This is a genomic window from Alteribacter salitolerans (assembly GCF_016901055.1).
Lineage (GTDB): Bacteria > Bacillota > Bacilli > Bacillales > Salisediminibacteriaceae > Alteribacter > Alteribacter keqinensis.
The window spans coordinates 1-48,587 of record NZ_JAFEUX010000017.1 but is presented as its reverse complement, the minus strand read 5'-3'; the positions used below and the strand labels follow the sequence as shown (position 1 = coordinate 48,587).

Below are 48,587 nucleotides of genomic sequence, written 5' to 3'. Positions count from 1 at the left end.
CTGACGTCAGGGGAGCAAGCTCCCCATCAGTCCGCTCGACTTGCATGTATTAGGCACGCCGCCAGCGTTCGTCCTGAGCCAGGATCAAACTCTCCATAGAAAGTTTGATGTCTCTGACATCATTTAATTCATTCATTGACGGGATAATTTGTCATTATCCCACGTTTCGCTTGGCTTTTTGTTTAGTTTTCAAAGGTCAAAATGTTTTACTGTGTCGTTTTTCGGCGACTTAACTAATATATCATGTTGTTAAGATCACGTCAACACTTTATTCAAATCTTTTTTAAAACTGTCTTGCTTGTCACTACGTCAACCGTTGTTGTGTCAGCGACGAATAATAATATACCACGGTTTGTTCAGTATGCGCAACCCTATATTTCAAATTGCAACAAAAATATTTTCACCCATTGTCAGGATCCATATTCAATTATTTTGACAGGGCTTTACAAATACGTTTAAACAACCTGATTGAGTATATAACGGTCACCGCCAAAGTGCAATATCCTTTTCCGTCTTCTATTTAGAGGCACCGATTAAAAATGAACGCTATCCTCCGTCTGCCGCCCAGGCTGCGCTATTCTCCCAAAAGAAGCAGAGGCGTTCTATCATATAAGCTTCCCTCCCAACCCAGGCCGGAATAGACAGAACCATATTCAGGCTGAGCCCGCCTATTCCCGCCCACTGCACTTCTTTCCTTCACTGAGAATGCAAAAAACACCTCCCGCTGTAAACGCGGGAGGTGCATGTTTTATTATTCTTCTTCAGAAGATTGATGACGCATTTGCGGGAATAATAGAACGTCACGGATGGATTGGGCGTTGGTAAGGAGCATAACCAGACGGTCGATTCCAATCCCGAGACCGCCTGTTGGTGGCATACCGTACTCGAGAGATTCAACAAAGTCATCATCCATCATATGGGCTTCGTCGTCTCCCTGCTCACGCTCTACAAGCTGAGCCTCAAAACGCTCACGCTGATCAATCGGGTCATTCAGCTCTGTAAAGGCATTCGCGTGCTCGCGCCCTACAATAAAGAGCTCAAACCGATCCGTAAAGCGAGGGTCCTCAGGATTCTTCTTCGCCAGTGGAGAAATGTCCAGCGGGTGACCGTATACGAATGTCGGCTGAATGAGCTTGTCTTCCACAAATGTTTCAAAGAACTCATTTACAACGTGGCCGTATTTCATTGTATCTTTCACAGGAACATTATGTTCTTTAGCCAATGCACGGGCTTCTTCATCGCTCATCTTTTTCCAGAAATCCACACCGGTGTGCTCTTTTACAGCATCGACCATGTGTACTCTTGTCCACTCAGGCTTGAGGTTAATCTCCTGGTCGTCGTATTTTACAGTTGTGGAGCCGAGAACATCTTCAGCAATGTGCGCAACAAGATTCTCTGTAAGAGACATGATATCTTTATAGTCTGCGTATGCTTCGTACAGTTCGATCATTGTAAACTCAGGGTTGTGTCGCGTAGATACCCCTTCGTTACGGAATACACGGCCGATTTCATATACTTTCTCCAGGCCGCCTACAATAAGCCGCTTTAAGTGGAGCTCAATGGCAATACGCATATACAGTGTCATATCAAGTGTGTTGTGGTGCGTAATGAACGGTCTTGCCGATGCACCTCCTGCAATAGAATGAAGCATTGGCGTCTCAACCTCAAGGTAGCCATTGTTATCAAGGTAACGGCGCATAGACTGGATGATGCGGCTGCGAAGAACAAATGTGTCCCGCACTTCCGGATTTACGATAAGATCCAGGTAGCGCTGGCGGTACCGTTGTTCAACGTCTTTTAATCCGTGATATTTATCCGGCAGTGGTCGAAGTGCTTTTGACAGAAGCTGAAATTCGTTTACTTTAACAGAGAGCTCTCCAACTTTTGTTTTGAACGCCACACCCGAAATACCGACAATGTCGCCGATATCTACTTTCTTAAAGTGTTCGTACTGCTCGTCTCCCACGGCATCTTTACGGACATAGATCTGTACCTGGCCGGAAAGGTCCTGTACATGGGCAAAGCCCGCTTTTCCTTTTCCACGTTTGGTCATAATACGACCCGCCAGTGTTATTGGGAAACTCTTTTCCTCAAGTTCTTCTTTTGAATACTTATCGTAGGCTTCCTGCATTTCTGCTGCTGTGTGCGTTCGCTCGAAGCGTTGACCGAATGGATCAAACCCAAGGTCGATCATTTCCTTCATTTTTTCCCGGCGGACTTGCAGTTGGTCGTTCAGCTCTAGCTCTTGACTCACCGTTACCATCTCCTGTTTCTATAATTTGCATTTCTGTTCATCTATGTGAAAGTGTAAAAATGAATAATGAAGAAAAGAGGCTGGGACAGAAGTGTTTTAGTCAACGGGAATCCGAACGAATCAAAGCGGCGCTAATAAATCGCTCCTGAAATATACTTCGCTTTCCGCGGGAAGCGGGTTACCCTCCTCGTGCTACGCACTGCGGGGTCTCACCTTTGCTTTTCATCCCGCAGGAGTCTACGTATATTTCATCCGCCAGGTTCGCGCAATGTTCGGATTCTCAGCTATACACTTTCTTTATGTCCCAGCCTCTTCCGTTTATCTAAAGAGGTATTATAGGAGATTGCTCCTGTAATGTCAACTTAACCCGCCTGTCCCTCAGCGATTTTTGCAAGACGTTCTTTTTCTTTTGCTTCTACAGCTTCAACGACGCCGTCGAGCGCTTCTGTAAGATCATCGCGTTTGGTTACCTGGTTGATTTTATCCCGCATACGGGCAGCACCGCGAAGTCCTTTAATGTACCAGGAAGCGTGTTTGCGCATTTCACGAACAGCTACTTCTTCTCCTTTAAGGTCAATGAGTCTGTCCATATGAAGGATTGCAACATCCATCTTCTCTCTCGGGGTTGGTTCAGGAATGTTTTCCCCCGTCTCAAGGTAATGAATGGTACGGTACAGCATCCAAGGGTTTCCGAGTGCTGCGCGCCCGATCATAACCCCGTCCACACCGGTTGTGTCGAGCATCCGGCGGGCATCCTCAGGAGTCTTGACATCACCATTCCCGATAACAGGGATATTAACAGCATCTTTTACATCTTTAATGATATCCCAGTTGGCTGTTCCTTCATACATCTGTACACGTGTACGGCCGTGCAGTGCCACGGCACTTCCGCCTGCGCGCTCAATCATTTTTGCATTTTCAACAGCATAAATGTGATCTTCATCCCAGCCCATACGCATTTTTACTGTAACTGGCTTATCTACAGCTTCTACTACGCAGGAGACCATGTCGTAGATTTTGTTTGGATCGAGGAGCCACCTGGCACCGGCATCACACTTCGTAATCTTCGGTACAGGGCAGCCCATGTTGATGTCAATAATGTCTGCGTTTGTCTGTTTGTCTACGACCTTAGCCGCATCCACAAGGGTCGATTTGTCCCCTCCGAAAATTTGAAGGCTCAACGGTTTTTCCCGCTCATCTACGTAAAGCATCTGAAGGGACCGTTCGTTTTTATGGAGAATCGCTTTATCACTTACCATTTCAGCACAGACAAGGCCTGCTCCGAAATCTTTTGCGATCAGACGAAAAGCAGGGTTGCAGACGCCGGCCATCGGTGCTAAAACAACCTGGTTTTTCATCGTAATATCGCCAATCTTAAGCATGGTGTTCACCTCAATTAATCGATGTTAAATCGTCTATTGTTACTCCGAGTGTGCTCGCTACAGAAGCAATCAATTCGTCGGAAGGTTTACGGTTTCCCCGCTCAATTTCGCCGAGAACAGACACAGAGATGTCCAGTTCTTTAGCGAAACCTTCCTGCGTGTATCCTTTTAACTTCCGAAAGGCGCGGATTCGTCGGCCCCAGATGATTTCTTCCATTTTCGCACACCCTCTTTATCAGTTAAGTCATGTACACATTGTTCAATATGACGCCCGTCCGGAAACCGGAGATTCGGTTCAATTTCACAGAGCGGAACTAAAACAAAACCTCGTTCATACATTCTTGGGTGAGGAACGGATAACCGTTCCAACTTAATATTTTCATCATTATAGAGCAAAATGTCAAGGTCTATTGTTCTCGGTCCCCAATGGATGTCTCTCGTTCTCCCGAGGGTGGATTCAATCTTTTGCAATTTATCCAGTAGAGCAAGAGGGGACAGGGAAGTGGCCACCTTGACCACCATGTTTAAGAAAGGCGGCTGATCTGTATATCCGACAGGGTCTGTTTCATAAATTGAAGATTTTTTCTCAATGGTAATATCCGGGTTATCCTCCAGGGTGTCAACGGCTCCCTCTAAATACACGTGTCTTTCCCCGATATTGGACCCGAGTGCAATGTAGGCTTTTTGTCTGTTCATCAGGACCGCTCCCTGGTAATCTCCACAGCTACACTGTCGTAATGCCCGGGAATCGGTGGATCTGGTTTCATTACTTTAACCGTGCACAATTCGACTATTTCAAAAGATTCCAGAATTTTTGCTGCAATCCGCTCACAAAGAGTTTCCACGAGCTTAACAGGCTCGTCTTCCATCACTGCCTTTGCCTCGTTATACACATCTGCGTAATTGACCGTTTTCTCCAGATCGTCCGAAACACCTGCAGGTTTTGCGTCCATTCCGAGCGTCACATCCACATACCATCGCTGGCCCAGTTTGTTCTCTTCAGGGAAAGCCCCGTGATAAGCGTAAAACTCCATGCCCGTTACATAAATGTTATCCATTGTATCCTCCTTTTCCGATCATCGCATCCATCATCTTCACCATTCTGCTAATCGGTTTTACATCATGAACCCGAACAATATCGCATCCTTTTTCAATTCCGTAGCACACTGTAGCCCCCGTCCCTTCCATCCGCTCTTCTACAGGAAGGTTAAGGGTTTTCGCAATAAGGGACTTTCTCGAAGTACCGAGCAGAACCGGAAAGCCCATTTCTGTTATTTTTCCAACATGACGCATGACGAGAAGATTTTCCTCATAGGTTTTTGCAAAGCCAATGCCCGGGTCGAGAATAATCCGCTCTTCTTTTACTCCGGCACTCAGACAGATGTCGATGCTTTCATTGAGGTCGTCTTTAATATCGTTCATCAGGTCGTTATAGTGAGGTGTTTCCCTGTTGTGCATGAGAATAATCGGGACATCGTATTCAGCTGCCACTCTGGCCATATCCGGATCATACTTCGCTCCCCACACATCGTTGATAATATCAGCACCGGCTTCAATGGCAGCTCTGGCTACATCAGCCTTATATGTATCAATGGAAATCGGAACATTCACGTGGGCCCTTACGTCCTTTAACGGCTCAATTACGCGGCGCAGTTCTTCATCTGCCGGTACCATAGTGGCCCCGGGTCTGGTAGATTCACCGCCAACATCAATGATATCCGCTCCTTCTTCAATCATCTGAAGAGCATGAGCCACTGCTTCACTCTTTCGGCCGTGCTTTCCTCCATCTGAAAAGGAATCCGGAGTCAGGTTAAGAATCCCCATTACATACGATTTTTTTAAAAAGTCCAGTGTATGCTGGTTCCACTCCATCCGGTCAATGTTTTTTCTCATGGTTCCTTCACCTTTCTTCCCATTCTTTGCCCGACCAGAGTCGTTTTTCTCTTGATGCCCGGCCATAAAGGGATGTTAATGCTTCGTACAGCTCTCCCCTCACGCCAGGGAACATTCGTTCGCAAACCGATGAAACAGCGACTATTTCCTGAATGGAGTTGGTAATCACAGCTTCATCAGCCTCAAGTAAGGCGTTGAGCATATAGTGTCCTTCATGTACTTTAAAACCTTTTGAACGAGCCAGTCTGATCACAAACTGGCGGGTAACGCCGTTTAATATGCCGCAATCCGGGTCTGGTGTATAAACATTCATGCCCTTTCTCCAAAAAACATTCGAAACGACCCCTTCAGCCACGTGTCCTCTGCCGGTCAGGAAAAGACCCTCCCCTTTCTGGTCAGGGGACATTTCGTATTTACCGAGAATACTGTTCAAATAGTGATGGGATTTTAACCTCTCCGGTCCTTCCGGTGTGTTCCTCTTCTGCTTGAGAACATGGAGTTTTTTTTCCCGGGCCCCGTTCTCAGGCAGCTCTTTAACAAAAACCATCGTGTTTGGATTCTTGTATGGTGATGTCCTTAACCCCACAGGCGCATTGCCGGCGGAGACGTTCCACCTGAAGTAGGCATCATCCATATTGTTTGCATCGAGCAGGCTGGCAATGATACGGGCTGTTTCCTGGCGGTCGTACGGGGCTTTTTCGATACGCATCTGGTCAAGTCCGCGATGCAGCCTATCAAAATGGTCATCCAGTAGAAATGGATGACCATTGTAGGTGCGAAACGTTTCAAACAGACCCAAACCATACATGAACCCATGATCAAACGGTGATATTACCGCTTCTTCTTCTCGTATGATTTGGCCGTTCAAGTACATCAGCATGAGTACTCATACTCCTTGTATTGTTCAATAAAGTTCTTCAGCAGCTTTTTTCCTTCCGCTGTCATGATTGATTCAGGGTGAAACTGAACCCCCTCAACAGGAAGCGTTTTGTGACGGATAGCCATAATTTCCCCTTCTTCTGTCTGGGCGCTGATGGTAAAACAGTCCGGCAGTGACTTACGCTCTACAATAAGGGAGTGGTACCGGGTAGCCACCATCGGTGAAGGCAGACCTTTGAACACACTTTTTTCGTCGTGGTAAATTTCAGAAGTCTTCCCGTGCATCAGCCTGTCTGCACGAATCACGTTTCCTCCAAACACCTGGGCGATGGACTGGTGCCCAAGACAAACACCGAAGATGGGAATCCTGCCTGCGAAGTGTCTGATCACATCCATACTGATCCCGGCTTCATTTGGAGAGCATGGCCCTGGTGAAACCATAATAAATGCAGGGGCCAGCTCTTCTATTTCCTCTATCGTTATTTTGTCGTTTCGTTTTACTATCAGCTCTTCTCCGAGCTCACCTAAATATTGAACAAGGTTGTACGTAAACGAATCGTAGTTATCTATCATTAAAATCATACTTTTCTCCTCCTCAGCTCAAACTCAGTTTCTCTCTCAGCTCATCTTCGCTCATCTCTTTTGCTTTCCATAAAGCTCTGGCTTTTTTCAGTGATTCCTTGTACTCAGCAGCGGGGTCTGAATCAATGACGATTCCGGCTCCGGCCTGTACGTGTGCCGTTTCGTTTTCCACGATCATCGTCCGGATTGAAATGTTCAGTTCCATATCTCCATTATACCCAACCCACCCGAGTGATCCTGTATAAATCCCGCGGCGCACCGGCTCCAGTTCTTCAATGATTTCCATCGTCCGGATTTTCGGTGCTCCTGTAATTGTTCCACCCGGGAAGGTGGCTGCAATCACATCAAAAACAGAATGCCCGGCTGCAAGTTCTCCCCGTACGTTCGAAACGATATGCATCACGTGGGAGTATTTTTCGATTACCATAAGTTCGTCTACTTCTACCGTTCCGTAGTTGCATACCCTGCCCAGGTCATTTCGCTCGAGATCGACGAGCATCACATGTTCAGCCCGTTCTTTCTCGTTGTTTATCAGCGTTTCAGCAAGTTCCTGATCTTCCGCCGCGTCTTTTCCCCGCGAGCGGGTTCCTGCGATGGGACGTGTACTTACCTCTTCTCCTTTTACCTTGACTAAAAGTTCCGGAGAAGCGCTGACCAGCTGCATACTCCCGGCCTGGAAGTAGCCCATGTAAGGAGAAGGATTAATTCCCCTTAAGCAGTCATACACATGCAGAGGGTGTGAAGCAAGAGGCTGCGACTCCCTTACACTCAAGTTTACTTGGAATACGTCTCCTTGTGCAATGTACTCCTGAACTTTTTGAACAGCTTCCATAAAAGCGGGCTGGGAAAAGCTCCTTACCGTTGAAGATTCAGATTTCTTTTCACGCCATTCCTTATACCAGTCTTCGGAGTCCGCTGACTGCTCCGCCTTTTCCCATTCCTGTTCAAGGCGGTCAAGGTTTTCGTCTTCCTGTTCCTTGGTTCCGTTTTCGTCAAGGTGGGTAAGGATCCAGAATTTCTTTTCCTCCTTATCGATGACGTAAAGATCGTCAAAAGCAAGGAAGTGAATATCATCGGTGAGAAGGTCGTCTTCTGATTCAGCCGGGATCGACTCAATCTGACGGATCAGATCATAGCTTACATACCCAAACAGTCCTCCCTGACAGTCGGGCAGGTCCGCCACTTTCTCTGTTTTATATTGCTCAAGCCATTCTTCGAGGCTTTTCAGGATAGGTCCTTGATAGACCTTTTCACCCTCTCTTCCACTTACCGTTAACCTGTCGTCTTTCCCCCTGACATCGGCCCAGGGGTTCATTCCGATAATCGTAAACCGGCCGCCCCTGCCGCTTTCAAGAAGAATATATTCATTACTCGTCTCAGCGAGTGTGGTAAAGGTTTTAAACCAGTTTTGTTTAATAGGAGTGAGCTCCCGGGATCTCCCCGCTGCTCTTCGTTTTATCGTCACTGCCGCATCACTCATTTCCGAAACTATAGTACCTGTCATAATTATACGTAGCCTGTCCGGTAACTGCAATCTTCGGGATTATTTTGCCTTGATGTGCTGTATGTATGTGAGCGGGAATAGCAGGGTTTCCATCAACCATGGATCGGTTCATGTGGCATTGTCGTTCTTTGTTCTTTGTGCCCCGGGCTCTGTTCAGGAAGCCCACAAGCACCTCCGCACAAAATAAAGTACAAGCTGTACCTCCCGAACTGCATCAACATATAAAAAAAGAGCTGCAGACTGTTGCTTGCAGCTCTTTTACATAATGATTTATTCCTGTTCTTCAAACTGATACAAAGGGGTACTGAGGTAGCGCTCCCCGTTACTAGGAATAACCGCAACGACTTTCTTTCCTTTGCCTAGTTTCTTCGCAACTTCCAAAGCTGCATAGATAGCTGCACCGGAGGAAATACCTCCAAGAATGCCTTCTTCACGGGCTGCACGGCGTGCATACTCAAACGCATCTTCCGAAGATACGGTTATGACCTCATCGTAAAGCTTCGTATCAAGAATATCGGGAACAAACCCTGCTCCGATCCCCTGGATTTTATGAGGTCCGCCTTTTCCACCTGACAATACAGGTGAATCCTGTGGTTCAAGTGCTACGAGGTGCAGGTCCGGGAATTTCTCTTTCAGTACTTTACCTGCTCCTGTAATCGTACCACCTGTACCGATCCCGGATATAAATGCATCAAGCTGATCCCCTGCTTGTTCCAGAAGTTCTTTCCCTGTTGTTTCACGATGAATTTTAGGGTTGGCTTCATTCTGGAATTGCTGAGGCATATAGTAATTATTCTCTCTGGCAAGTTCTGTTGCTTTTCGGATCGCTCCACCCATACCTTCAGGCCCTGGTGTAAGCACAAGCTCAGCTCCGTATGCCCTGAGAAGGTTTCGGCGTTCCATACTCATGGTTTCAGGCATAACAAGAACGGTACGGTACCCTTTGGCAGCAGCAACCATCGCAAGTCCGATCCCCGTATTACCACTGGTCGGCTCAATAATGGTGTCCCCTTCTTTAAGACGGCCCTTTTGTTCCGCATCTTCAATCATGGATAAGGCGATCCGGTCTTTCACACTGCTCCCCGGATTCATAAATTCAAGCTTCAAGTACACATCTGCATGCTCTTCGCTGACGAGTCTGTTCAACTTTACAAGTGGCGTTTCTCCAATAAGTTCAGTAATCGAATTCACTACCTTTGCCATTTACGACTCCTCCTCCGTTTTGTACAATACCCGAGTATTCCTCTATGTTTTATTATATTAAAACCAATCATAGCAAAAGTCAAACAGTTCGGCAACAGTGATGTTAACTTATTTTACCTAAAAAGCTCTCTCATGGCACACTTCTCTAAAGCATGGTAATGAGCCTTTATTCTCCCGTTTCAATACAACACTTGCGCTAACTTACTGAGGTTCGTTACCGGCACGTTTTTCGTCTAAAATCTCCTGAAGTTCCCATTTATCGAATACATACTTTTCGTTACAGAAATGACATTGTGTTTCTGCCCCGCCGTCTTCTTCGATCATGGCGCTGATGTCTTCTTCATTCAGACCCATAATGGCATTGGATATTCTCTCTTTTGAACACTGGCACTGAAAGGCGACGCCCATCTGGTCAAGAATACGAACATTCTCTTCTCCCAAAATCGTATGAAGAAGTTCTTCAGGAGTAAGTCCGCTCTGGATTAACTTCGAGATGGGTTCCATGGCATTGAGCTTGTTTTCAATTTCATCGATCACATCATCTGTAATACCCGGCATGAGCTGAATGATAAACCCACCTGACGCAGCGACCGATTCATCCTTGTCGATAATGACACCAAGACCGACGGATGTCGGCGTCTGTTCAGACTTGGCAAAGTAATAGGTGAAATCTTCTCCCAGTTCACCCGAAACGAGAGGCACACTTCCTGTGAAGTTGTCTTTTAACCCGAGATATTTGACGACAGACAGGGATCCGTTTCTCCCTACAGCTTCTGCTACATTTAACTTCCCTTCTTTGTTTCTGTCCGGGTCCACATGAGGGTTTGAAACATATCCGCGGACTTCACCGGTGGCATTGGCATCGACAATAATAGGGGTCGCCGGGCCGTCAGCTTCAATTTTCACTGTGATCTTTTCTTCTCCTTTAAGCATGGCACCCATCATTGTTGCAGCAGATAAAGATCTGCCGAGGGCGGCTGTGACTGTTCTCCACGTGTCATGGCGTCTTGCTGCCTCCTGAACCATTGCTGTTGATCGTACTGCATACGCCCGTACTTTCCCGTCATAAGCAAGTGCTTTCACTAAGTAATCTGACATATCAACATACTCCTTCCAAACGTTAATCATTCCCTGTGGGATGTGTTAATGTGTATTGTTTTTTTCGTATATTTCACGAAGCCCCTTAAGAGAAAGGAGAGGATCTACATGATCAATAACCGGTGTCTCATGAGCAATAAGTTCACAGAGTCCCCCGGTAGCTACCACCTTCACACCCGGCTTTGCCTGCTTTTTCATCTGGCTGACAATTCCTTCAACCTGGCCTGTATAGCCGTAGATAATACCCGCCTGCATTGCATGAACCGTATTTTTCCCAATAATGCCGTTCGGTTTGCTAAGTTCTATTCTCGGTAATTTCGAGGCATGGGTATATAGAGCTTCCGTTGCAATTTTTATTCCCGGTGCAATCGCGCCACCTACATAATGAGCATGTTCATTTACATAGCAGAATGTTGTTGCCGTGCCGAAGTCCACGATGATGAGAGGACTTCCATATTCCATCATTCCCCCCACAGCATTGGCAATACGGTCAGAGCCGACTTCTCTGGGGTTATCATATTTTATGTTTAATCCCGTTTTAATCCCCGGGCCGATCACCTGAGGCGTGACATTAATGTAATCCCGGCACATCTGATTGATCGCATACATGACTGTAGGGGCTACGGAACTCATCATTGCACCGGTGATATCCTTAAACGCCAGACCAGCCTGGGCAAAAAGGGCGCCCGTAAGCATCGCGTATTCATCAGAAGTTTTCCCCGGGTCAGTCCCGATTCGCCAGTGGTGCTTAAGCTCACGGTTATCGTACACACCGATAGCAACGTTCGTATTTCCAACATCGAGTACAAGAAGCACGTTGACACTCCCTCCTTTCAGTCATTCACAACAGACGAAAAGGGTCTCCTGAAAGGTCTTCTCGACTACCTTTCAGGACACCCCCTTTAAAAACAATTACTTGTTATCTTTATCGTCTTTTTCTTTATTGTCATCAAAAGGTTTTTCAACCTGGTCGTCAAGGTAACTGCGTCGAGGAGCTTCCTCGTTGCTATCTTCACGATCCGGATTTTCTTCACCTTTTTTGCTTTGAATGTTCACTTTCGGCTCATCGTCTGATTCACCGTTAAGTTTTTTTGCCATGTGGTGACCTTCCGGCATTTTCCCTTCTTCAACAAGGGACTTGATTTGCTCTGCATCAAGTGTTTCATACTCAAGAAGCATTTGGGCAACAAGCTCAAGTTTATCCTTATTGTCAACAAGGATTTGACGGCAGCGCTCATAGGATTCCTTGATGATGCGCTGAATTTCCATGTCAATCTCATGGGCAATGGCGTCACTGTAGTTCGGCTCATTGTTAATGTCTTTGCCAAGGAATACTTCACCTTGAGGCTGACCGAACTGAAGCGGTCCGAGCTTTTCACTCATACCGTATTCAGTAACCATTTTGCGGGCAATAGCTGTGGCACGCTGGAAGTCATTATGCGCTCCGGTACTTACTTCTCCGAACATCACTTCCTCTGCCACACGCCCGCCTAAAAGACCAACAATCTTATCAAGAAGCTCAGGCTTCGTCATAAAGTAACGGTCTTCTTTCGGAAGCATCATCGCATATCCGCCCGCCTGACCACGAGGTACAATTGTAACCTTGTGGACCATGTCGGCACTTTCAAGCTTCACACCGACAACCGTATGGCCGGCTTCGTGGTGAGCTACAATACCACGTTCTTTTTTGGAAATAACACGGCTCTTCTTCGAGGGACCGGCAATAACACGGTCAATCGCTTCTTCAACCGATTCCATATCAATTTTCTCTTTATCCGAACGGGCAGCAACGAGGGCCGCTTCGTTCAGCAGGTTCTCCAAATCTGCTCCGGAGAAGCCTGGAGTACGGTAGGCAATCGTCTTAAGATTTACGTCATCAGCCAGCGGCTTGTTTCTGGCATGAACCTCAAGAACCTGCTCACGCCCGATAACATCCGGACGCCCTACCATGATCTGACGGTCAAAACGTCCCGGACGAAGAAGGGCTGGATCCAGAATATCCGCACGGTTCGTTGCAGCAATAAGGATAATTCCTTCGTTCGCACCAAATCCGTCCATTTCAACGAGAAGTTGGTTAAGCGTCTGCTCACGCTCATCGTGCCCGCCGCCAAGACCGGCTCCACGACGTCGTCCCACTGCATCAATCTCATCAATGAAGATGATACACGGAGAATTTTTCTTCGCATTTTCAAACAGGTCACGTACACGGGATGCACCGACACCGACAAACATCTCAACAAAGTCGGAACCACTGATCGAGAAGAATGGCACGCCGGCCTCTCCTGCAACAGCACGGGCAAGTAACGTTTTACCGGTACCCGGTGGTCCCACTAAGAGAACACCTTTTGGGATTCTGGCACCGATTTGAGAGAATTTGCGAGGGTCTTTAAGAAAGTCAACAACTTCGACAAGCTCCTGCTTTTCCTCTTCAGCACCGGCTACATCTTTAAAGCGGGCTTTCTTTTTATCTTCACTGTACAGCTTCGCCTTACTTTTACCAAAGTTCATCACCCGGCTGCCGCCGCCCTGTGCCTGGCTCAGTAAAAAGAAGAACAGGATAAAGATAATGATAAACGGAATAATGGCCGTAAAGACCGTCACCCATCCACTCGGCTCTTCAGCCTCCTGGAACTGAACAGAGTCTGCCTGGTTTACAAGGGTCACTACCTGACCGATCATCTCCGGTGTATCAGGAACATTAACGATAAATGAAGCACCTTCCTCAGGCTCTTCTTCGTCGTCCGTTGCACCAGGGACTAAATTCCCACGCAGAATATATACGTCTCCCCCCGGCTGGGCAGTGACATTTTCAATTTGACCATTTTCTAAGTACTCCTGGAACTCATTAAACGTAATCTCTTCGGTGCCATCAGGCTCACCATTAAAGAGGCTTACAATTCCTACAATGACCAGGAAAATCAATAAATAAAAGATCGTATTACGAAAAATCCGATTCATTGTTTACCTCCTCCCGCGTACAAGTACACTTAAAATATAGTACCATACAACCATCCTTCATCACAATGAATTAACCCTGGTATATTTCCGGCTTCAAAATGCCGATAAACGGGAGGTTGCGGTAGCGTTCTGCATAGTCCAGGCCGTATCCGACAACAAATTCGTCGGGCACTGAAAATCCTGCTACGTCCGGCACAAGATCCACTTTACGTCCTTCAGGCTTATCCAGAAGCGTGACAATCTTAACTGTTTTTGCTTTGCGGTATTTAAACAGCTCAACAAGGTAGCTGAGAGTCAGCCCGCTGTCGATAATATCTTCAAGGATCAGAACGTCACGGCCTTCTACAGAAGTATTAAGGTCCTTTACAATCTTAACTTCCCCTGATGAGACCATTTCATTACCGTAACTTGAAACGTCCATCAGATCGAGCTCTACATGTGTGTCGATCTTTTTAATCAAGTCTCCCATAAATGGAAGGGATCCTTTAAGAACACCTACGACAAGAGGAAAACGCCCCTCATATTCTTCTGTTAACTGCCTGCCAAGCTCTGCTACTTTTTCCTGAATCTCTTCCTCGGAAATCAAAACTGACTGAATATCATCTCTCATAATGTACGATAAGCCTCCTAGAGTATAGTCCGAACTTTTTCCATATCACAGACAACGATTATGTACCCCAAGTAAAAGAAAAGAGATATCCCTTCATTACTTATGTCACTTCCCTAAAAGAATCGTCGTCTAACTCGCATTCCAAATAAAGCATCTTATCTTTTTTTGGTAGCGCACTCCCGGTTTCCGTATGCACAATGCCGGGAACCCAGATAATCCGGTCCTCCCTGTCCGTAACAACAGGCCAGCTGTCGCGAAGATGGCGGGGGACTTTTTTATCGATAAAGAGGTCCTTCAGCTTTTTTGTTCCTGTCATCCCTTTTGGAACCACACGGTCACCGTTTTTTCTTGTACGTACCGTCAAGGGCAGTGGAAGGTGGCCCGGGTCGCTTTTAAATACCCAGAGACTCCCGGCTCCGGCTCTGTCGTTTTCTTGAACAGACGCCTTTATCTTGCCCCTTTTGAAGGTAACCATGCCCGGAACAGGCAATTGTTCATCAACTTTATCCCCCTCTGTTTCCTTCGTATCTCTTTCTGTTGAAAAAAGACATACATCGTAGGATCTCTCAACAAAAAGATCCCCCGGAAAGTCAAGGTGACCGGAAGGGTTTGCCTGTACAAGCAGATCAATAAACACCTTTCTATGTATACTCAATGCCTGTACGCGAATATTGTCAATGGAAAGATAGTTTAATATTAGATGAAAGGCCCTTCTTTGTAAAGGGATGGGCATGTCCAGAAATGCTTTCACAGATATCATGATGCTCTTTTTTGTCCGTTCGGTAATCACGCCGGAAAGTTTCTCTTCCGCAAGCCCCGTTAAATAGGAATCATCTTCATGAAGCCACTCACTTTGACTCTGAAAACGCTGGTGAACATTTGGATTTTCCTCCTTAAAGAAAGGAAGAACCTGCTTTCTGAACCGGTTCCTTGTATACTTATCCTCCTCATTGCTATGATCTGTACGGTATGGAATCCCGTTTTCTTCACAATAAAGAAGGATATCGTCTTTACTTACATTTAGAAAAGGCCGGATCAGCTTCCCTCCTCCAAGACTGCGGGTGACTGGGATTCCGCCGAGTCCCGAACCAGCTCCCCGGACCTGCCTCATTACCATCGTTTCGATCTGGTCATCGCCATGGTGTCCCGTTGCCAGCACATCGGCCTTAAAGCGTGCGATCATCCGCTCAAAAAAATAATAACGGCACTCTCTCGCAGCTTCCTGCACGGAGCAGCTGTGTTCATCTATATAATTTTTTACATTCAGCTTTTCAGTAACGCACTCAATCCCAAACTCGACGCACATCGCTTTTACAAAAGTCATATCCTCTACGGAGTCGGAGCCCCTCAGGCCATGTTCACCATGAAGAGCAACGAGACGAAGATTCCACACCATTCTTTTTTCAAGTAAATAATGAAGGAGTGCGATGCTGTCAGGACCGCCGGATACAGCAATAAGCACAGTGTTTCCCTCTTGAATCAGACGGTGCCTCTGGATAAATTGATCAACGGTTCGTTTCATAACGGTGACCAATCCCCTTTCCAAATGAAAATACGGCAAGAGCAAAAACAAGCCCTGCTGCAATGGCACCTGCTCTCAGCATTGTTTCAACTCCGTACTCAAGCCCTGTGAGATACTCACCATCTACAAACGCAAGCATGGTGAAATACGCACGGCTTCCCGGTACGAGAGGAAGAATACCTGGAATAGCAAGGGTTGTAACAGGAATCCTCACATAACGTGCAAGGAAATGGGAGATTAATGCGGCTGTTAAAGATGCCAGAGCCGTTGAAAATACAGGAGACGCATCAAAATAAAGGCCGGCACTTAAAATCGTATAAGCAACCACTCCGATCCCCCCGCCTAACAAAAGGGCCCGTTTAGGTACGCTGAAAATAACGCCGAAACCGATCGTTGCAATAAAACAAATAATAAGTTCAATAATAAACAAAAGTCCCGCCCCTTTCGTCAGAGAAATAAGGAGATTGCAAATGCGACACCGCTCGCAATGGATAACGATGTGAGCAGAGCCTCAGATCCTCTGCTCACCCCGGCAACCAGGTCACCGGACATCAGGTCCCTTACGGCGTTGGTCAATGGAACCCCCGGAACAAGGGGCATCAGTGAGCCGATCACAATTTGATTGATATTATCTCCCACTCCGAAAAAAACAAGGGCAATGGCGGCCGTTCCGCCAATAAAGGCAGCCATAAACTCAGCTGCAAACCTCACTTTTAAATACCGTTCAAATTCTACAACCGTCACACTTGTGAGGATTGCAGCAATAAATGCAGGAAGCAGATCGGGCCAGTCCCCTCCAAATAAAAATGAAAAACCGCTGCCGGCTATCCCTGCACTCAGGTGGATAAGCCATAACGGATAAGGAACCGGTGCTTTGGCAATCTCAATAAGTTTCACCTCTGCTGTCTCCACATCGAGTTGTCCGTTAACAAACTCTCTCGAGACCTGGTTCACTTCGGTCACTTTGTTTAAGTCCTGAAGCCTGTCGTCAACACGGACCATCTGCATATGGTCGTCTTTCCCCTCTTCCTCAAAAGAAAGAAAAATACCAGTAGTGGTGGCAAAACAGTGCACATTTTTCATTTTCGCTGCCTTTGCCATCCGCTCTAACGTTTCTTCTACCCGGTATGTCTCTGCGCCGTATGTGAGCATGATTTCACCGGCCAAAAGGCAGATATCCATGACCTTGTCCGATTTCCCCATGGTTTGCCTCCTCGTCCTTACTCCTTCACTTCGTTCTCCGCTACATCATTTGTCCAAATAAGTATAGAACATAAGCGAGAAGAAGGAAAGAGGCTACAAGGACCGTTTCCAATACACCTGAGGAGCGCTTTTTCTCTTTTTGTACCTGTTGTTTATATGACTTGCGGTTCACGAGCGGTTTTCTTACAGACGGCGCAATTACTTTCCCTGAGCCGGGATGTACTTCCTGCCTGGTGGAAAAGTGTGTTCGGCCGATCACCTCCGCAAGCTCCCTTCGCATATGAAGAGCATCCCGGTAGTGTCCGCCAAGGGCCTTTGTAATAATCGGCACATAAGGTTTGAGCCCCGGCTTCTGCTCAGCCCTGCTCACAAGAAGCTTGAGGTTATCCTTATCTGACCGTTCAAACCTTGAAGGATAGCCAGAGTTGATCATGATCATTCCTACGGAGAACAGGTCATAGGATGGCTCCGCTTTTCTGCTGCCCAGTCCCCAGTAGCCACGGTCAAAAAACTCCGTATACTCCTTGACTGACCGTCCCATCTTGGTAGTTCCTCCTACATCAAACCACCTTACTCTTAGGGGAGGACCTGTAACGAGAAGGTTCTCCGGTTTTAAGTCTCCAAACGTCCACCCTGCACGGTGGAGGCGGTCTAGATCACCAAGAAGCTGGACTCCGATGATCCCGGTCCATTCTCCTCCTCTGTTCCTTAAAAAGGGAAGCACCTCTTCTCCTTTCAGGTACTCCATTACATAAAAAGGGTACGTACCTGAAGGTGTAACAACATCATCCACATCGATGAGAGAAGGCCCAAGGTGATCTCCTTGGACCTTTGAAAAGTGCTTTAATACATTTACTTCCGACGTAATGGACATGGCATCCCGCCCCACCTTAAGTGCGGCCGGCCCCTCTTTTGTCTCGGTCAGATAAACTGTCCCTGTGGCGCCCCATCCCAGTTCTCTTATAATCTTATACCGGTTTTTGTGCCACCTTCCGTTCACGTTCTGTTCCGGATACAGTTTACATCCCTGTTTCTTCGAGATCGGTTCTCTCATCTCGTTCGACCTCACTTCTGTCCATACGCTTATAGAAGATATGAAGAGCTTCCTGAAGCGCCGGTCCTGTCGGTGTCAGTCCGCCAGGCGTAAGCTTTTTAAACACACCTGAAAGGGAGTCCAGGTGCGGGGTCCACCCTAACCGTTTCTCTACGTCTTTTCGTTTTCCCGGGAACGAATAGAGAGAAAATTGGTTAGCCCCTGTACGGGACCGTAAACTTACGCTCAAGTCAATTAACGCTTCCTGCACCATCGGCAGCTTCTTTGTCATACTTGCACTCGTATCGACTAATATCAGCACTTCAAGGTCCATCGTTTCACCAAGGTCATCGACCACTTCAACTACCTGTCCCCTCTTGGCAGGCGATAAGTCTTCCAATTCATGTGCTTCACCAAGAATCTGCTGAAGCTCTTTATTTACCACCCCTTGTATCGTCTGTGTCATTGCTTTTCTCGTAACCATCTGTACCGTCTGGGAGAGCTGCTTTGCATACACAATCTGGCTGATCCCTCCACCGGAGGAAGCGATCTGCTCGACTTCATTTAAACCGTGCTCACCGCTTCGGGATTCTTCCACAATCCCGATTACATTAATGGTAATGCCCTGCTCCTTAGCCAGAGCAGCAATCGCAACAGGGTCTTCACCTGCATTTGAGCATCCGTCCGTTAACAACAATACCTGCCTGAGCGTACCTTTCTTCATTTCTTTCCCCTCCAAATGATAAAACTAGTATCATCATTTACAAGATTGAAAGAGAATATACAAAGAAAGGCGGAATCGAGCGGTCAGACCCGTCAGGCGTTTTAGGACGGCAACAGGAAGTCGCTTTCCAGACTTCCTTTGACGGCATCAAACGACCCCGAGGGGCTGCTCGAATGCAGCTGGACAACGAAAGGTGTAATCGGCTTGCTCACGAGCGATTATTGAAACTTGACTTATCGCCAATGGATGGCGAAAGTCTTAGTTGATACTATACTTCTCTCCATTTTTTCAACCAAAGAAGTACAAGCACTTTGGACCGGCTGATTGAAGCCGCTTCTCAGGCTTCTTCAGACGAGACAAAGTGACCTCGAGTTCGTAGCCGATGGAACCAGACATCGTATACGAAAGGCGGAATCGAGCGGTCAGACCTGTCAGGCGTTTTATTGGGGACGTCTCCCCTCAATGCCTTAACCGATTACACTCGCCAGATAGATCAGGGGGATTACTCTCACTGTCCCTATTACCAGTTCCCCGGGTGGTCCGACCGGCCAAATCACAAAAAGGCGGTACGTTCCTGATGCAATCAGCTGAATGAACCTGGACTTTACATTCAGGAAGTTATCCTTCACAGACACAGCACTCTCCCACCCGGGGTAAACCGAAAGTGATTTTTTGCCCGCAGTCGAAACACTTAAACTTTTCGCAGGAGCAGCGTTGGCAAACACCGCATACGTCCGGAAAGCAAACACCCTGATCAACCATTCTCGCAAAGTTAGGAACATGTTGGATTTATCCATACTTTCTTCCACCTCCGAAGGTTTGTCCGCCTTTTGACGGTAAAGCTGTTTGCTTACTTACGATTATCCTTTCTGAATTAATACGGGATACCATGAATCCTGGTGCGTATATCATGATTTTTTCCGGCTTATCATGAATCCTCAGGGACTTATCATTGATTTTTCCGGTATATCATGAATCCCCAGTGACTTATCATGATTCTCCCGATTTATTTCCAAAGCATTTATCATGAATCCTGATACATATCTATGAAGTTTTCGTCTTGCTTTTCGGGAGTGATCTCTTCAAAATCATTCTGTGCTCCTGGGTCAGCCGGCTGCCCCCGGCTCCCTTGGGACCTTAATTTGAAAGACTCTCTCCCTAATAAACGTGAACGGGGATGATCCAGCTAGCCTTTATCCAGCCTTTTCTCCATGTACACGCCTCACCTCCCGTTTAGAATGTACCCCCTTTTTTCGCTTACTCTTTATTGGCTCGCATCCGATCATCCGGATGATTTAGCGAACGCCTTTTCTTCAAAGGCGACCGGAATGGTTGCCCATTTTGGCAAGTGGTGGTCAATGCGGGCAACAACCACCGTCATGTCGTCATGAATCCCTCCTCCTTCGCGAATGACCCGTTCCATCAGGAGATCCGCCACCTCTTGGGGATCATTCGTCTTCATTTCGTTAATAACGCGCTTCATCCACACCTCCCTGTTTTCAATGTTAGCCGGGCCGTCAAAGATCCCGTCGCTCATCATGATGAGAAGGTCCCCGCTCTTTAACTGCTCATTGACCACATCTACTTCCACATCTGTGATCATTCCAATTGGCAAATTACCCGATTCAATCATCTTCACCTGCCTTCCACGCTTTAAAAAGCTTGGTATCGACCCTACTTTCAAAAACTTGGCCGACGCATCCTGCATATCAATCATCACCAGATCCAGAGTTGAGAACATTTCTTCTTCGGACCTGAGTGCTAAAACGGAGTTTATGGACTTAATAGCTACTGTTTCTTCAATTCCGGAGCGGAGAATATTCTTAAGGAGCTCGATTGTATCGTTACTCTCCAAGTGTGCCCGCTTTCCGTTCCCCATTCCATCACTGATGGCCAAGGCATATTTACCGGCACCTAGCTCCATCGTTGAATAACTGTCACCTGAGATCCATTTGCCCCCCTTAGCTGTCTGGGAAGCTCCGGTTGAAACAACGTATTGCTTTGCCGAACCGAATACGAGTCTTTCCGCCCCTCCTGCAAGAGAAGCTTTCTCAGTATGTTTGACCACGATGGTTTCCTTCAATATATGTGAAAGGAGTGGTGCGATCACCTTTTCTCCTTCGTTGTATTCATTGTGGGAAATGATCATCTCAATATCCACATTACCGTTATCAAGGGAGTACACCTCAACCTGTTCCACCGGAATTCCCGCCTTCAGAAGTGACTCACTGATCTGATCTTCCTGAAGCTCATGAGTCTTTTGTTCCCGCTGAATATCCTTTGCGAAGTCCTCCATGACTTTTGAGACTCCCCTGAGCTGATCGGCAACCAGGCGACGGCTCTCCATGATCTGTTTTCTGAGCTGCTTGTTGGCATGAATCTGGCCGATTTCATCCTTTACCGCCCTGATCACCTTATCGTGCTTAATACAGTGGGCGTGAAGGTCACTCATTAACCGCCTGTCATAAACATCTTTATTGTCTTCAATCTCCTGCATTGTCCGCTCCATGATGTTATAGGTTTCCGAGAACTTTCTCGTCCAGCACTGATGTTTTTTCATACATGTCTGGCACGTTTTTTCCGTGATTTTGCTTAAAAACAAATCCACGTCACGTCCCGGCTCTTTGCCGGGGGCTTCTTCATTTACATCAGAAAAGCTGTTTGAAAGTGTGTAAAAAAGCCGGGAAAACTGCTCTACTTTACCTGCTGTTAAATCGCGGATTTTTCGCAGGTACTGCTGCTGCTCCACCGCATGCTCAGCCGTACCCGGTATATAGCGTGCAAGGTGCTCGATCCACTTCTTGGGTGTTAAAAGGAATATCGCGATCGCAACACCTGTCTCCATCATAGAAACACTGAGTGCGGTCTGGTTGTCACCATACATCCCCATCAGTCCGGTTCCGATTAACAAACCAAGACATACCCCGATTTTTTTACCCTCTTTCAAAAGTCCGCCAAGAAGACCTGAAAAGGCCAGGAGACTCATATGAAACAAATTCGCCACGTTTGCAAGACTGAGAATAAGCCCTACAACCACCCCTACCGTGGACCCAATGGCAGCTCCTCCGACAAAAGCAAATACGAGTACGAGATAGCGTGCAATGATAAATTCCACCGACAGATTATATAAAAGCCATCCGACTGTTCCCGTCATGACCGACGCCAGAAAAATAACGATACTCACAACCTCTTCATGTCTGAGAGACATTTTGTTCTTTCTCTCGAAAAGGATCGGGATGCTTTGGAAAAAGATCAAGGTTACTACTAAAGCAAGACCTGCTTCCACTCCCGCAATCATGGCGCCGTAGCTCGAAATCCCTTCCTGAACTGAAATGACAGAGAACCTGACCGCAGCTACGGTTATAAACACGGTCATGGGAATCATATTACTTTGGGGCCTGAGTACCGTGATGATCCTGTGCAGAATCAGATAAGCAATCGTTGCCCCGACCGCATAAGCCGCAAACGAAACCGAGATCGTTGCTGCTCCGGCCCATATGGCAAGCAGAGCCCATTTTGCTTTTGATTTCTGCCAGTGAAGCATTACTGCCAAAAATGGCACTGCAAATGGTAATAAATGCATAAGGATGACAGCTCGTCCGAGCAGAAAGCCGATCAGGATAATCCAGAACGTTCTTTTTGCATCTTTTACGCTCGGTTTTTCGAGCCAGGCTACCAACCGCTTGGAAAGGCGGGAGAATGGTTTTGCTGGTATTGGAATCGCCGAGGTTTGGCTGGTCGCACGGTAAGTAAGACGTCCTAACATGTGTAAGCACCACCTGTTCCATATAGTGGTAACATTATAAACATGGATTTCGTACAGAATTTGTCAAAAGAACCCAGGTGGTTTTAAAAAGTGTTCGACGGCTTTCAAGTAGAAAGTCACTTGTTTTTCTGTTTTTCCCCACACGAATCAAAACCGGTTTTTTCATAAAATTGAACGATTTTCTTTTTGTAATATACCACCAGCCTCATTTTTACCCGGAATTAAGAGTTGTGAAAATTCTGACAAAAGGTGGTGTAGATTGAAAAACACTTCCCTCCTTTCTCTCTTTTTAGCATAAAAAAATAGTGTTGTTTTTTAAAAAAGGGGTAATTTTTAAAAAATGATGCTGTTAAATACTACCTTGAAGAATCAATTTTGGGGTGATTCTTAACCTCTCATCGATATTCTAAGCTTCGTTGAACGGAATACACTCCCTTTCCGCGGACTCGCGTCGAACTCCCTTTTGGGTTTCTACGGGGGTGCCGGCGGGTCTGCCCGCCTTTTAAGAGTGTTAAGCTTATCATTCTGCGTTAACTATATCCCCCACTTTATAACAGACCAATTATGAGAGTGCTCGTATTCCGCACTGAACGAAGAACCGAAATATGAGCAAAACAAAAAACACCCACCGGGTAAGTGAGTGTTTCATATATATTTCAATTAGCAGCAAGAGTTATCGTTTCGTACCGCGACTCCCACGCTTTGATTCCGTTTGACGCTTCAAAGAAGTCAGGCGCTCTTCACTGTCTTTTAAGAAACGATTCATTTTATCTTCGAAAGACATCGTTCTCGGACGCTGCTGACGGGGGCCGCTGCCTCCTCGGCGCTGCGGGCGTCCTTGTCCCTGGCCGTGACCTGAGCTTTGTCCTGCCGGCTTATCTTTTGCTTTGCGGATGGAGAGGCCGATCTTTCCGTCACTTTCCACATTCAATACTTTCACTTCTACTTCGTCACCAACAGTGAGATGTTCATTGATATCCTTGACATAGTTATCCGCTACTTCACTGATGTGGACAAGTCCGGTTGAGCCTCCGGGAAGTTCAACGAACGCTCCAAAGTTAGTAATACCAGTGATTTTCCCTTTCAGCTTGCTGCCTACTTCAATCGACATGTAAAAAATGCTCCTCCTTGTATGTTGAAAAAATTCATATAGTATCATTATACCGATTAGAGAGGAATTGTGTCAATCCGATGACGATCGCGGCAGTTGAAAGAGTGTCTCTCCCGGTTTTGTTAAGAAGTAATCTCTTCTGGCAAGCTCCGCAATATAATCATAATCCTGAAGCAGTTGTTTTTCCTCTTTCAATTCAAGTTCTTCCTTTTCAAGGTTTGCGAGGTTCTGGTCAAGCTCTTCCTGTATTTTCTCCTGTTCCTGGATAGTGCTGTGCTGGGAGAAAAGTGTGAAGACAGTAAAAATAAACATCGCAAACATCAGGACGCCAAAAACGGACATGCGGCGGACTAACCCTTTTCGTCTTCTTCTCTTTTGTTCTTTCAGCTGCTCCTGCTCCTCAGCATATTCGGAAGCGAGTCGCTCGAAGTTGACTCTGCGATGATCATGCACGTTCTTCACCTCTTTCTTTTTTTAAACCAGTTCAGTAGCTTACTGAACAGATCCCTTATTTTTTCTGAAAATGTATAGAGATTCTTCTTCCATTTCAGAAGGAATGTAAACCGTACTCCGGCTTTTTCGAGTCCCCAGCGAAACGGAGCAATAATAACCTTTAGTAAAAAGTAAACAATTCTCCATATTGTGGATAATATTATCATACATAAGGCCAGTACAACTTGCAATAACCATTTTACCGGAGTAATGACCAGTACAACGATCAGCCTGACTGTAAATCGATAAAAGGCAACGGTAAAGCGGATGAGCGATTCGAGAATGCTGCGGTACACTGTCTGCAGCAGGGCACGGTACGTTGCATAGCCAAGCAGCAAAGCGAGAAGAACGTAAAATCTCATCTCACCTTCGTTCACATTGAGAAGAACATAGAAAAGAAACAGGCCCTGAGCACACCAGAAAAAGAGATCATTGATGAGATGAGTCCACTTGAACCGGCGGGGGCTGCCGAGGAACCGGTGATACGTGTCCATCGCCGCCCCAAGCCAGATGCCCATCACTGTCATGATCAGCATCGTCTCAAATTGTACTTCTAGGGTCACTTGAATAACTTCCCGAAGAACCCTTTGGATTTATCACCACTATGCTGATCCAGGTACACAAGATCGTCCACTCTTCCCTGAATGGAAACATTCCCTTCATCAACATCCAGATTTTTCATCTGAAGGTGCTGACCTCGGATTGATAAGTATCCCATTTCCGTTTCCAGAAGGAACTCTTCGTTATCGAAGCTTTCCACCTGCTTTACCCCTGTAATTTCCAGGGTTTTTCTGCCTTTCATCGATATGTTGTGGTCTTTTTGCTGTCGCCCTTGTCCACTTGACATAAATTCGTATGATTGATTCATGGAATTACCCTCCCCAGACTCTTTGGTAAAGTCTATGTGCCGGGTCGGGTGAATAGAACAAGCCCCATGGTGGCAAAAAACAAGCCTATGTTATGTAGAACAGTCCCCATATCAGTACCCTTCATCTGATGATATGAAACTCGGGTTTACACGGACTGCATTTTTTTCTTTTAATGCGATGACTGTGTTAAAGATCTTTGTTGACTTATTAAATTTCAGACTGTTCGTCTCTTAATGACTCTTCTTTTACTAACGTATAAAGGGTCGCCGCTTCATCTTTTCTCGTTGATTCTTCAAGCCTGTCTACTGTTACTGTTACAATTTTCTGGCCGAAGCGGATCGAAATTTCATCCCCTACTTTAACATTCGCACCAGCTTTCACAGTTTGACCGTTGACGGTAATCCGTCCTTGTTCCGCAACTTCTTTTGCCATTGTTCTTCTTTTGATCAGTCTTGAAACTTTTAAATATTTATCGATTCTCATGGCTGCTGCCACTCTCCTCACCCTTCAATATTTGTATGTGCTGCTGTTAAACAGATCCATTATAACCCCTGTTCTTTTGCTCTGTCCCAAAGGGCATCCAGCTCCTCCAGGGTATGCTTTTCCCAGGCAGTCCCTGACTCCTGCAGGGTTTTTTCTATAAAGCTGAATCTGCGGACGAATTTTTCGTTAGTCATACGCAGCGCTTCCTCCGGTTCGATCTTATAATAGCGTGCGATATTCACAATAGTAAACAGAACATCTCCAAACTCTTCAGCTGCTGCTTTTTTGTCTTCCTTCAATAATTCCTGCTCCCATTCAGCCAGCTCTTCCCGGAGCTTTTCGTGCATTGGTTGTGCATCGCCCCAGTCAAAACCAACCTTCGCTGCTTTCTTCTGCACCTTGTATGCCCGAAGAAGACTTGGAAGTGATTTCGGTATACTGTCAAGAAGACCTTCAGACATTCCTTTTTCTTCTTTTTCAGCCTGTTTGATTTTCTCCCACTGCGTCACGACAGCTTCAGGATCATCTGCTTCTGCAGTCTCGAACACATGAGGGTGGCGGCGGATCATTTTTTCCGTAATTGATGTTATCACATCAGAAACCGTGAAATAGCCGCTGTCCTCCCCGATCTGTGCATGGAGCATGACTTGAAGAAGAACATCTCCAAGCTCTTCAGCAAGATGATCCTCATTTTGTTCATCGATCGCTTCAAGAACTTCATACAATTCTTCCAGGAGGTAAGGCTTCAGAGACTCGTGGGTTTGCTTTCGATCCCAGGGACATCCATCCGGACCGCGAAGGGTAGCAATGACACTGCGCAGTTTCCCAAATTCATGGGTAAGCAACGCTTCATCTTTTACCGGCGGTACGTATACTGCAGTCAGGTTGTTCAAAGACGTTACACGGTCAAGCTCGTAAAGGGGAACTTCTGTCAACACTTCCTCCAAGCTTCCCGCTGCTGTTACTACCGTTACAGGGTAATCATCAGGAAGAACGTCCATTAATGTAAGTTTAACTTCAGATGCAATAAAGGCATCATACACCTGGCAGATAACGATGTGGTGGCGCAGCTGCAGCTCATCCTGCTTTAAGGCCGTGCCGTCCACTAACTGAAACCCTTCAATCGGATCAACCTTAAGAGAAGCAAATACCGGATCAAGAAAACTTTGTCCGCCTTCAACGGTTACAGTCACACCGTGAGCAGATGCACCGTTAAGGAGTCGCTGAACGGTTTCTTCCGCCACTAAAGGGTGACCCGGTACAGCATAGACGATATCTTCATCCTTTGCTTTCTCAAAGAGTACCCTTGTAATTTCCCTGTAAACATCAGAGAATTGGTCTTTTGCTTCATATATATGATCAAAACTTTCCGGATTCAGCCCTTCTTCCTTAAGTTCGCGCAGAACCGGATGCTCTTTTGTGCGTACATATAATGAAGAAACTCGTTTTAACTTTTTGTAAATACCAACAGGTAATTGGTTGAGATCCCCGGCACCGAGGCCTAATACGGTTATTGTGCGGGCCATTGTCAGTCAGCTCCTTTTTTCCGTTCCAATTTTGAAATGATTGAAGATAATTTGGGAATGTCCTTCCACTCTTCATTCCTGAATAGGTTTAACTTCACAGCGGCGATAAGGAAGGCAGTCCCACCAATCACCGATGAAGACAATGCAGTGAAAGCAAATCCTGTTCGCGTATCAACGCCCTCGAGCCAGACAAACTGCCAGGCCGCAGCCGTCGTAATCAGGAGGGCCGCCGCTAAAACCCAGCCTTTTGTTACTGTTTTTTTCTCTATGCGAAGTAATCCTGCTTTTGTTAAATAAACAAGTACAATTATTGCAACTGCAAGGTAGCTGATGAGGGCAGCTGCAGCCGCTCCGGTAATATCAAGAAAAGGAACAAGAATAACATTCAGTACCCCTTTAACTATCATTCCTGTGAATACAGCGATCAGTAAAATACGTCCTTTTCCTACGCCGTGGAGGACGGCAGCGGCCGTAAGAAAAACAGAAGCTGGAAAAACGGTCATGCTGAGAATCTGCAATGCCAGCTCCCCTTCTCTGTCTGTGAAAAGCATAGGATTCAAGGACGGCATGATCACTGCAAGTCCTGCAGCAGATGCCCCTCCAAAGATTGTCCCTATTTTTAATGAACGGACAGCATAAAGGCGCATCTTCATTTCATCGTTGTAGTAAGCAGCTTTTGCCACCAGAGGAACAAGGCTGAGAGAAAACGATGTTGTGATGACCGTTCCCATTTGAACCATCGGCCACCCTCTGTCATATATCCCCTTTAATACAGGAATCATTTCTCCATCAATTCCTCCATGTCCCAGCAGGCGGACCATCGTTAATGCGTCGATCAACTGCATCAGAACCAGTGACATAGCGCTGATACAGACAAAAAAACCGCCTGCAGCAATCGCTTTCGTATGTTTCCTCCATTGTACAACGGCCCTCTTATTACTCAAGCCTCTTTTCTCTGACATGGCTGTGAGTACAAAAAGCGCGGCCACTGCACCAAAAAAGGAACCGAGTGCGGCGGCGACACCCGCTTCATAAGGTCCGTAATGCTGCATTGCCCAGGTGGAGAGAAGCAGAATAGCAGCCACCCTGACACTCTGTTCGACAACCTGGGATACGGCTGAAGGAGTCATCCACTGCATTCCCTGGTAGTAACCTCTTAAAACAGAAACAAAAGGCATGATGAGAAAGGGTGCCGCCATTGCTCTGAGAGGCCACGCCAGCTGATCATCTCCAATCCATCCCGCAAGAGCTGGTGCACTGGAGTAGAGAAGCAAGCCAAGAACCAAATTTATACAAGCCACCACAGTCAAAGAAACAATAAGCAGCCCTTTGACACCTTCTGCTCCTCTTTTCTCCCATTCATCTGCAACGAGCTTCGAAATAATGACAGGAAAACCATATGTAGCCAGGACTAAGGCTATTCCATAAAACGGGTATACTTGCTGGTAGACATAAAAACCAACGTCTCCTGTAATGTTTTGATAAGGGACTTTATATACTGCGCTCAATATTTTTACAATTACAGCAGCAAGGGACAGATATAAAGCGCCCTTAAGAAATGACTGTCTGTTTTGTTTACCGGCGTTTTCTTTTTGTTTCCTGTCTGCTGTCTGATCCATCTTCTGCACACCCGTTCACACTTGCGGGGCTTAGATACCCCTGACTTTTATTTGATTATTATAGCATATTTCCCGGGACATACACGCCGGCAGTACATCGTCAGGGACTGCACAGACGTGCAGGGCAGGTATTTTAAGGACAGACAAAAGAGAGCTACCTTGTTTTGATAGCTCTCTTCCCCTTCAATGATTATGAAGTATTATTGTTCCATTTGACGAGCGAGGAACCCTGCTGCTGTTTCTGCAAGTTTCTTCTCTACATCTCCCATCTGGGCGCTCTCCTTTGCGAGAAGTACCACTGCACCAATCGGATCTCCGCTGGCAATAATCGGGGCAATAACATACCCGCTCAAATTGTCCTTTGCTTCTCCTGCGATGTTGTACTCGCCCGCACTCGTTTCAATCAGGGTTTTACGGTCATTCATTGCTGATTCAACAAGGTCGCCAATGCTTTTATTTGCATAGTCTTTTTTAGAACCGCCTGCCACTGCGATATACGTATCACGATCAGCGATGAGTACAGGATGACTCAGGCTGTCGTAAAGTGCTTCCGCATATTCTTTTGCGAAATCCCCCAGTTCGGAGATCGGAGAGTATTTCTTTAAGATTACTTCCCCGTCACGGTCAACGAAGATCTCAAGAGGGTCTCCTTCACGAATTCTCAGTGTGCGTCTAATTTCCTTCGGGATGACGACCCGGCCTAAATCATCAATGCGACGAACAATTCCAGTTGCCTTCATACATGCGTTGCCTCACTTTCCTTGATGTAATCACGTAGATGTTGTGCAAGCAATGTTTCTTTGCCAGCTTAAGCTTGTACTTATTATCCAACTAATAAAAAGAACTATTCACCAATTGTAGAATAAATTTGCGTATCTGCCTGCTTTCATTGGAAAACATATTCCATTTATCGTTGCAAAGCGTTTATTTAGGGATATAATGGTAAATTCGCGTCCGTGCAGATCCATTTATCGGGAATTAGACAATTTTTTCAAAAAGAGGGCTAATCATAAGGTGGCACTTATGATTAGCCCTGCTTATTTACCCTACCGGCTCTTTACGGACTTCATCAAGCTGTGATAACGCTTTTTCAAGAGCATTCAGGTATTCATCGTCTTTTAATGTTTTTCTCTTAATGTGAATCGTAATGGAATTGCCTGTCATAGACAGGTTCATCTTCCGGGAGATCTGATTGACGAGGCTGAAAAGCTTCGACCCGTCGATCCCCTTCGTTGCTTCAGGTGACAGGATCACCTTACATTCGTTGTTCTTTTCCACAATGGACTGTACTTGCTCCTGATAGGAGTGTACTTTAATTTTTGCCACTTGAAACAGGAATTTTACCTCTTTAGGATAATCACCGAACCGGTCTATCATTTCATTTTGAAGATCAAGGATATCCCGCTGTGTTTCAAGCTCTTTAAAGCGTTTATACATATCAATCTTTTGCTTGGAATCAGGAATATAGGATTCCGGTATATAGGCATCCACCTTAACATCCACTTCAAGTTCAGGCTTTGCTTTTTTCTTCGTTTCTTCCCTGCCGCCGCTTTTAACCGCGTCTTTGCGCTCGTCGATGGCTTCTTTGAGCATCTGGGAATAAAGATCAAACCCGACAGACGCAATAAATCCGTGCTGCTCTGCCCCAAGAAGGTTACCTGCCCCGCGTATGGACAAGTCACGCATGGCAATTTTAAATCCGCTGCCAAGTTCCGTGAACTCTTTAATCGACTGCAGACGTTTTTCCGCAACTTCCGTTAACACCTTATCCCGCTGGTGGGTGAAGTACGCATACGCTACCCGGTTGGAACGGCCTACGCGGCCACGGAGCTGATACAACTGGGACAAACCCATACGGTCGGCGTCATAAATGAGAAGGGTGTTTACATTAGGAATATCCACCCCGGTTTCAATAATGGTCGTAGTCACAAGGACGTCTGCGTTTCCTTCAAGGAAATCAAGCATCACGTTTTCAAGTTCTGTCTCAGTCATTCGCCCGTGGGCAAAGCGGACGGAGGCATCAGGAACAAGGGTAGCGATCTTATCCGACATCGTTTCGATATCCTCTACACGGTTATAGAGGAAGAATACCTGGCCTCCCCTGGCCAGTTCTCTTTCAATCGCTTCCCGGGTAAGAGCCTCGTTGTACTCCACCACATAAGTCTGAACTGGAAACCGGTTCTCCGGTGGCGTTTCAATAACAGAGAGATCACGGACCCCGAGCATGGACATGTGAAGCGTCCGCGGGATCGGTGTTGCTGTTAACGTGAGTACGTCGACATTTGCCTTCAGCTGTTTTATCTTTTCTTTATGGGTCACGCCAAACCGTTGTTCTTCATCTACCACAAGGAGACCGAGGTTTTTAAACTCCATGTCCTTCGATAAAAGGCGGTGGGTTCCGACTACAATATCCATCGATCCTTTTTTTAGACCTTCGACCGTTACCTTTTGTTCTTTCTTTGAGCGGAAGCGGTTCATGAGACCGATATTAATCGGGAAATCCTGAAAACGTTCGCGAATGGTTTCGTAATGCTGCTGGGCAAGGATGGTCGTCGGTACAAGAAAGGCTACCTGTTTTCCATCCATAATTGCTTTGAAAGCGGCGCGAAGAGCAACTTCGGTCTTTCCATAACCAACATCCCCGCATAAAAGGCGGTCCATCGGCCGGTCCCGTTCCATATCTTTTTTGATTTCCTCGATAGCTGAAAGCTGATCTTCTGTTTCCTGATATGGGAAAGAGTTTTCAAATTCACGCTGTTCAAGACTGTCTTCTGAGAATGCAAACCCTTTACTGGACTCCCGTTCCGCATAAAGCTTGATCAGATCGTCTGCAATATCTTCAACAGAGGAACGGACTTTCTTTTTGACTTTTTTCCAGTCGCTTCCGCCGAGAGCATAAAGCTTCGGTTCTTTGTCCTCTGAACCCACGTATTTCTGTACCTGATCAATCTGGTCTACCGGCACATAGAGCTTGTCATCGCCTGCGTAGGTGATGTGCATATAATCTTTATGAATCCCGCCGATATCCAGTGTTTCGATCCCCAGGTACTTTCCGATTCCATGATTGATATGAACGACCCAGTCGCCGACCTTCAGTTCAGAGTAGCTTTTTATCCGCTCTGCGTTAGAAAGTTTCTGACGGCTTCGTTTTGGACGGCGAGATTTCTTCGTGAAAACTTCTTCCTCTGTAATGATGATGATCCGCTGCATCGGAAGCTCAAAACCGGATGTTATCTGGCCTGTTGTAATGAGAGCTTCTCCCGGTGCAGGACGGTTTTCACCGGCCATGATACCCGCTTCGATGTCATAGTCTGAAAGGACCTGCTTCATCCGTTCTGCACGGTCCTTGTCTCCTGCTACAAACAAAATGCGGGCTTCCGCCTCTTTCCAGCGCTGAACTTCTGTCTTAAGCAGATGCAGCTGACCGTGGAAGTTCTGCATGGACTTGGCCTGGAAGTTAACGATATTCTTCGGGGCCGTTGAAGGTACATGGCGTAAAAACAAACTCATGTACACTCTTGGCACTACCGTTTTTTCCATCAGTTCGCTCCAGGGCTTTGAGATGACAAGATCTGAGACAGTGGCTCCCTGGCTCAGCATCGTTGTCTGCCATTCAGCCTCTTCCTTGTCAAGATTCTGAGCCATTTCCTGTACGCGGCTGATTTCATCAATAAACACTGCTCCGTCTTCGGGGAGGTAATCGAGAAGTGTCGTCTTCTTGTCATAATAAAAAGCCATGTACTTGTACATCGAATCAAATGGTGTTTGTTGTTTCAGCCATCCGATTTCTTCACCGACTTTTTCCGAAGTCAGCTCCTTGGTTTTAGCGTCTTTCATCTTTGTCAGTGTTTTTGAAAGAGCCGCTGCAAGACGGGAAGCGCCGTTTGCAAAATGTTCATCATCTACGAGCACTTCTTTTGCCGGGCCGATCCAAACGTGCTGAGTCTGATTCAATGAGCGTTGTGTTTCCACGTCAAAATGCCGAATCGAGTCTACCTCTGTATCAAAGAGTTCAATTCGGATTGGGTGTTCTTCAGTTAATGGATAAATATCGATAATTCCTCCGCGCACGCTGAATTCTCCAGGTGAAGAAACCATGTCTGTGCGTGTGAAACCCATGGAAACAAAGCGGGCGAGAACACTTTCAAGATCCAGGTCTTCCCCTACCTTCACCTCTGCCTGACAGCGCGCCCACACTTCTTTTGGAGGTAACAGGCGCCTCAGGCCGGCCATAGGCGTAATGACAATACCAGCCTTGTTATTTGTCCAGTGATTAAGCGCTTCAATCCGCTGTCCTCTCATTTCAGGAGAAGCAACGGCAATCTCAGAAGCAATTAATTCATTTACAGGGTACAAGAAGATATTCTCATCATTTACTAGAGATGTGAGATCATCGTACAGCTTTTGTGCCTGATACAGATTGTGGGTCACAATAAGCTGCGAACCCTTTGTTTTTTGATAGATTGAAGCCAGTAAAAGAGAGCGTGACGAGCCCGTAAGCCCTGCTACCATCTGTTCTGACAAGCTCGCCTCTATTCCGTCCGTTACGCTTGCTACGTCATCTCCCTGGCCAAATAATTCTATTAAACCTTTCAAGGTGATTTCCCCCCTTGTAATATCCGGGTACTTGCTATTCTAGCAGTCATCCAGTCTTTATCTTAAAGCAGAAAAACGCTTTGGCTTAAGCTGCCAAAGCTTGGAGCCACCGGTATACGGAGGCTGGCCGTTTTATCCCTTATTGGAGAAAGGATTCATACTGGTGGTAATCGGGATGATCCGACAACGTCTTTTCGCAATCTTCACAGATCGTATCCACGTGGATATCTCCACGGTTATCATAACGTATCATATTCTCCCGTTCCTCTTCGTCCAGCATATGAAACCCTAATGTTTTTTCATCCGCCGTCCATTCACTGATGGTTCCCAGCTTAGTACCGCAATGGCGGCATTGATAATGAATAGCCATCATGTATCCTCCTCACAAAACTATGCAGCAACTCCCTGTAATAGTATGAACGGAGAAAATACGGGCTATTCATTTCAACTGCACTTCGGGTATGGTTACTTATTAAATTCGTTCATAACCTGATTAAATGGCTCTTTTGTCCAGGCACCACAGGCGTCTGTTGCTTTCTCTACAGCTTCATCAATCAGTTTCCGGTCATCCGGAGAAAAACGCCCAAGAACATGATCTGTAACGGCCTGTCCGTGATCAGGCCTGCCTACTCCAATCCGGATTCTTTTAAACTGATCCGTACCGAGGTGCTGTATGAGTGATTTAATGCCATTGTGTCCGCCAGCTCCGCCTTTTTGTCTGAGTCTGATTTTTCCCGGGGCAAGATCCAGGTCATCATAAACAACAAGAATATCTTCCGGGGTCATTTTATAAAAATTCATGAGAGGAGCAACAGACTCTCCCGATAAGTTCATATAGGTGAGTGGCTTCAATAAGAAAATCTTCTCTGTTCCCATTCCGGCAGAACCGTAAATGCCTTTGTGTTTACTCTGGGTAAGATCAATGTTAAGTTTTTCCTGACACCGGTCAATGACTTCAAATCCTACATTATGCCGTGTTCCGTCATATTTTGTGCCGGGGTTTCCAAGACCGACGATAAGTTTCATAGCTGTGACCTCACTTTCTTCTTCACTGCTTTTGCTGAACCACTTTTTTAAAAACATAAAAGCCTCCTTTGTTCCGGGTTATGTATGGACGTTCAGGTTTTACTTCATGCTTTGATGAACACAGTTAAAGCAGGCTCTGTTAAAGGAAGACATTGATTTCCGCTCCTTTGCGCTCCCTTTCCGGGGCACCGGTGAGCCTCCTACTCCCGCTGGAGTGTCGCGCATTCGCTGCAATCAACGACTTTTAAATCAGCATACTTTTAACCAATCGTAAAAAACCAAGCCTATTTATAAGGTGTTGTTTTGCGAAAACACAACTCTAAAACGGTGACATAAATTTCAAAGTTTGACTTTTTGGTTAACCTCCTCCACAACGGCAGGAGTTTCGGGCATTTCAACTGCGTCTTCTTTTTTTACAAAAAACAATTTTTAAGAATACCACTTCTTCATTCAAGGCGAAAAGAGGCATAACCACGTTGGTTATACCTCAGTTCCGCTGATCGTTTATTAAGACTCGTTGTTTTCGCTCTTTTCTTCGTTACCTTCTCCGTCGCCTTCTTCAGCATCCACAAGTTCAGGCTCCGCACCTTCTTCTGCTGCTGGTTCTTCAGGCTCCTCAGTTGGAGGTAATACGGATACAACGACCTCTTCAGGATCATTGTTAAATTCGAATTCTCCGACACCTTTAATGTCTTTAACCTGGATGGAATCGTTAATATCCAAGTCTGAAACATCAAGATTGATGGAGTCCGGAAGGTTGGCCGGAAGAGCTCTTACGGAAAGCTCGTATGCAGCCAGCTGCACGACGCCGCCTTCTTTCGCTCCTTTAGCTTCACCTGTAAGGTTTACCGGGATATCAGCATCAAGTTCACTCTTCATATCTACTGCGTAGAAATCCAGGTGGATGAACTCGTTTTTAATACGGTCAACCTGCATGTCATAAATCATAACATCATATTTTTTTCCGTCTTTATCAAGCTTGAATACGCCGGTTTTACCTACTTCACGGTAAGTTTTGATGAATTCAATTTCATCTACTGTGACAGGAGTTGTATCTAGTGTTTTACCGTATAATACGGCTGGAATGCCTCCTGATTGACGAATCTTATTGAGTCTTGAACCTCGTAAATCCTTTCGGTCTACTGCTTGCAATACTGTTGCCATGTCTAGTCACCTCATCCTTTTCGTATAATACTGTTTTACCCTACTATGAATGATTTGAAACCATACTTTGACTTGATCGCTGTTCTTTCTCAGCTGCTTCGTCGCCCGATAGGCTCTGTTAAAGTCAGATGTTGATTTACGCTTTAATCAACGCTTTTAACAGCTTAATCAAAAAGCTTACTTACAGAACGCTGCTCGTGGACGTGAATGATCGCCTTAGCTAACAATTCCCCAACAGACAGCATTGTAACCTTCCCTGTTTTCTTTTCTTCAGGGAGGTTGATTGTGTTTGTTACAACAAGCTCTTTGATTTTTGAGTTTTCAATGCGCTCCATGGCGGGACCAGAGAGTACAGGGTGTGTACAACAAGCGTACACCTCTTTTGCTCCCGATTCAACCAATGCGTTTGCCGCAAGACTCATCGTTCCTGCAGTATCAATAATATCATCGATGATAATGGCAGTCTTTCCTTCAACATTACCGACAATGTTCATGACTTCTGCTACGTTTGGCTTCGGACGGCGCTTATCAATAATCGCAATCGGCGCTTTCAGTCGGTCTGCCATCTTACGGGCGCGGATAACGCCACCGTGGTCAGGAGAAACGATAACCACATCGTCAAAGTTCTTTCCTTCAAAGTAATCAGCAAGAATTGGTACACCAACAAGCTGATCGACAGGGATATCAAAGAATCCTTGGATTTGCGTAGCGTGTAGATCAAGGGCGATCACGCGCGTTGCACCTGCTGTTTCAAGGAGGTTGGCTACAAGTTTCGCTGTGATAGGTTCACGTGAGCGTGCCTTTCTGTCCTGACGGGCGTATCCGTAATACGGCATAACTACATTGATCGTTTTTGCAGACGCCCGCTTTAGAGCATCGATCATAATAAGAAGTTCCATGATATGCTCGTTTGCCGGAGAAGATGTAGACTGAATCACGTAAGTATCACAGCCACGAATACTTTCTTCTATGTTGATTTGAATCTCACCGTCGCTGAAGCGGGAAACCGAACTCTTCCCCATTTCAATTCCGATATGATTTGTAATTTCGTGAGCGAGTTCCGGGTTTGAGTTTAACGTAAATACTTTAAGCTTTCCATCAACGTACTGAGACATGATAGCACTTACCTCCATAATGTTTAAAAATTTTTGAGTAGGGTTATTTATCTTTCTTTACGTAGTTTTCTTTGTTCGTCTGACGTTCGCGGGCAATAGCCAGCGCTTCACCCGGTACATCCTCCGTTATGGTAGACCCTGCTGCAACGTAAGCCCCCTGGCCTACAGTTACTGGTGCAATGAGGTTTGAGTTGCAGCCGATAAATGCTCCGTCCTCAATTTTCGTAAGGTACTTATTCTTACCGTCATAATTCACAGTAATCGATCCGCACCCTACATTCACACCATCACCGATCTCAGCATCGCCAAGATAACTCAGGTGAGACGCTTTGCTTCCTTGTCCCATCTTTGTTTTCTTAATCTCAACAAAGTTGCCGACCCTGACATTATCAGAGATGTCTGACTCAGGACGGATGTGCGAGAATGGTCCGATCGCAACGCTTTTTCCGACCTCACTGTCATGAACAACCGATTGCTTCACGGTTGTTTCGTTTCCAATCCGGCTGTTTTTAACTTCCGAGTGAGGACCAATGACACACTGCTCTCCAACTACAGTGCTGCCTTCAAGAACAACACCGGGATATAGAAGTGTGTCTTTTCCGATTTCCACGTCTGAGTGAATGTACGTGTTTGACGGATCGATCATTCCGACTCCGGCTTTCATGTGTTTTTCGTTAATTCGTGTTTGCATGACCTGCTCTGCCCGTGACAAAGCAACACGGTCATTTACACCCATCGTTTCATCAAAATCAGGTGTCTGATAAGCTGCAATCAGCTCCCCTTGCTTTTGAAGAATCTCGATTACATCCGGCAGGTAATACTCCCCTTGGACGTTGTCATTATTTACATGGGTAAGTGCTTCGAACAGCGCTTCGTTATCAAAGCAGTACGTTCCTGTATTAATTTCCTTTACACTTCGCTCTTCAGTATTTGCATCTTTATGTTCAACGATTCGTTTGACAGCATCATCTGCGTCTCTCAGTACACGCCCATACCCAGAAGGATCTTCTGCAATGGCTGTAAGCACAGTTGCTTTAGCCCCTTGCTCTTCGTGGTATTGAAGTAAAGCATTAATGGTATCCTGAGTGAGCAGCGGTGTGTCCCCGCACAAAACAACGGTAGTTCCTTTTTCACCCGCAAGTAAAGACTCGGCTTGCATAACAGCGTGACCCGTTCCGAGCTGCTCTTCCTGAAGGACATACTCAGCATCAGCGCCAAGCCGTTCTTTTACAAGTTCAGCTCCATGGCCAATAACAGCAATTGTCTTTTCAACCTCACAGCCCTTAAGCTGGTCAACCACGTGCTGAACCATCGATTTCCCGCATACAGGGTGCAGCACTTTGTACAAATCGGACTTCATTCGTGTTCCTTTACCTGCGGCTAAAATAACCGCGAACCGTTTACTCATAAAATACCTCCAGGGTGCGTTTTTCCACTAATGAATATATCTTAAAACTAGCGATATTTCAAGGAAGCTTACTAGATTACCGGGTTTTCCATGATCTTCTATGTACCTGATATCGAATACCTCGCACTTAAGGTGAAATCAAATTGCAGCAGAATTAATTCCATCATAAAATTACAGCGCTTCTTCCCTGCGTGATTTCCTTATGACAGAATTAATAGGATTTTCGGTAGAATTTTTCGCTTTTGCGACAGAATTATTTTCATTATCGATTGAATTATACCCGGTTTTGATCGAATTACAGCGCTTCTTCCTCTGACAGTAAGACTTTGATACAAAAACAGCCTGCAGAAAGCGTACAAAAATAACCCGGTCTCCTGAGTGACCGGGTTATATCCGCTGCAATAATTTTAAGAAGCACCTGCTTCTTCGTATTCTACTTCTTCCTCTCCAGCGCGTTCGTACTCTGCAAGAACAGCTGACTGGATTTTCTCTCTTGTACGAGAGGAAATCGGGTGCGCGATGTCTCTAAACTCACCATCTGGAGTACGCTTGCTCGGCATTGCTACAAACATGCCATTATTTCCGTCGATTACGCGAATGTCATGCACGACAAATTCATCATCGATGGTAATAGATGCGATAGCGAGCATACGACCTTCCGTGTTTACACGGCGCAGTCTCACATCTGTTACTTCCATATCTGCCACCACCTTTTCCGTATAATAAATTCTTGATTAACAAATTCAACGTTTGTTGGAAAATTCCTTCTATTTTTCCTAATTAAATTTGAAAAAATGTAATCGTTTTAATTTTCCGCCTCTAAAACCTTTGGCTTGCATCGTTTTTACTATAAATTAACCCCGGCAAATGCCTTTTGGCAGCCGGGGTTGCATATCATAGTCATCGACTTAAGGAGAAGCTATAGGATTACTTATTATCAACGAATGTAAACCGAAAAGGTGCTGCTTAAATAACCACACCGCCGTCAACACTTAAAATTTCACCGGTAATAAACCTTGCTTCATCAGAAGCCAGGAACAAATAAGCGCAGGCAATGTCCTCGGGCTTGGCAAGATCTTTAAGTACGGACTTTTCTTTCATCATTTCAAGAACCTTTTCAGGCATTTTTTCTGTCATTGGTGTGAGGACAAATCCAGGTGCAACCGCATTTACCCTTATATTGAAACGTCCCAGTTCCTTGGCCCACGTCTTGGTCATCCCGTTTACACCCCATTTGGTGGCTGCGTAGTTTGTCTGTCCGAAATTGCCGTATGTGCCGACAACAGAAGAAGCGTTAAGGATAACCCCGCCCTCCTGCTCTTTCATTACAGCAGCTGCTGCCTGGGCTGCGTTAAACACTCCTTTTAAGTTTACATCGATCACCCGGTCCCACTGGGACTCTTCCATTTTCAGAAGCTGCGCATCGGCTGTAATGCCTGCATTGTTGACGAGAATGTCAACACGGCCCCAGGAATCTTTTGTCTTATTAATCATTTCCTGCACGGCTTCCCGGTCCGTGACATTGACTGCTTCCGCAACAGCAGTCCCACCGGCTTTCTCAATTTCCTTTACAACTTCAGAGATATCCTCTTCATTGAGATCTGCTACAACGATCCGGGCTCCTTCTCTTGCAAATATAAGAGCTGTTTCTTTCCCGATTCCCCGGCCCGCTCCTGTAATAATGGCTGTTTTATTTTCAAGTCTCATCATGATCTCTCCTCATTTTTTACTTGTGTATTTAACTTAAAGCAATCCCACGATAGATACGAGAATCGCAACAAAAACAGATATGACCGGAATAACAACACCGACGACGAAAATGTCTTTATACGATTCCTTGTGACTCAGTCCCGTAATGGCAAGAAGCGTCAGAACCGCCCCGTTATGAGGCAGGGCATCCAGCCCCCCAGATGCAATGGAGGCGACACGGTGGAAGGCTTCAGGCGGAATGCCTGTTGCCATACTGATCTCGTAATACTGCTCTCCGAGAGCTTCAAGGGCAATCCCCATCCCCCCTGATGCAGAGCCCGTGGCCCCTGCCAGAACGTTGATTGCTGCTGCCTGGGAAATCAGTGGATTACCAGGAACACTCAACACAAGCTCCGTCATACGTTCAAAGCCCGGAACAGCCCGTACGACCGCACCAAAACCAACTGCCGCACTTGTATTAATAATGGCAATAACAGAGCCGCTCGCTCCTCCATTAATCGCCTTAGTGAAATTCTTGAACTTCGTAATGTTTAACAGCATAATCGTTAAAATACCGATAATAAGAGCAATAACAATATCCAGCCCAAACACGTTTAATGTTCCGACTACGATTACAAGAGGGAGAAACGATAATAAAACGTTCGGGATTTTCCCGTCTTCCTCTTCCTCAACAACCTTCTTATCTTTCGGCTCTGTATAGGTTTCCCCTGCAGCTGTGAGCTTCTGTTCACGCCAGCGGAGGTACAGATAGCCGCCTACTGCCATTACGATGGCAGCAGATATCCCCATAACCGGAGCCGCCATGGCCGTCGTTCCATAGTACGTTGTAGGAATCAGGTTCTGAATCTGCGGTGTACCCGGCAGTGCTGTCATTGTAAAGGTAAAGGCGCCAAGGGCTACTGTTGCCGGGATCAGACGTCTTGTAATGTTCGCCTCCCTGAACAGCGCAAGAGCAAGAGGATAGACAGCGAATACAACAACGAACAAGCTCACACCACCGTATGTAAGAACAGCGGCAGACACGAGAACACCGAGGATGGCTCTCTGAGTCCCAATCACTTTCGTTAACGCAATGGCAACGGACTTGGCCATTCCGGTATCTTCCATCAACTTCCCGAAAATGGCCCCGAGCATAAATACCGGAAACCACGTCTTGGCAAAGTCAACAAACCCCTGCATGTACGTATCGGTATAGGCATCCAGGAGATCAAGCCCTCCTGTTAAAGCCACTACCCCTGCTGCAATAGGAGCCACCCAGATAATTGACCAGCCCCGATAGGCTAAAAACATCAGTAATGCTAAACCTAGTAAAATACCAAACATTGCTTTTCCCCTCCCTGTTATCGTTTATTTTTTACACTTCGCTTAACGTTTTTTTCGGTGTACAAAGAGTACCGAGTCCCATCTTTTCATTATGAAAAATACTCATATCCATCGGTTTCAGTTCTTCGGAAATAACCGGCTCAAAATCCATCTGATTCAGGATGTCCTTTTCAAGGTCAACACCCGGTGCGATTTCTTTTAATACAAGCCCGTCGGGACCTAGTTCAAAAACTGCCCGCTCCGTGATATACATAACCGGCCGCTGTGTTTCAAACGCGTAAGGCCCGCTGAAGGTAACCTGCTCAACATTACGGACGAATTTTTTAATCTTTCCTTCCTGCAGAATCGACAGTTTTCCGTCTTCGATGGAGACGTTAAGTCCTCCGGCTGTAAACGTACCGCAAAAAACAACTTTTTTGGCATTCTGGGTAATGTTGATAAACCCTCCTGCTCCTGTTACTTTTGTGCCGAATTTACTTACGTTGACGTTTCCTTCCTGGTCAAGCTGGGCCAGTCCGAGAAAAGCAAGATCCAGACCGCCTCCATCATAAAAGTCAAACTGATAAGGCTGGTCCACAATGGCATCAGGGTTGGTGGAAGCTCCAAAGCTCAGGCCTCCTGCAGGGATCCCCCCGATCGGTCCTGATTCCACAGTAAGACGCATGTTATGAATGACCCCTTCCTCACTGGCAACCGACGCTACTCCCTCAGGTACACCGATTCCAAGGTTTGTAATCGCATTTGGAATCAGTTCCATAGCTGAGCGTCTGGCAATGACTTTACGTTCGGACAAAGGAAGAGGCTTTAATTTATCCAGTGAGACTCTCACTTCTCCTGAATAGGTTGGGTTATAAGCTTCCGCAAACGTCTGCATATGGTTCTCCTGCTTCGCTTCCACCACTGCGTCCACGAGAATCCCGGGTACCTTCACCATGCGGGGATCAAGGGTTCCGTTTTCCACCACTTTTTCCACCTGCATAAGGACAATTCCCCCTGAATTTTTTGCAGCCTGGGCCATTGATAAAATCTCAAGGCTAGCTACCTCTTTTTCCATGGTAGCGTTTCCAAACTCATCCGCGTAGGTAGCACGGATGATTGCGACATGAACAGGGAACGTCCGGTAAAACAAATACTCCCGGTCCCTTACAGTCATAAGTTCAACCAAGTCCTCACTTGTGCACTCATTAATTTTCCCTCCGCCGTTTCTCGGATCTACAAATGTTCTGAGCCCGACATGGGAAAGTGTTCCCGGCTTTCCGGCTGCAATGTCACGGAAGAGGTGAGTAATAACCCCCTGGGGAAGGTTATACGCTTCGACTTTGTTTTCAATAGCAAGCTTTTGAAGTTTTGGTGCAAGCCCCCAGTGACCGCCGATGACTCTTTTTACAAGCCCCTCATGACCAAGGTGGTTAAGCCCCCGGTCTTTGCCGTCACCCTGTCCCGCAGCATAGACGAGAGATAAATCTCTTGGTGCTCCTTCTTCAAGAAAACGCTCTTCCAGTGCCTGGGTAAGCTCTTCAGGGTGCCCGTTTCCGACAAATCCCCCCGTGGCAATCATGGAACCGCTTTCTATTTTCTTTACGGCTTCTTTAGCTGTCATCACTTTACTCATGTGCATGGCCTCCTGCTCATTTTGGTTGTGCCCAAATAATATGCAAGATCAGTGCCAGCTTTTTTAAACAAAAAAGCCACAAAACGTTCACAAAATGACAAAAAACCAACGCAATTGTAAATAATTCCGAACATTTGTTTAAGCGCTTTCATTTTTAGTGTTCGTTTTTCTTTACAATAATGAACCGTTTTTATGTTTATGTTCGTTTTACATTACACTTTTGCTGATGAAATGGTTATTTCGGTCTTATTCCGACAAAAAAATTTATCTTTTTTATGTATTCCTTGTTTACAGGTACTTCTAACGTCAATATTTTAATCAGGAGAACCAATTTTGCACAAAAAAAGCGCCTCATCAGGTATACTGTCACCTGATGAGACGCTCTCGTTACTTCATTCTGGCTATTTTTTCATACAGTGCTGTTCTGCTTACACCGAGAAGTTTGGCTGCCTGCGATTTGTTTCCTTCTGTATAGCGAAGTGCATGTAATATCGCCTGTTTTTCCGCCTCCCGCATTTGTTCGCTGAGAGGCTCAGGCTTTTCCTTTACTTTTACGCCGGTAAGTTTATCAGGCAGGTGTACAGAGGTGATCGTCTGATAGGAATCAACCACATTCACCGTCCGCTCGATCACGTTTTCAAGCTCCCTGGTGTTACCCGGCCAGTTGTATTTGACGAGGGTATCCATCGCCGTGCGGTCTATATATTTCACTTCCTTGCCAAGCTTTAACGAGAGCTTTTTCAGGAAATAGGGGACAAGCTGTTCAATGTCTTCCGGCCGCTTCCTTAAAGGAGGGATGTGAATGGAAAATACATTTAACCGGTAAAACAAGTCAAGGCGGAAATCCCCTTCTCCGATCATTTTTTCGAGGTTGCGGTTAGTGGCAGCAATGACACGGATATCCACTGGTTTTGCCGAAGTAGCACCGACCTTCTCTACCTCCCGCTCCTGTAATACCCGGAGGAGCTTTACCTGCATATGAATCGGCAGCTCACCAATCTCATCAAGAAAGATCGTACCTCCGTCAGCAGCTTCGAACTTCCCTTTCTTTCCCCCGCGCTTTGCCCCTGTAAACGACCCTTCGATGTAACCGAACAATTCACTTTCGATCAGATCATTCGGTATCGCAGCACAGTTCACTTTTACAAACGGACCCGGCGAACGTGGACTGGCATTATGAATCGCATGGGCAAAAAGCTCTTTCCCCGTCCCGCTTTCTCCTAGGAGTAAGACACTGGACTCCGTTTCAGATGCCTTTAACGCCAGCTCTTTTGCTTTCGTCCATTCACAGCTCGTTCCGATGAGCTGATCAAACTGATACTTCGCCCGGTTTGTTTCGTTCCAGTCTCCCCGGTAGTTCGCGAGCTCCTTTTCGAGCTTTTCCATCCGCTTTTTCAACGCTTTAAATCCGCCGAGGTTTTTGAACAGTACCTTCCCAACTGCTCCCTCAAGCTTGCCGTCCTTAAAGATCGGCAGCCTGGTGGCCACCATGTAATCCCCTTTAATCGGCTGTATGTCCGCGATTTCCGGTTTTCCTGTTTCAGCCACAATATGCATGCGGGTATGTTCGATCACATCGGTCACGTGCCGCCCGATGATGTCTTGTTCATCCATTTCCAGAAAAGAAGCATATTCCTTACTGATCATTGTAATGACTCCGTGCCTGTCCACCATAATGATGCCGTCGTAGGCAAGCTCGAGGATGGTTTCCATCTGCTCTGCTTTTTCTTTCCAACCCTCTTCTTCTCCATTCGTAAAAGAAGGGGCCGTTTCTTTGAACCAAAGAGCAATAAACGTTTTTTTACCGGCTGTAATCGTTTGCTTTTTCACACGCATCTTCTTATCTTTTATATAAAAAGAATAAGTCTCTTCTGATAATTGATCAGATAATACATCTGTGATCTTGTTTTTATCCAGCACATCCGTGATCCGGTCTCCGGAATGAATAGAGAGGAGCTTTTCGGCCTGCCTGTTGGAGAAGATCACCTTGTGGCCGTCCCCGATTACGACAACTCCTTCCTCTTCGCCGTTCAGGAGAGCTTCAAGAATATCCCTCGTCTGTTTTGCGTCTTTTTCCACCGCCGCAAACCATTCTTCAGGATATAAAATCCCTGTTAGATTTCGCGATTCATTTACAACCGGTATCGTTGCCGGATTCCACTTAAATGACGGAAGGGGCAGGTCACCTTCCAGAACAGCAGATACCTGCCTTTCCATCATCTCTTCTACTTTCGTCTGAGGTGAGAGCCCTTTCATCATTGCTGTCATAAGCGTATCACCAGACAAGCTTCCTACCACACGGCCTGCATCATCAACTACAGGGGCATCGTAATTTTTCATGTGATACATCTTCGCCGCTGCTTCCTGCATGCTTTCATCTGTGTATAAAATAACAGGGGGTTTTTTCATTGCTGCTTTTGCCGGTACGCCCTCGTTCATGCTCCCACCTCCTCAGTCCGTCAAAATCAGTATAGCAAAAAAACGGGTTCTTTGGCCCTGCTTTATGTTAACGGCTTACAATCAGAGAGGTCCCCTGGCCACCGCCAATACAAAGAGTCGCAAGTCCGCGTTTGGCATCACGGCGTTTCATTTCATAGAGCAGGGTCACAAGTATCCGCGTTCCTGAAGCTCCAATTGGATGCCCCAGAGCAATCGCGCCTCCGTTCACGTTCACTTTTTTCCGGTTCATTTTCAAGTCTTTTGTCACCGATAGTGACTGTGCAGCGAAGGCTTCATTCGCTTCAATAAGGTCCATATCGTCTATTGAAAGGCCCCCCCGTTTTAGCGCCTTCTCTGTAGCCGGAACGGGACCGTATCCCATAATATCCGGATCCAGCGCTGCATTGCCGTAGGATGTGATGGTGGCAAGGGGTTCAATACCGAGCTCGTCTGCCTTATCTTTTGACATCACAATCACCATTGCAGCCCCATCGTTAATACCGGACGCATTCCCTGCAGTCACTGTTCCGTCTTTTTTAAAGGCCGGACGGAGCTTTGCGAGCTTCTCCAGCGTCATTCCGTGCTTTGGAAATTCATCGTCTTTGACGATCAGGGCTTCTTTTTTACGCTGGGGGATTTCTACAGGTACGATTTCTTCATCAAACCGCCCCTCTTTTTGAGCTGCTTCCGCCCTTTGCTGGCTCGTTAGTGCATACTCATCCTGGTCTTCACGGGACAGCTCCCAGCGCTCAGCAATATTTTCTGCTGTCATTCCCATGTGAATATCCTTAAATGCATCGGTGAGCCCGTCACGAAGCATCGTGTCAATCATTCTGCCGTCACCCATGCGCTGTCCCCACCTTGCATTTTGCAATACATAAGGGGCATTACTCATGCTCTCCGTTCCTCCGGCTAAAATAACGTCTGCATCCCCAAGTGCAATAAATTGGGCTGCCATACTGACCGTTCTCAGTCCCGAACCGCAAAGCTTGTTTATCGTTGCAGCCGGCGTCGTATCCTTGAGTCCTGCGTGCAGGGAGATCTGGCGTGCAACATTCTGCCCAAGTCCCGCTGAAAGGACATTCCCGATCAGTACATCATCAATAATTGAAGGATCGATACCTGCTCTTTCGATGGCACCTTCAGCAGCAATGGTTCCAAGCTCCACAGCTGACTTATCTTTCAGTCCTCCTGCAAAATTGCCGATCGGGGTCCGTGCAGCACTTACAATAACAACGTCTCTCATATTAGATTCCTCCTGTAGATTAAAAGTGAAGTTTCACCCTGTATCTAATGCAAGTTTTGTGCCAGAAAAACAACAAAGACCGCTCCTCATTTTAAAGGAACGGTCTTTGTTTTGCCGGTCAGAAAATGTTTCCGATTTCAGCTTTAATTGTTTTTTCTTTTGCATTCACCTGAGAAATCTTCGTTAATGACACATAGTCATCCACGAGGGGCTCCTCATCATGAATCGCTTCGGTCAGGACACCGATCCCCGCCACCGTTGACTGGAATTCGCTCACAAGCTCCATCATTCCCCGGATCGTTCCCCCTGCCTTCATGAAGTCGTCAATGATCAGCACGTTGGACTGGGGCTTTAAGCTTCGTCTTGCCAAAGACATTGTCTGGATCCGCTTTTTAGAACCTGAAACATAATTGATGCTCACAATGGAACCTTCTGTAATTCTGTGTTCATGGCGCACGATACTCACCGGTACATTGAGCTGTGCAGCTACTGCATAGGCAAGAGGGATGCCTTTTGTAGCCATTGTCATGACGGCATCAACCTCCCCGTCACGATAGCGGGAGGCGAAAATACGTCCGATTGACTGAACCAGAGACGGATCTCCGATAATATCCATCATGTATAAATAGCCGCCGGGAAGAATCCTTTCCGGATCCTCCAGCCGTTCGCACAGGCCGTTAAGAAAGGTCGTTGCTTCCGATTTATCCACCCTCGGAATAAACGTAACTCCTCCCGTAGCTCCTGCAGCCGTTTCCAGAGTGCCAATCTGTTTAGCTTCAAACATCTCTTTTACAATTGACAAATCTTCACTGATGGACGATTTAGCCGCATGGTAACGCTCAGAAAAATAAGTAAGAGGCACCTGCCGGTGGGGATTATCCATTAAATAATGGGTCATATCCACCAGCCGCCCGCTTCTGCGAAATTTCATCGTTAACCTCCGTGTAAAACCCGAATATTTATAGTTAATATATCATTATTGTACGGATTTTACAAACGTATCTGATTATTCGTGACGGGACCCCAACAGACGCACAACAAAAACCTGATCCACAAACCCTTTCAGTCCATTATAGATCCGGTCTGCCCGGGACTGATTTTGAACAAGGGCATAAATCGTCGGCCCGCTCCCGCTCATCAGTACACCGTTGGCGCCAAATCCCTTGACCCGCTTCTTCAAGTTGAGTACTTCGGGATTCAAAGAAAACGTCGCTTCTTCCATGGCATTTCCAAGCTCTTTGCAAATACGGTTAAAATCCTTTTCTTTGATCGCCTCAACCATGCTGGCTGTATCCGGATGTTTCAGTGAATCCACTTTTAACTTTCCATATATATCCTTGGTTGATACACCCATCGGCGGTTTAACAAGGACCACCCAGCACGGCGGCGGCGCAGGGATGTGTTCAAGCTTTTCGCCTCTCCCCCTTGCAATGGCTGTACCACCGTAAACACAGAAAGGAACATCGGAACCAATTTCAGCTCCAAGTTCCGCGAGCTCATCGAGACTGAGACCGAGATTCCATAAATCATTCAGGCCTCTTAACGTCGCAGCCGCATCTGTGCTTCCCCCCGCAAGCCCCGCTGAAACCGGGATGTTTTTTTCAATATAAATATGTACACCTTCCTGAACGTTAAATCGTGTTTTCAGAAGTTTTGCAGCTTTGTAGGCAAGGTTTTGTTCATTGCTCGGAACAAATCCCTTATCCACATCAATGGTCATCGTTCCTTCCGGTAAAACAGTTAAGTGTATACGATCGGCCAGATCCACAGTTGTCATGACCATTTCAACTTCATGGTAACCGTCGTTACGTTTTCTCAATACATCAAGTGTCAAATTAATTTTCGCTGGTGCTTTCACAATTCGATGCACGTCATCCACCTACTTTTTCTGGCATTTTCCCGAACGTTGTCGCTTTCGCTATTTTACCATTACTCGGGTAGGTGAACCAGTTTTGCCGGAAAAATGGCGTAATTATTTCCTTTGTCAAAGGCTCTGTTAAACTCAGGTGGTGATTTCTGCTCATTGCGCTCCAATCAACACTTTTTTAATAACGAGACTTTGACTTTTTCAGTGGACGCACTGCGGGGTCTTGCCTGGCCCCCACTACCGCAGGAGCATTCCTGTTAGTAGGTGAAGTGGCCTCTTGCACAAAAAAAGGTCCTCCGTTATGATGCAGGTTGCGAACCCAATACACCAAGAGGAGGACCTTTTGATGCATCATAATCGAAATTACAAA

The 48,587-nt window shown here is 46.2% G+C and carries 43 protein-coding genes and 1 rRNA gene; all 44 read right to left on the bottom strand.

Going from position 1 to position 48,587, the window contains the following annotated elements; genetic code table 11:
- Positions 1 to 100 (bottom strand): 16S ribosomal RNA (locus JSY36_RS19795); the annotation flags it as partial.
- Positions 101 to 751: 651 nt separating this feature from the next.
- Complete coding sequence (gene lysS / locus JSY36_RS19790) at positions 752 to 2,254, bottom strand: lysine--tRNA ligase (protein ID WP_336511556.1); 1,503 nt, start codon at positions 2,252 to 2,254, stop codon at positions 752 to 754.
- A 362-nt stretch (positions 2,255 to 2,616) separates the two neighbouring features.
- The gene (dusB, locus tag JSY36_RS19785; RefSeq protein ID WP_205167686.1) at positions 2,617 to 3,636 is read right to left on the bottom strand and encodes a tRNA dihydrouridine synthase DusB; all 1,020 of its coding nucleotides are present in this window, start codon (positions 3,634 to 3,636) and stop codon (positions 2,617 to 2,619) included.
- Between the two features lie 10 nt (positions 3,637 to 3,646).
- Positions 3,647 to 3,853, bottom strand: coding sequence for a helix-turn-helix domain-containing protein (locus JSY36_RS19780; RefSeq protein WP_205167685.1), 207 nt, complete (start codon positions 3,851 to 3,853; stop codon positions 3,647 to 3,649).
- Positions 3,805 to 4,332: a 2-amino-4-hydroxy-6-hydroxymethyldihydropteridine diphosphokinase gene (gene folK / locus JSY36_RS19775; RefSeq protein ID WP_205167684.1), complete on the bottom strand. Its 528-nt coding sequence runs from the start codon at positions 4,330 to 4,332 to the stop codon at positions 3,805 to 3,807. The genes JSY36_RS19780 and folK overlap by 49 nt, the downstream gene beginning before the upstream one ends.
- On the bottom strand, positions 4,332 to 4,694 hold the full coding sequence (gene folB, locus JSY36_RS19770) for a dihydroneopterin aldolase (protein WP_205167683.1): 363 nt from the start codon (positions 4,692 to 4,694) through the stop codon (positions 4,332 to 4,334). The genes folK and folB overlap by 1 nt, the downstream gene beginning before the upstream one ends.
- Positions 4,687 to 5,529 (bottom strand): dihydropteroate synthase, encoded by an 843-nt coding sequence (folP, locus tag JSY36_RS19765; RefSeq protein ID WP_205167682.1) that lies wholly within the window; start codon positions 5,527 to 5,529, stop codon positions 4,687 to 4,689. Before folP ends, folB begins: the two co-directional genes overlap by 8 nt.
- A 7-nt stretch (positions 5,530 to 5,536) precedes the next feature.
- Positions 5,537 to 6,409 (bottom strand): aminodeoxychorismate lyase, encoded by an 873-nt coding sequence (gene pabC, locus JSY36_RS19760; protein ID WP_205167681.1) that lies wholly within the window; start codon positions 6,407 to 6,409, stop codon positions 5,537 to 5,539.
- Positions 6,403 to 6,990, bottom strand: coding sequence for an aminodeoxychorismate/anthranilate synthase component II (gene pabA, locus JSY36_RS19755; protein ID WP_122901924.1), 588 nt, complete (start codon positions 6,988 to 6,990; stop codon positions 6,403 to 6,405). Before pabA ends, pabC begins: the two co-directional genes overlap by 7 nt.
- A 13-nt stretch (positions 6,991 to 7,003) precedes the next feature.
- Positions 7,004 to 8,455 (bottom strand): anthranilate synthase component I family protein, encoded by a 1,452-nt coding sequence (locus JSY36_RS19750; RefSeq protein ID WP_336511555.1) that lies wholly within the window; start codon positions 8,453 to 8,455, stop codon positions 7,004 to 7,006.
- Positions 8,456 to 8,764: 309 nt separating this feature from the next.
- On the bottom strand, positions 8,765 to 9,697 hold the full coding sequence (gene cysK, locus JSY36_RS19745) for a cysteine synthase A (protein ID WP_205167680.1): 933 nt from the start codon (positions 9,695 to 9,697) through the stop codon (positions 8,765 to 8,767).
- Between the two features lie 201 nt (positions 9,698 to 9,898).
- Positions 9,899 to 10,795, bottom strand: coding sequence for an Hsp33 family molecular chaperone HslO (hslO, locus tag JSY36_RS19740; RefSeq protein ID WP_205167679.1), 897 nt, complete (start codon positions 10,793 to 10,795; stop codon positions 9,899 to 9,901).
- 45 nt (positions 10,796 to 10,840) lie between these two features.
- Positions 10,841 to 11,611 (bottom strand): type III pantothenate kinase, encoded by a 771-nt coding sequence (locus JSY36_RS19735; protein ID WP_205167678.1) that lies wholly within the window; start codon positions 11,609 to 11,611, stop codon positions 10,841 to 10,843.
- 96 nt (positions 11,612 to 11,707) lie between these two features.
- Positions 11,708 to 13,753 (bottom strand): ATP-dependent zinc metalloprotease FtsH, encoded by a 2,046-nt coding sequence (gene ftsH / locus JSY36_RS19730; protein ID WP_122901938.1) that lies wholly within the window; start codon positions 13,751 to 13,753, stop codon positions 11,708 to 11,710.
- Positions 13,754 to 13,823: 70 nt separating this feature from the next.
- On the bottom strand, positions 13,824 to 14,363 hold the full coding sequence (gene hpt, locus JSY36_RS19725) for a hypoxanthine phosphoribosyltransferase (RefSeq protein WP_122901940.1): 540 nt from the start codon (positions 14,361 to 14,363) through the stop codon (positions 13,824 to 13,826).
- Between the two features lie 100 nt (positions 14,364 to 14,463).
- Positions 14,464 to 15,885 carry a tRNA lysidine(34) synthetase TilS gene (gene tilS, locus JSY36_RS19720; protein WP_205167677.1) on the bottom strand — a complete coding sequence of 474 codons (1,422 nt, stop codon included), beginning with the start codon at positions 15,883 to 15,885 and terminating at the stop codon, positions 14,464 to 14,466.
- Positions 15,869 to 16,315, bottom strand: coding sequence for a threonine/serine exporter family protein (locus JSY36_RS19715; protein ID WP_122901944.1), 447 nt, complete (start codon positions 16,313 to 16,315; stop codon positions 15,869 to 15,871). The genes tilS and JSY36_RS19715 overlap by 17 nt, the downstream gene beginning before the upstream one ends.
- Before the next feature lie 17 nt (positions 16,316 to 16,332).
- On the bottom strand, positions 16,333 to 17,088 hold the full coding sequence (locus tag JSY36_RS19710; RefSeq protein WP_205167676.1) for a threonine/serine exporter family protein: 756 nt from the start codon (positions 17,086 to 17,088) through the stop codon (positions 16,333 to 16,335).
- A gap of 40 nt (positions 17,089 to 17,128) precedes the next feature.
- Positions 17,129 to 18,142: a protein kinase domain-containing protein gene (locus JSY36_RS19705; RefSeq protein ID WP_205167675.1), complete on the bottom strand. Its 1,014-nt coding sequence runs from the start codon at positions 18,140 to 18,142 to the stop codon at positions 17,129 to 17,131.
- On the bottom strand, positions 18,108 to 18,845 hold the full coding sequence (locus JSY36_RS19700; protein WP_122901950.1) for a vWA domain-containing protein: 738 nt from the start codon (positions 18,843 to 18,845) through the stop codon (positions 18,108 to 18,110). The genes JSY36_RS19705 and JSY36_RS19700 overlap by 35 nt, the downstream gene beginning before the upstream one ends.
- Positions 18,846 to 19,312: 467 nt before the next feature.
- Positions 19,313 to 19,642 carry a hypothetical protein gene (locus tag JSY36_RS19695; RefSeq protein WP_205167674.1) on the bottom strand — a complete coding sequence of 110 codons (330 nt, stop codon included), beginning with the start codon at positions 19,640 to 19,642 and terminating at the stop codon, positions 19,313 to 19,315.
- Positions 19,643 to 20,127: 485 nt separating this feature from the next.
- On the bottom strand, positions 20,128 to 22,611 hold the full coding sequence (gene spoIIE, locus JSY36_RS19690) for a stage II sporulation protein E (RefSeq protein WP_122901954.1): 2,484 nt from the start codon (positions 22,609 to 22,611) through the stop codon (positions 20,128 to 20,130).
- 673 nt (positions 22,612 to 23,284) lie between these two features.
- Positions 23,285 to 23,722 carry a S1 domain-containing RNA-binding protein gene (locus JSY36_RS19685; RefSeq protein WP_122901956.1) on the bottom strand — a complete coding sequence of 146 codons (438 nt, stop codon included), beginning with the start codon at positions 23,720 to 23,722 and terminating at the stop codon, positions 23,285 to 23,287.
- A gap of 72 nt (positions 23,723 to 23,794) precedes the next feature.
- Positions 23,795 to 24,175 carry an FtsB family cell division protein gene (locus tag JSY36_RS20895; protein ID WP_122901958.1) on the bottom strand — a complete coding sequence of 127 codons (381 nt, stop codon included), beginning with the start codon at positions 24,173 to 24,175 and terminating at the stop codon, positions 23,795 to 23,797.
- A gap of 5 nt (positions 24,176 to 24,180) precedes the next feature.
- Positions 24,181 to 24,777: a spore cortex biosynthesis protein YabQ gene (yabQ, locus tag JSY36_RS19675; protein WP_205167673.1), complete on the bottom strand. Its 597-nt coding sequence runs from the start codon at positions 24,775 to 24,777 to the stop codon at positions 24,181 to 24,183.
- Positions 24,774 to 25,082, bottom strand: coding sequence for a sporulation protein YabP (gene yabP / locus JSY36_RS19670; RefSeq protein WP_183163968.1), 309 nt, complete (start codon positions 25,080 to 25,082; stop codon positions 24,774 to 24,776). Before yabP ends, yabQ begins: the two co-directional genes overlap by 4 nt.
- Before the next feature lie 208 nt (positions 25,083 to 25,290).
- Positions 25,291 to 25,566, bottom strand: a complete 276-nt coding sequence (locus JSY36_RS19665) for an RNA-binding S4 domain-containing protein (RefSeq protein WP_122901962.1) — start codon at positions 25,564 to 25,566, stop codon at positions 25,291 to 25,293.
- A 59-nt stretch (positions 25,567 to 25,625) separates the two neighbouring features.
- On the bottom strand, positions 25,626 to 27,092 hold the full coding sequence (yabN, locus tag JSY36_RS19660) for a bifunctional methyltransferase/pyrophosphohydrolase YabN (RefSeq protein WP_205167672.1): 1,467 nt from the start codon (positions 27,090 to 27,092) through the stop codon (positions 25,626 to 25,628).
- 2 nt (positions 27,093 to 27,094) lie between these two features.
- The gene (locus JSY36_RS19655; RefSeq protein WP_205167671.1) at positions 27,095 to 28,711 is read right to left on the bottom strand and encodes a putative polysaccharide biosynthesis protein; all 1,617 of its coding nucleotides are present in this window, start codon (positions 28,709 to 28,711) and stop codon (positions 27,095 to 27,097) included.
- A 200-nt stretch (positions 28,712 to 28,911) separates the two neighbouring features.
- A complete protein-coding gene (gene spoVT, locus JSY36_RS19650; protein ID WP_205167670.1) occupies positions 28,912 to 29,451 on the bottom strand; it encodes a stage V sporulation protein T in 540 nt (179 codons plus the stop codon).
- A gap of 301 nt (positions 29,452 to 29,752) precedes the next feature.
- The gene (mfd, locus tag JSY36_RS19645) at positions 29,753 to 33,307 is read right to left on the bottom strand and encodes a transcription-repair coupling factor (protein WP_236785208.1); all 3,555 of its coding nucleotides are present in this window, start codon (positions 33,305 to 33,307) and stop codon (positions 29,753 to 29,755) included.
- Positions 33,308 to 33,446: 139 nt separating this feature from the next.
- Positions 33,447 to 33,677 carry an anti-sigma-F factor Fin gene (locus tag JSY36_RS19640; RefSeq protein WP_122901971.1) on the bottom strand — a complete coding sequence of 77 codons (231 nt, stop codon included), beginning with the start codon at positions 33,675 to 33,677 and terminating at the stop codon, positions 33,447 to 33,449.
- 95 nt (positions 33,678 to 33,772) lie between these two features.
- Positions 33,773 to 34,333 carry an aminoacyl-tRNA hydrolase gene (pth, locus tag JSY36_RS19635; RefSeq protein ID WP_122902030.1) on the bottom strand — a complete coding sequence of 187 codons (561 nt, stop codon included), beginning with the start codon at positions 34,331 to 34,333 and terminating at the stop codon, positions 33,773 to 33,775.
- 507 nt (positions 34,334 to 34,840) lie between these two features.
- On the bottom strand, positions 34,841 to 35,497 hold the full coding sequence (locus tag JSY36_RS19630) for a 50S ribosomal protein L25/general stress protein Ctc (RefSeq protein ID WP_205167669.1): 657 nt from the start codon (positions 35,495 to 35,497) through the stop codon (positions 34,841 to 34,843).
- A 164-nt stretch (positions 35,498 to 35,661) separates the two neighbouring features.
- Complete coding sequence (locus JSY36_RS19625) at positions 35,662 to 36,615, bottom strand: ribose-phosphate diphosphokinase (protein ID WP_122902032.1); 954 nt, start codon at positions 36,613 to 36,615, stop codon at positions 35,662 to 35,664.
- A gap of 40 nt (positions 36,616 to 36,655) precedes the next feature.
- Positions 36,656 to 38,020 (bottom strand): bifunctional UDP-N-acetylglucosamine diphosphorylase/glucosamine-1-phosphate N-acetyltransferase GlmU, encoded by a 1,365-nt coding sequence (gene glmU, locus JSY36_RS19620; protein ID WP_205167668.1) that lies wholly within the window; start codon positions 38,018 to 38,020, stop codon positions 36,656 to 36,658.
- A gap of 407 nt (positions 38,021 to 38,427) precedes the next feature.
- Positions 38,428 to 38,718: a septation regulator SpoVG gene (spoVG, locus tag JSY36_RS19615; RefSeq protein ID WP_122901977.1), complete on the bottom strand. Its 291-nt coding sequence runs from the start codon at positions 38,716 to 38,718 to the stop codon at positions 38,428 to 38,430.
- A 268-nt stretch (positions 38,719 to 38,986) separates the two neighbouring features.
- A complete protein-coding gene (gene fabG, locus JSY36_RS19610) occupies positions 38,987 to 39,727 on the bottom strand; it encodes a 3-oxoacyl-[acyl-carrier-protein] reductase (RefSeq protein ID WP_205167688.1) in 741 nt (246 codons plus the stop codon).
- A 36-nt stretch (positions 39,728 to 39,763) separates the two neighbouring features.
- Entirely contained in the window at positions 39,764 to 41,053 is a 1,290-nt protein-coding gene (locus JSY36_RS19605) for a GntP family permease (RefSeq protein ID WP_122901981.1), read from the bottom strand.
- A 31-nt stretch (positions 41,054 to 41,084) separates the two neighbouring features.
- Positions 41,085 to 42,665: an acyl CoA:acetate/3-ketoacid CoA transferase gene (locus tag JSY36_RS19600; RefSeq protein WP_272873339.1), complete on the bottom strand. Its 1,581-nt coding sequence runs from the start codon at positions 42,663 to 42,665 to the stop codon at positions 41,085 to 41,087.
- A gap of 387 nt (positions 42,666 to 43,052) precedes the next feature.
- The gene (locus JSY36_RS19595) at positions 43,053 to 45,104 is read right to left on the bottom strand and encodes a sigma-54-dependent Fis family transcriptional regulator (protein ID WP_205167666.1); all 2,052 of its coding nucleotides are present in this window, start codon (positions 45,102 to 45,104) and stop codon (positions 43,053 to 43,055) included.
- Between the two features lie 67 nt (positions 45,105 to 45,171).
- Positions 45,172 to 46,350: an acetyl-CoA C-acetyltransferase gene (locus tag JSY36_RS19590; RefSeq protein WP_205167665.1), complete on the bottom strand. Its 1,179-nt coding sequence runs from the start codon at positions 46,348 to 46,350 to the stop codon at positions 45,172 to 45,174.
- A gap of 118 nt (positions 46,351 to 46,468) precedes the next feature.
- Positions 46,469 to 47,281 (bottom strand): pur operon repressor, encoded by an 813-nt coding sequence (gene purR / locus JSY36_RS19585; RefSeq protein WP_205167664.1) that lies wholly within the window; start codon positions 47,279 to 47,281, stop codon positions 46,469 to 46,471.
- A 75-nt stretch (positions 47,282 to 47,356) separates the two neighbouring features.
- Entirely contained in the window at positions 47,357 to 48,220 is an 864-nt protein-coding gene (gene ispE / locus JSY36_RS19580; RefSeq protein ID WP_205167663.1) for a 4-(cytidine 5'-diphospho)-2-C-methyl-D-erythritol kinase, read from the bottom strand.
- Positions 48,221 to 48,587: the final 367 nt, after the last annotated feature.

Bases quoted from the DNA above. Each gene is read 5' to 3' on its own strand.
- dusB (WP_205167686.1), bottom strand. From the start codon at position 3,636: ATGCTTAAGATTGGCGATATTACGATGAAAAACCAGGTTGTTTTAGCA.
- JSY36_RS19780 (WP_205167685.1), bottom strand. From the start codon at position 3,853: ATGGAAGAAATCATCTGGGGCCGACGAATCCGCGCCTTTCGGAAGTTA.
- folK (WP_205167684.1), bottom strand. From the start codon at position 4,332: ATGAACAGACAAAAAGCCTACATTGCACTCGGGTCCAATATCGGGGAA.
- folB (WP_205167683.1), bottom strand. From the start codon at position 4,694: ATGGATAACATTTATGTAACGGGCATGGAGTTTTACGCTTATCACGGG.
- folP (WP_205167682.1), bottom strand. From the start codon at position 5,529: ATGAGAAAAAACATTGACCGGATGGAGTGGAACCAGCATACACTGGAC.
- pabC (WP_205167681.1), bottom strand. From the start codon at position 6,409: ATGCTGATGTACTTGAACGGCCAAATCATACGAGAAGAAGAAGCGGTA.
- pabA (WP_122901924.1), bottom strand. From the start codon at position 6,990: ATGATTTTAATGATAGATAACTACGATTCGTTTACGTACAACCTTGTT.
- cysK (WP_205167680.1), bottom strand. From the start codon at position 9,697: ATGGCAAAGGTAGTGAATTCGATTACTGAACTTATTGGAGAAACGCCA.
- hslO (WP_205167679.1), bottom strand. From the start codon at position 10,795: ATGTCAGATTACTTAGTGAAAGCACTTGCTTATGACGGGAAAGTACGG.
- ftsH (WP_122901938.1), bottom strand. From the start codon at position 13,753: ATGAATCGGATTTTTCGTAATACGATCTTTTATTTATTGATTTTCCTG.
- hpt (WP_122901940.1), bottom strand. From the start codon at position 14,363: ATGAGAGATGATATTCAGTCAGTTTTGATTTCCGAGGAAGAGATTCAG.
- tilS (WP_205167677.1), bottom strand. From the start codon at position 15,885: ATGAAACGAACCGTTGATCAATTTATCCAGAGGCACCGTCTGATTCAA.
- JSY36_RS19710 (WP_205167676.1), bottom strand. From the start codon at position 17,088: ATGGGGAAATCGGACAAGGTCATGGATATCTGCCTTTTGGCCGGTGAA.
- JSY36_RS19705 (WP_205167675.1), bottom strand. From the start codon at position 18,142: ATGAGAGAACCGATCTCGAAGAAACAGGGATGTAAACTGTATCCGGAA.
- JSY36_RS19700 (WP_122901950.1), bottom strand. From the start codon at position 18,845: ATGAAGAAAGGTACGCTCAGGCAGGTATTGTTGTTAACGGACGGATGC.
- JSY36_RS19695 (WP_205167674.1), bottom strand. From the start codon at position 19,642: ATGGATAAATCCAACATGTTCCTAACTTTGCGAGAATGGTTGATCAGG.
- spoIIE (WP_122901954.1), bottom strand. From the start codon at position 22,611: ATGTTAGGACGTCTTACTTACCGTGCGACCAGCCAAACCTCGGCGATT.
- JSY36_RS19685 (WP_122901956.1), bottom strand. From the start codon at position 23,722: ATGTCGATTGAAGTAGGCAGCAAGCTGAAAGGGAAAATCACTGGTATT.
- yabP (WP_183163968.1), bottom strand. From the start codon at position 25,082: ATGAATCAATCATACGAATTTATGTCAAGTGGACAAGGGCGACAGCAA.
- JSY36_RS19665 (WP_122901962.1), bottom strand. From the start codon at position 25,566: ATGAGAATCGATAAATATTTAAAAGTTTCAAGACTGATCAAAAGAAGA.
- yabN (WP_205167672.1), bottom strand. From the start codon at position 27,092: ATGGCCCGCACAATAACCGTATTAGGCCTCGGTGCCGGGGATCTCAAC.
- JSY36_RS19655 (WP_205167671.1), bottom strand. From the start codon at position 28,711: ATGGATCAGACAGCAGACAGGAAACAAAAAGAAAACGCCGGTAAACAA.
- spoVT (WP_205167670.1), bottom strand. From the start codon at position 29,451: ATGAAGGCAACTGGAATTGTTCGTCGCATTGATGATTTAGGCCGGGTC.
- JSY36_RS19640 (WP_122901971.1), bottom strand. From the start codon at position 33,677: ATGGCTATTCATTATCAATGCCGCCATTGCGGTACTAAGCTGGGAACC.
- pth (WP_122902030.1), bottom strand. From the start codon at position 34,333: ATGAAACTTATCGTCGGTCTTGGAAACCCCGGCACAAAATATGACGGA.
- JSY36_RS19630 (WP_205167669.1), bottom strand. From the start codon at position 35,497: ATGGCAACAGTATTGCAAGCAGTAGACCGAAAGGATTTACGAGGTTCA.
- glmU (WP_205167668.1), bottom strand. From the start codon at position 38,020: ATGAGTAAACGGTTCGCGGTTATTTTAGCCGCAGGTAAAGGAACACGA.
- spoVG (WP_122901977.1), bottom strand. From the start codon at position 38,718: ATGGAAGTAACAGATGTGAGACTGCGCCGTGTAAACACGGAAGGTCGT.
- fabG (WP_205167688.1), bottom strand. From the start codon at position 39,727: ATGAGACTTGAAAATAAAACAGCCATTATTACAGGAGCGGGCCGGGGA.
- JSY36_RS19605 (WP_122901981.1), bottom strand. From the start codon at position 41,053: ATGTTTGGTATTTTACTAGGTTTAGCATTACTGATGTTTTTAGCCTAT.
- JSY36_RS19600 (WP_272873339.1), bottom strand. From the start codon at position 42,665: ATGAGTAAAGTGATGACAGCTAAAGAAGCCGTAAAGAAAATAGAAAGC.
- JSY36_RS19595 (WP_205167666.1), bottom strand. From the start codon at position 45,104: ATGAACGAGGGCGTACCGGCAAAAGCAGCAATGAAAAAACCCCCTGTT.
- JSY36_RS19590 (WP_205167665.1), bottom strand. From the start codon at position 46,350: ATGAGAGACGTTGTTATTGTAAGTGCTGCACGGACCCCGATCGGCAAT.
- purR (WP_205167664.1), bottom strand. From the start codon at position 47,281: ATGAAATTTCGCAGAAGCGGGCGGCTGGTGGATATGACCCATTATTTA.